51 protein-coding genes, 1 pseudogene and 1 riboswitch (2 of these 53 only partly in view) are annotated in these 57,163 nt (G+C 60.8%); of the genes and pseudogenes, 10 read left to right on the top strand and 42 right to left on the bottom strand.

What is annotated here, in order from left to right:
- The 3 genes from CGA21_RS08705 to CGA21_RS08695 form a co-directional block, all read right to left on the bottom strand.
- Positions 1-164, bottom strand: partial view of an ABC transporter substrate-binding protein gene (locus tag CGA21_RS08705; protein WP_188263997.1) — the 5' portion only. It extends 850 nt beyond the left edge of the window; only the first 164 of its 1,014 coding nucleotides appear in the window; it begins with the start codon at positions 162-164; its stop codon lies beyond the left edge, outside the window.
- Positions 165-309: 145 nt separating this feature from the next.
- Positions 310-505, bottom strand: a riboswitch (cobalamin riboswitch).
- Positions 506-538: 33 nt separating this feature from the next.
- Positions 539-1,705, bottom strand: coding sequence for a DUF1624 domain-containing protein (locus CGA21_RS08700; RefSeq protein WP_188263996.1), 1,167 nt, complete (start codon positions 1,703-1,705; stop codon positions 539-541).
- 140 nt (positions 1,706-1,845) lie between these two features.
- Complete coding sequence (locus CGA21_RS08695) at positions 1,846-2,772, bottom strand: transporter (RefSeq protein ID WP_223194073.1); 927 nt, start codon at positions 2,770-2,772, stop codon at positions 1,846-1,848.
- Between the two features lie 326 nt (positions 2,773-3,098).
- On the opposite strand from CGA21_RS08695, the gene CGA21_RS08690 reads away from it, so the two are divergent.
- The 3 genes from CGA21_RS08690 (at position 3,099) to CGA21_RS08680 (ending at position 7,127) form a co-directional block, all read left to right on the top strand.
- On the top strand, positions 3,099-4,118 hold the full coding sequence (locus CGA21_RS08690; protein WP_188263995.1) for a GlxA family transcriptional regulator: 1,020 nt from the start codon (positions 3,099-3,101) through the stop codon (positions 4,116-4,118).
- A gap of 228 nt (positions 4,119-4,346) precedes the next feature.
- The gene (locus CGA21_RS08685; RefSeq protein ID WP_110751391.1) at positions 4,347-5,558 is read left to right on the top strand and encodes a M24 family metallopeptidase; all 1,212 of its coding nucleotides are present in this window, start codon (positions 4,347-4,349) and stop codon (positions 5,556-5,558) included.
- Between the two features lie 228 nt (positions 5,559-5,786).
- On the top strand, positions 5,787-7,127 hold the full coding sequence (locus CGA21_RS08680) for an MFS transporter (RefSeq protein ID WP_110751393.1): 1,341 nt from the start codon (positions 5,787-5,789) through the stop codon (positions 7,125-7,127).
- A 129-nt stretch (positions 7,128-7,256) separates the two neighbouring features.
- On the opposite strand, the gene CGA21_RS08675 is transcribed toward CGA21_RS08680, so the two are convergent.
- From CGA21_RS08675 to CGA21_RS08655, 5 genes and pseudogenes are all read right to left on the bottom strand, one after another.
- Positions 7,257-8,273, bottom strand: coding sequence for a GlxA family transcriptional regulator (locus tag CGA21_RS08675; protein ID WP_110751395.1), 1,017 nt, complete (start codon positions 8,271-8,273; stop codon positions 7,257-7,259).
- Positions 8,274-8,399: 126 nt separating this feature from the next.
- On the bottom strand, positions 8,400-8,645 hold the full coding sequence (locus CGA21_RS08670) for a hypothetical protein (protein WP_177411638.1): 246 nt from the start codon (positions 8,643-8,645) through the stop codon (positions 8,400-8,402).
- Between the two features lie 31 nt (positions 8,646-8,676).
- A pseudogene (locus CGA21_RS08665) lies at positions 8,677-8,892 on the bottom strand (AzlC family ABC transporter permease); the annotation flags it as partial.
- Positions 8,893-8,979: 87 nt separating this feature from the next.
- On the bottom strand, positions 8,980-9,465 hold the full coding sequence (locus CGA21_RS08660) for an adenosine-specific kinase (RefSeq protein WP_110751397.1): 486 nt from the start codon (positions 9,463-9,465) through the stop codon (positions 8,980-8,982).
- Between the two features lie 39 nt (positions 9,466-9,504).
- A complete protein-coding gene (locus CGA21_RS08655) occupies positions 9,505-10,716 on the bottom strand; it encodes a patatin-like phospholipase family protein (protein WP_188263994.1) in 1,212 nt (403 codons plus the stop codon).
- Between the two features lie 215 nt (positions 10,717-10,931).
- On the opposite strand from CGA21_RS08655, the gene CGA21_RS08650 reads away from it, so the two are divergent.
- Positions 10,932-12,236, top strand: coding sequence for a CitMHS family transporter (locus tag CGA21_RS08650; RefSeq protein WP_188263993.1), 1,305 nt, complete (start codon positions 10,932-10,934; stop codon positions 12,234-12,236).
- A 231-nt stretch (positions 12,237-12,467) separates the two neighbouring features.
- Here the strand turns inward: CGA21_RS08650 and CGA21_RS08645 are convergent, their stop codons facing one another.
- Positions 12,468-13,028, bottom strand: coding sequence for a YSC84-related protein (locus CGA21_RS08645; protein WP_110751403.1), 561 nt, complete (start codon positions 13,026-13,028; stop codon positions 12,468-12,470).
- A gap of 495 nt (positions 13,029-13,523) precedes the next feature.
- Here CGA21_RS08645 and CGA21_RS08640 point away from each other — a divergent pair, with 495 nt between their 5' ends.
- Positions 13,524-14,531, top strand: coding sequence for an Ldh family oxidoreductase (locus tag CGA21_RS08640; protein WP_188263992.1), 1,008 nt, complete (start codon positions 13,524-13,526; stop codon positions 14,529-14,531).
- 33 nt (positions 14,532-14,564) lie between these two features.
- Here CGA21_RS08640 and CGA21_RS08635 read toward each other — a convergent pair whose 3' ends face one another.
- The 17 genes from CGA21_RS08635 to CGA21_RS08555 form a co-directional block, all read right to left on the bottom strand.
- Positions 14,565-16,145 carry an aldehyde dehydrogenase (NADP(+)) gene (locus tag CGA21_RS08635; protein WP_188263991.1) on the bottom strand — a complete coding sequence of 527 codons (1,581 nt, stop codon included), beginning with the start codon at positions 16,143-16,145 and terminating at the stop codon, positions 14,565-14,567.
- 146 nt (positions 16,146-16,291) lie between these two features.
- On the bottom strand, positions 16,292-17,686 hold the full coding sequence (gene abaF, locus CGA21_RS08630) for a fosfomycin efflux MFS transporter AbaF (protein ID WP_042955413.1): 1,395 nt from the start codon (positions 17,684-17,686) through the stop codon (positions 16,292-16,294).
- A 72-nt stretch (positions 17,687-17,758) separates the two neighbouring features.
- Entirely contained in the window at positions 17,759-18,676 is a 918-nt protein-coding gene (locus CGA21_RS08625; protein ID WP_188263990.1) for a dihydrodipicolinate synthase family protein, read from the bottom strand.
- Between the two features lie 124 nt (positions 18,677-18,800).
- Positions 18,801-19,829: a trans-3-hydroxy-L-proline dehydratase gene (locus CGA21_RS08620; protein WP_188263989.1), complete on the bottom strand. Its 1,029-nt coding sequence runs from the start codon at positions 19,827-19,829 to the stop codon at positions 18,801-18,803.
- A gap of 134 nt (positions 19,830-19,963) precedes the next feature.
- Positions 19,964-20,686, bottom strand: a complete 723-nt coding sequence (locus CGA21_RS08615; RefSeq protein WP_008059768.1) for an amino acid ABC transporter ATP-binding protein — start codon at positions 20,684-20,686, stop codon at positions 19,964-19,966.
- Positions 20,679-21,329 (bottom strand): amino acid ABC transporter permease, encoded by a 651-nt coding sequence (locus tag CGA21_RS08610; protein WP_188263988.1) that lies wholly within the window; start codon positions 21,327-21,329, stop codon positions 20,679-20,681. Before CGA21_RS08610 ends, CGA21_RS08615 begins: the two co-directional genes overlap by 8 nt.
- 10 nt (positions 21,330-21,339) lie before the next feature.
- The gene (locus tag CGA21_RS08605) at positions 21,340-22,005 is read right to left on the bottom strand and encodes an amino acid ABC transporter permease (RefSeq protein WP_188263987.1); all 666 of its coding nucleotides are present in this window, start codon (positions 22,003-22,005) and stop codon (positions 21,340-21,342) included.
- Complete coding sequence (locus tag CGA21_RS08600; RefSeq protein ID WP_188263986.1) at positions 21,998-23,776, bottom strand: aconitase X; 1,779 nt, start codon at positions 23,774-23,776, stop codon at positions 21,998-22,000. Before CGA21_RS08600 ends, CGA21_RS08605 begins: the two co-directional genes overlap by 8 nt.
- A gap of 10 nt (positions 23,777-23,786) precedes the next feature.
- A complete protein-coding gene (locus tag CGA21_RS08595; RefSeq protein WP_110751419.1) occupies positions 23,787-24,605 on the bottom strand; it encodes a transporter substrate-binding domain-containing protein in 819 nt (272 codons plus the stop codon).
- A gap of 229 nt (positions 24,606-24,834) precedes the next feature.
- A complete protein-coding gene (locus CGA21_RS08590) occupies positions 24,835-25,584 on the bottom strand; it encodes an AraC family transcriptional regulator (protein ID WP_188263985.1) in 750 nt (249 codons plus the stop codon).
- Positions 25,585-25,658: 74 nt separating this feature from the next.
- A complete protein-coding gene (locus tag CGA21_RS08585; protein ID WP_188263984.1) occupies positions 25,659-26,915 on the bottom strand; it encodes an FAD/NAD(P)-binding oxidoreductase in 1,257 nt (418 codons plus the stop codon).
- Positions 26,912-27,148 carry a 2Fe-2S iron-sulfur cluster-binding protein gene (locus CGA21_RS08580; RefSeq protein ID WP_110751425.1) on the bottom strand — a complete coding sequence of 79 codons (237 nt, stop codon included), beginning with the start codon at positions 27,146-27,148 and terminating at the stop codon, positions 26,912-26,914. The genes CGA21_RS08585 and CGA21_RS08580 overlap by 4 nt, the downstream gene beginning before the upstream one ends.
- Positions 27,141-28,256: an NAD(P)/FAD-dependent oxidoreductase gene (locus CGA21_RS08575; RefSeq protein WP_188263983.1), complete on the bottom strand. Its 1,116-nt coding sequence runs from the start codon at positions 28,254-28,256 to the stop codon at positions 27,141-27,143. Before CGA21_RS08575 ends, CGA21_RS08580 begins: the two co-directional genes overlap by 8 nt.
- Positions 28,253-29,185 carry a 4-hydroxyproline epimerase gene (locus CGA21_RS08570; RefSeq protein WP_110751428.1) on the bottom strand — a complete coding sequence of 311 codons (933 nt, stop codon included), beginning with the start codon at positions 29,183-29,185 and terminating at the stop codon, positions 28,253-28,255. Before CGA21_RS08570 ends, CGA21_RS08575 begins: the two co-directional genes overlap by 4 nt.
- Before the next feature lie 113 nt (positions 29,186-29,298).
- Entirely contained in the window at positions 29,299-29,970 is a 672-nt protein-coding gene (locus tag CGA21_RS08565) for a GntR family transcriptional regulator (protein WP_110751430.1), read from the bottom strand.
- 398 nt (positions 29,971-30,368) lie between these two features.
- Complete coding sequence (locus CGA21_RS08560) at positions 30,369-32,108, bottom strand: dipeptidase (protein WP_188263982.1); 1,740 nt, start codon at positions 32,106-32,108, stop codon at positions 30,369-30,371.
- A gap of 188 nt (positions 32,109-32,296) precedes the next feature.
- On the bottom strand, positions 32,297-34,240 hold the full coding sequence (locus tag CGA21_RS08555) for a DNA topoisomerase III (protein ID WP_188263981.1): 1,944 nt from the start codon (positions 34,238-34,240) through the stop codon (positions 32,297-32,299).
- 256 nt (positions 34,241-34,496) lie between these two features.
- On the opposite strand from CGA21_RS08555, the gene CGA21_RS08550 reads away from it, so the two are divergent.
- Entirely contained in the window at positions 34,497-34,865 is a 369-nt protein-coding gene (locus CGA21_RS08550; protein WP_020798535.1) for a DUF427 domain-containing protein, read from the top strand.
- Positions 34,866-34,965: 100 nt separating this feature from the next.
- Here the strand turns inward: CGA21_RS08550 and CGA21_RS08545 are convergent, their stop codons facing one another.
- Entirely contained in the window at positions 34,966-36,588 is a 1,623-nt protein-coding gene (locus CGA21_RS08545; protein ID WP_110751436.1) for an MFS transporter, read from the bottom strand.
- 118 nt (positions 36,589-36,706) lie between these two features.
- Positions 36,707-38,353, bottom strand: a complete 1,647-nt coding sequence (locus CGA21_RS08540) for a GMC family oxidoreductase (protein ID WP_188263980.1) — start codon at positions 38,351-38,353, stop codon at positions 36,707-36,709.
- 120 nt (positions 38,354-38,473) lie between these two features.
- Between CGA21_RS08540 and CGA21_RS08535 the strand changes: the two genes are divergently transcribed.
- On the top strand, positions 38,474-39,376 hold the full coding sequence (locus CGA21_RS08535; RefSeq protein ID WP_110751440.1) for a LysR family transcriptional regulator: 903 nt from the start codon (positions 38,474-38,476) through the stop codon (positions 39,374-39,376).
- Positions 39,377-39,484: 108 nt separating this feature from the next.
- Here the strand turns inward: CGA21_RS08535 and CGA21_RS08530 are convergent, their stop codons facing one another.
- The 4 genes from CGA21_RS08530 to CGA21_RS08515 all read right to left on the bottom strand — a co-directional run bounded on the left by CGA21_RS08530 (position 39,485) and on the right by CGA21_RS08515 (position 43,923).
- A complete protein-coding gene (locus CGA21_RS08530; protein WP_188263979.1) occupies positions 39,485-40,576 on the bottom strand; it encodes a DNA alkylation repair protein in 1,092 nt (363 codons plus the stop codon).
- A gap of 57 nt (positions 40,577-40,633) precedes the next feature.
- Positions 40,634-42,442 (bottom strand): monovalent cation:proton antiporter-2 (CPA2) family protein, encoded by a 1,809-nt coding sequence (locus CGA21_RS08525; RefSeq protein WP_188263978.1) that lies wholly within the window; start codon positions 42,440-42,442, stop codon positions 40,634-40,636.
- A gap of 105 nt (positions 42,443-42,547) precedes the next feature.
- On the bottom strand, positions 42,548-42,871 hold the full coding sequence (locus tag CGA21_RS08520) for a protealysin inhibitor emfourin (RefSeq protein ID WP_110751447.1): 324 nt from the start codon (positions 42,869-42,871) through the stop codon (positions 42,548-42,550).
- Complete coding sequence (locus CGA21_RS08515; protein WP_110751449.1) at positions 42,868-43,923, bottom strand: M4 family metallopeptidase; 1,056 nt, start codon at positions 43,921-43,923, stop codon at positions 42,868-42,870. Before CGA21_RS08515 ends, CGA21_RS08520 begins: the two co-directional genes overlap by 4 nt.
- A 144-nt stretch (positions 43,924-44,067) precedes the next feature.
- On the opposite strand from CGA21_RS08515, the gene CGA21_RS08510 reads away from it, so the two are divergent.
- On the top strand, positions 44,068-44,406 hold the full coding sequence (locus CGA21_RS08510; RefSeq protein ID WP_110751451.1) for an FKBP-type peptidyl-prolyl cis-trans isomerase: 339 nt from the start codon (positions 44,068-44,070) through the stop codon (positions 44,404-44,406).
- 153 nt (positions 44,407-44,559) lie between these two features.
- Here CGA21_RS08510 and CGA21_RS08505 read toward each other — a convergent pair whose 3' ends face one another.
- The 5 genes from CGA21_RS08505 to CGA21_RS08485 all read right to left on the bottom strand — a co-directional run bounded on the left by CGA21_RS08505 (position 44,560) and on the right by CGA21_RS08485 (position 50,768).
- Positions 44,560-45,579 (bottom strand): branched-chain amino acid aminotransferase, encoded by a 1,020-nt coding sequence (locus CGA21_RS08505; protein WP_110751453.1) that lies wholly within the window; start codon positions 45,577-45,579, stop codon positions 44,560-44,562.
- A 220-nt stretch (positions 45,580-45,799) separates the two neighbouring features.
- Positions 45,800-47,182 (bottom strand): dihydrolipoyl dehydrogenase, encoded by a 1,383-nt coding sequence (lpdA, locus tag CGA21_RS08500; protein WP_188263977.1) that lies wholly within the window; start codon positions 47,180-47,182, stop codon positions 45,800-45,802.
- An 18-nt stretch (positions 47,183-47,200) separates the two neighbouring features.
- Positions 47,201-48,472 (bottom strand): dihydrolipoamide acetyltransferase family protein, encoded by a 1,272-nt coding sequence (locus CGA21_RS08495; protein WP_110751457.1) that lies wholly within the window; start codon positions 48,470-48,472, stop codon positions 47,201-47,203.
- Positions 48,473-49,531 carry an alpha-ketoacid dehydrogenase subunit beta gene (locus CGA21_RS08490; RefSeq protein WP_020798523.1) on the bottom strand — a complete coding sequence of 353 codons (1,059 nt, stop codon included), beginning with the start codon at positions 49,529-49,531 and terminating at the stop codon, positions 48,473-48,475.
- A gap of 1 nt (position 49,532) precedes the next feature.
- Entirely contained in the window at positions 49,533-50,768 is a 1,236-nt protein-coding gene (locus CGA21_RS08485; protein WP_083348943.1) for a 3-methyl-2-oxobutanoate dehydrogenase (2-methylpropanoyl-transferring) subunit alpha, read from the bottom strand.
- A gap of 185 nt (positions 50,769-50,953) precedes the next feature.
- Between CGA21_RS08485 and bkdR the strand changes: the two genes are divergently transcribed.
- A complete protein-coding gene (gene bkdR, locus CGA21_RS08480; RefSeq protein ID WP_008059350.1) occupies positions 50,954-51,442 on the top strand; it encodes a Bkd operon transcriptional regulator BkdR in 489 nt (162 codons plus the stop codon).
- A 125-nt stretch (positions 51,443-51,567) separates the two neighbouring features.
- Here the strand turns inward: bkdR and CGA21_RS08475 are convergent, their stop codons facing one another.
- A complete protein-coding gene (locus CGA21_RS08475) occupies positions 51,568-52,431 on the bottom strand; it encodes an MBL fold metallo-hydrolase (RefSeq protein WP_110751998.1) in 864 nt (287 codons plus the stop codon).
- A 162-nt stretch (positions 52,432-52,593) separates the two neighbouring features.
- On the opposite strand from CGA21_RS08475, the gene CGA21_RS08470 reads away from it, so the two are divergent.
- A complete protein-coding gene (locus CGA21_RS08470; RefSeq protein WP_188263976.1) occupies positions 52,594-53,400 on the top strand; it encodes a sulfite exporter TauE/SafE family protein in 807 nt (268 codons plus the stop codon).
- 114 nt (positions 53,401-53,514) lie between these two features.
- Here CGA21_RS08470 and CGA21_RS08465 read toward each other — a convergent pair whose 3' ends face one another.
- From CGA21_RS08465 to CGA21_RS08450, 4 genes are all read right to left on the bottom strand, one after another.
- On the bottom strand, positions 53,515-54,384 hold the full coding sequence (locus CGA21_RS08465) for an aldose 1-epimerase (RefSeq protein WP_110752002.1): 870 nt from the start codon (positions 54,382-54,384) through the stop codon (positions 53,515-53,517).
- A gap of 110 nt (positions 54,385-54,494) precedes the next feature.
- Positions 54,495-55,775 carry a TRAP transporter large permease gene (locus CGA21_RS08460; protein ID WP_110752004.1) on the bottom strand — a complete coding sequence of 427 codons (1,281 nt, stop codon included), beginning with the start codon at positions 55,773-55,775 and terminating at the stop codon, positions 54,495-54,497.
- On the bottom strand, positions 55,776-56,303 hold the full coding sequence (locus CGA21_RS08455) for a TRAP transporter small permease (RefSeq protein WP_020799404.1): 528 nt from the start codon (positions 56,301-56,303) through the stop codon (positions 55,776-55,778).
- A 77-nt stretch (positions 56,304-56,380) separates the two neighbouring features.
- A protein-coding gene (locus tag CGA21_RS08450) for a TRAP transporter substrate-binding protein (protein ID WP_020799405.1) crosses the window boundary here: on the bottom strand, positions 56,381-57,163 show its 3' portion. Its footprint extends 189 nt past the window's final position; only the last 783 of its 972 coding nucleotides appear in the window; the start codon falls outside the window, past its right edge; its stop codon occupies positions 56,381-56,383.

Raw genomic sequence — 57,163 nt, 5'->3', positions numbered from 1 at the left:
TCGGTGCCGGCCTGGCCGATAGTTACCGCACGTGCAGGGGCGTGCGTAAACGTCAGTGTGCTGCCGCAGTTCTCGATCGTCAGCGGGTAATGAGTCGGGGAGGCACAGGCGAGGGCAGAAAGTCCCAGGCCGGTGACAAGGGCGAAAAAGCGCGGCAACAGCATGATGCAATCTCCATTTGAACCGTACACGCAGCCAGGGTGCAAGGTCTGGAAAACACATCATCGAGCGCTGCCGAAAACAGCAGTGCAAGGCCCATCACCTGAGTGACGCGCGCACAGATGTCCTTCCCGGACACCCCGCCGGTTAGTGATTTGTTGCTTGGCCGGCAGGTCTCCTGACTGATGCGTCATGGCGTGCTCCAGCCTTCCCGGGAATCGATCCCAGTGGCAGTTCAGGAGCAGGCTCGGCACCTACAGTTGCGGGGGCAGTTCCGTTTGATGCATTGGCAGCATCACGGATTCCCTATTAATCCCGTTTGGGAACCGGCGGCGGCATGGTAGTCGATCATGCCGCCCGAGGCGAACCCATCGCCTGATCAGAAGTATTTGAGCCAGGCGATATCGCGACGACGCGCCTTCAATGCAGCGAACCAGCGCACCGGTGGATACAGCGTTGCCGCCAGAAGCACGGCGGTCAACCATACGGCGCCTATGCCGTCGAAGCCGAAGTAGTCGCCCTGGTTCAGACCGAACAACGCCACGCTCAGCAGATACAGGATTTTCAGCACATATAGATGGAGCAAGTAGAAGAACATCGGTGCCGCGCCAAACACCGCCAGGGCGCCGATCCACTGGTGTTGTCGGGTCCGCTCGAAGCCGGACAGCAGCAGTAGCCCGACGCCTAGTGTCAAACACAGGAACAGCAGGGAAGGCGGGTACTTGGTGATGTTGAAGAAACTCATGAGGGTGTGCGTGGTGCTTTCATGGACCACCCACTGCACCTCGCCGTAACCATTGACCAGGCGCAGGGCGATGAAGCCGATCAATGCGCTCGCGCCGGCCAACAACAGATAACGCTGACGCACGGCGACCGGCGTTGAGCGCGCGAACCAGGGGCCGATGCAGTAACCCAGGGCGATGACCCCGATCCACGGTAGCACGGGGTAGGAGGTGCGCAGGCGCAACTGCTCGGAGAACTCGATCCAGCCGCGATCATGCAAAATCGCCCAGGGCAGGTGCAGCGCCGATCCGGGCGGGAAGTGCAGGGGATCGAGCAGGTTGTGCAAACCGATTATGGCCAGGCCCAGGACACACAACACTGGCCGAGGTAGCCAGGCCAACACAGAGAGGGCAATCATGCTGACACCTATCGCCCAGATCACCTGCAGGTAGATCACAGCAGGCGGGAACTGAAAGGTCCAGGCGAAATTCACCAGGGTGAACTCCAGCACAACCAGGAACAGGCCACGCTTGAACAGGAACATCGACGGCGTGCCCTGGTGCTTTTCACCGTACAGGAATGCCGACAGTCCAGTAAGCAGAACGAATACCGGCGCGCACAAATGTGCGAGGGTGCGGCTGAAAAACAACGTTGGCTCCGTGCTGTCGACAAGCATCGGGTCGGTGACCTGGCGGTGCAGGAAGAATGTCTCGCGCACATGATCCAGCAGCATGAAAATAATCACCAGGCCCCTGAGGGCGTCGATGGACGTCAGGCGTTGGCTCAGGCGGGTGATGGGCGGGATTTGAACAAGGTTTGTCATCGAAAGTCGCAGGCAGGGGGTGGGTCACGCTGTCGGTTAGCAATCGTAGCGTCAGGATTGTTATAACATAACATAAAAACTGACGTATGGGAGAAATGCTATTCGACTTTGCAGGCGCCGGCTTGCGGGTGATGGGGTCCCTAAAGCCCTCCACCGAAGCGATACTGCCAGACGATGCCAACGGCATCGTATTCGCTACCGGTACGGGTATGCGCACCTTCACTCGCAAACAGCTTTAGCGAGTGATTTCGGTTCAACGGCAGCGAGAGGGTACCCCCATAGCGTGTATTTTCCTGAAAATCGTGGTTACCAACCCCATCGACTTTGGTACTCCCGCCAGCGAAGTACGTCCCATCCAGTGAGGCCCAGACACCGTTACTAAAGGCATAGATAAGATGCACCTGTGCCTGGTAAGTGGGGTTCTGGGAAAAAGTACGGTCACCCAGGTACTGGTTATTGTCGGTGTAAAAAGTTGTCGCAGCGGATAATTCCAGGGTCACGGGACCCAGGCGCTTGGAAACCCCAAGTTCGGGTTTGAATGACCAGCGGTTGTTGCCGAGATTTACCAGTCTGCTGGAGTCGTATTGGCCAAGTGGCGCCGTAATTGCCAGGCTGGCGCCGATAATCACATCTTGTTGATAGCTGGGGAACTCAGCCAGGGACATCGCCGGGGCGCCATACAAGTTGACCGAGAAGCGCAATCTTGGATCTATCAACCCAGTGACATTTCGCTCCCTGGGTTCACCGGCAAACAGGGCCGAGCCCGTCAATCTGGCTTCAGGCACGACGATATCGAACTTCCCGGAGCGGCCCCAGACGTCCAGGGACCTGGCGAAGGCAAACACGATCGTCTTGATGTTGAGCTTGGCATTCTGCAGCGGGACGGAGGGATTGGCGGTCACGTTGCCATGGAGATCGCTGTAGCCCAGTAGCAGGAAATTGATACCGACCGGCGTATTGGCGTAGGCCCTGGGTTCAAGATCCTCTGCGACGGCAGTGGTGGCTACCATGATGAGCGATGCGGATGCGACCCGAGCCAGCCTGGCGATGCAGAGTTTGTGTTTCATCCACATTCGCTCGCTTCCTGTCAGGACTTCAGGGGTCTATGTATTGTTGTAGTGCATCTGCATTAGCTTTGAAAGGTTCGGGGCTTGGTGCGAGCAGCACATCCAGTTCGTCTTTGGTAGTGACGAGCACTTAGGGGTCGATATCTGACACATCTTGATGGTTCCTGACGCCGACAATCGGGTGAATTCCTGACACCTCTTAAGCGGCACGGAGATCGAAGATGGCTATCAGTGTTTTGACTTGTTCAAGATTGGAGTCGGCCCCTGCCGATTGGCGGTCAGCGCCATCGAGTGCTGAGTGACCTTGATCGACGGGAGAGCAGGACATGCTGCAACTGACTGAATCCGAGCGGCTACAACCGCCGATGCTGCGCATTGGCTTCTGGTTGATGGAAGCCTTCGATATGTACTCCCTGGCTAATGCACTGGAGCCACTGCGCCTGGCCAACCAATTGGCAGGGCACGATGTTTGCCAGTGGCAAATGCTGAGCCTGGACGGACAGCAACTGTGCGCCAGCAACGGCATCGTAACCGCCACCGCGCGACTGGGTCAGGGACAAGCGTTCGATGTGTTGATCCTCTGTGGTGGCGATAACCTGCGTCTTGATCCAGACCTGCGCCAGCAGCTGAGCTACTGGGCGGCGCAACCGATCAGCTTCGGGGCCCTGGGCGAGGCAGGCTGGTTGCTGGCGCAGATTGGCGCCCTGGAGGGTGTCCGTTGCAGCTTGCCAGCGCCCGCCGCGTCACTGGAGTTTGCCGCTTTCAGCAAGTTGACACCGGTGGCTGCGCCGTTCTGTGTCGACCGCCAACGTCTGACTTGTGTCGGGCCGCAGGCGGTTCAAGGGCTGATGCACGAGCTTCTCGCAAGGTTCCACGGTCGTGGCTTGATACTACGGATGGAAAAACATGCAGCACGCCAGGCCCGGCCGCTACTGCCCGTGCAGGACGTCCCGAAAAAACTTCAGGCAACGCTGGCGTTGATGAACGAGCATTTGAGTCCAACGCTGAGCATCGACGAACTCGCCGAGACCATGGGTATTTCCCGGCGGCATCTGGAGCGGCTATTCAAGCGCAGTCTGGGTTGCTCGCCGTCCAGGCACTACCTGGACTTGCGGCTGCAACAGGCGCGTCAGATGTTGCGGGCCGGTGAGCTGTCGCTGTCGGATGTCGCTACGGAGTGCGGTTTCGTCTCGCTGCAGCATTTCTTGCGCTGCTATCGCCAGTACTTCGGCGCGCACCCTCGTGAGCATAGGGTGGCGCAATCGCAGCGTCAGCGGTCTTCAATGTTGAATGCAGCGGCTCCATCGAGAGCGGGTCGAATCGTCGCACCGTCACTCCCACACTGACCGCATTACCCATTGGCCAATGCCCCCGTCAAGCGGACTTTACCGCTTGCCGGGGGCATTTCTGTTTCTGGCACAGCGTCCTGAGGAGGCTGTTTCGCAAACAGCGGATATGGCCAACTACAGGTCGGATTCGCGCAAAAAACCTCGCTTTGCATCTGTTCGAATGATCTTCAGCGGCCCACCAGATTGGCGCCTCCGATAGCTCAATCAATGACAAGGATAAATGACATGCAAATGCCGAAAACCATCCAGATCAAGAACGGCGAAAAGGTAAGTCCGACGTTCTCGGCTCAAGAATATGCCAATCGCCAGGGCAAATTGCGGGCTTATCTGGCGCAGAACAATATCGACGCGGCCGTCTTCACCTCCTATCACAACATCAACTACTACAGCGATTTCCTGTACTGCTCCTTTGGGCGTCAGTACGCGCTGGTGGTGACCCAGGATAGCGCCGTGACCATCAGCGCCAACATCGATGGTGGTCAGCCATGGCGCCGTACCGTCGGCACTGAAAACATCGTCTACACCGACTGGCAGCGCGACAACTACTTCGTCGCGATCCAGCAGGCCTTGCCCAAGGCCGGGCGCATCGGTATCGAGTTCGACCATCTGAACTTGCTCAATCGCGACAAGCTCGCCAGCCGCTATCCGCAGGCTGAACTGGTGGATATCGCCGCACCGTGCATGCGCATGCGCATGATCAAGTCCGCCGAGGAACATGCGATCATCCGTCATGGCGCGCGGATCGCCGACATCGGAGGTGCCGCCATCGTCGAAGCCTTGCGTGACCAGGTGCCGGAATACGAAGTGGCCCTGCACGCCACCCAGGCCATGGTGCGAGAAATTGCCCGCACTTTCCCGGATTCCGAGCTGATGGACACCTGGACCTGGTTCCAGTCCGGCATCAACACCGACGGCGCGCATAACCCGGTGACCTCGCGCAAGGTCAACAAGGGCGACATTCTCAGCCTCAACTGCTTCCCGATGATCGCCGGGTACTACACCGCGCTGGAACGTACGTTGTTCCTGGACCATTGCTCCGACGAGCATCTGCGCTTGTGGGAAGTTAACGTCAAAGTGCACGAGGCCGGCCTCAAACTGATCAAGCCGGGTATGCGCTGCTGCGATATCGCGCTGCAATTGAACGAGATCTTCCTGGAGCACGATCTGCTGCAATACCGCACCTTCGGCTACGGTCACTCCTTCGGTACGCTGAGCCATTACTACGGCCGCGAAGCCGGCCTGGAACTGCGCGAAGACATCGACACAGTGCTGGAGCCGGGGATGGTGGTTTCCATTGAGCCGATGATCATGTTGCCAGAAGGCCTTCCAGGTGCCGGCGGGTATCGTGAACACGACATCCTGATCGTCAACGAGCAGGGCGGGGAAAACATCACCAAGTTCCCGTATGGCCCGGAACACAACATCATCAGGAAGTGAGGCCTGAGCGCCGCACAGTGAAGCTGTGCGGCGTTTTGCTTTGACGATTGGCGAAAAAATCTTCCCGGTGGCTGAGATAAACCGGAAAAACATGGCGCATGCGTGCCCAAGAACGCGCAGCATCTACTGAGCCTTAACCCTGCCAAGTAAAACAATAGAGGGTTTTGTCATGTCCTACGTCCCGACCTTTCATTTCGATAACCGCACCTCTACCACCGGAGGTGCACAATGAGCACCCAAACCGCAAGCCTGACGCCAACCATGGCAGACAAACTTGAACAGACAGCCGAACGCAAGGCCCTGCGACGCGCAGCCAGTGCCAGTTTCATGGGCAACTTCGTCGAGTGGTTCGACTATGCGGCCTACGGCTACCTGGCAACCGTCATCGCCCTGACGTTTTTTCCGCAAACCGACAAGGCGACCGCGCTACTGGCGACTTTTGCAGTATTCGCGTTGTCGTTCATCGTCCGCCCGCTAGGGGGACTGGTCTGGGGGCATTTCGGAGACAGATACGGGCGGCGCAGTGCGTTGTCCTGGTCGATTCTGATCATGTCTATCTCGACCTTTTGCATCGGCATCCTGCCGACTTACAATCATATCGGCCTGTGGGCGCCGGCCTTGTTGTTGCTGATTCGCTTGTTCCAGGGCTTTTCCGCTTCAGGTGAGTACGCCGGGGCTTCGGCCTTTCTCGCCGAGTATGCGCCCGAGGGCAAGCGCGGCTTGTACACCAGCATTGTCCCGGCGAGCACGGCGGCGGGCTTGCTGTTTGGTGCCGTGTTTGTCGCCGGCCTGCATGCGTGGATGAGTGTCGAGGACCTGCACAGCTGGGGCTGGCGTCTACCCTTTCTGCTGGCGGCGCCATTCGGTCTGGTGGGGCGTTATATCCGCATGAGTCTGCAAGACACGCCCAAGTTCCTGGAGATGGAAAAACGCCTTGAAGCAAAGGAGTGCGCGACCCACGCTCCGGTTCGCGAATTGCTGACCGTGCACCGACGCAGCGTGATGATCGGGATCGGCGCGACCTGCCTGAATGCCGTGGCGTTTTATCTGTTGCTCAGCTACATGCCAACCTACCTGTCCACCGAAATGGGCATGAGCGAAAGTGATTCGTTCCTGGCGTCTACCGTGTCGCTGGCGACCTATATCGGTTTGATTTTCCTGATGGGCAAGCTGTCGGATCGGTTCGGACGCAAGACCATGTTGGTGACCGCTTCGGTCCTGTTCCTGGCGCTGACATTCCCGCTGTTCGGGATGTTGGAGAATCAGCCTTTGATCGTGATTCTGATGATCCAGATTGCCTTTGGCGCGATCCTGGCGATGAACGACGGCACCTTGCCGTGCTTCCTCGCCGAGATATTCCCCACCCGCGTACGCTTCAGTGGTTTTGCCTTCAGCTTCAACATCGCCAACGCGGTGTTCGGCGGCACCGCGCCGTTTATCGCGACCTGGCTAATTCAACTGACCGGTAACAAAATGGCCCCGGCCTGGTATCTGCTGGCGGCTGCGGCGGTGGCGTTGATTGCCATGCTGGCGAGCCGGGAGACGGCTCATAAGGCTTTGCAGGACTGATGTCTTGAGTGTTCTTGAGTAAGCCTTCGCGAGCAGGCTCGCTCCCACAGTTGACCGAGTTGTCCAGGAGGACGCGGTTCAATGTGGGAGCGAGCCTGCTCGCGAAGGGGCCAATGCGGTCAACACAAGTCAATGAACGGCAGCCACCTGCTTACGCTCCCCAATCGGCGATACGCCAAAGAATCGGCTATAGCATTTGGAGAAATGCGCCGGCGAAACGAAGCCGCAGGCGAGGGCGATGTCACGTACCTGCGATTCGCTGCGCAGCAATAGCTGTCGCGCCCGTGCAAGGCGCAACTCCAGGTAGTACTGACTCGGCGTGCGTTGCAGGTGCTTGTGAAACAGACGCTCCAGCTGGCGCACCGACACCTCGTTCAACCGCGCGAGTTCCTCAAGGCCCACCGGCTCCTCGAGATTGGCTTCCATGATCGCCACCATCTGGCTGAGCTTGGGCTGCGAGGTGCCCAGCTTCTGCCGCAATGGCACACGCTGTTGTTCCTGCGCCCCCCGGATCCGATCACACAACAGCAACTCGGCCGTGTGCGCAGCGATGTCCCTGCCACCGGGTTCGCGGGCGATCAACTGCAGGGTCATGTCCATGGACGCCACGCCGCCTGAGCAGGTGTAGCGATCACGGTCCAGCTCGAACAGCTGATTGGAAATGATGATCCCCGGGAAACGCTCCTTCAATGCTTCGATATCTTCCCAGTGAATCGTGCAACGATAGCCCTTGAGCAGATCGGCGCGAGCCAACAAGTGGCTGCCGGTGCAAATCCCACCCAGCGGCACCTGATCATGCGCCAGCTTGCGTAGCCAATTGAGCAGTGGTCGGCTGCTGTGATTGGAGACGATCGGGTTTGATCCGACAACGAACAACATGTCCAGCTTCGGTGCATCGGTGATGCTGTGGTCGGGGAGGATGCGCATGCCGTTGCTGGCCGTTACCGGGTCCAGGTTGACGGCGATGATGACGGTGCGGAACATCGGTTTGCGCGCGGCCAGGTTGGCCATGCGCAGGGTTTCCACGGCGGAGGCGAAGCCGATGGTGGTGAAGTTGGGGATGACCAGGAAACCCACGGTTTTCACTGGCTGTTGTTCATTCGCCGAGCGTCCTGCGGCGGGTTTCGCCACCCGGAGTTTCGTCATTGTTGGTGCTCCTCAACTGCATCAGTGACGTGCTCCGCGGCAAGCTGCCATTAGGGGTAACGTCATCTCGTTTTTGTGATTGTAAGCCCTGCTTACTGGCTTCAGGATTTTACATCGAGTGTCCGGTCAATAGACCGTGACGAAAGGAATATGCACGCAAGATGCCATGAGTCCGGATTGTCTGAAGGGGGCGCGGAAGACGTGGGAGAATAAGGGTACTGCTAAAAAAATGAATGCTTGGGGACAGCCGATCACCGGATAGACCAGCAGCCGGGGCAAACTGGATCCATAAAATGCAATAAACGACAGACGAATAGCGAAGGTGCCGGCGCCGATCAACAGGAACAGGCCCCACTGGGAAAGCTCGCTCATGAAGCCTCCTGTTCGGCGTCATTAACCATGTCACTGGCAAGGCGCCATTTTGCATTAACTGCAGCACGGCTATCTGCGCCGACCCGGAGTAGAAAAGCAGCGTCATACCCATGGAACTGGTGAGTGACATCCCCATTCCGGCAGCACTGACGCCAGCGATCAAGCCGAAGGGAATGACCCCGGTGGTAAACGGGGAAGCGGTGTGAGCACCGTGCAGGAAGGCATGTGTCCCACTTCGATAGTTCATTTGAGTTCCTTGAAAGTGACCGGGCTGGTACACAAGTCTTGCGGTCGACACTTACTTCGCGAATTAAGATACAAGGCCGAGTGCAATTCACTGCTTGTAGCCAATCTGCCGCAACAGGTTCTTGCGCCACAGGATGTCGGCATCGCCTTCAATGTCTTTGGCGCAGAAGCCATCCACTACGCCCAGGATTGCTCGCCCTTGATCCGTCTCGGCGAGAATCACTTCAGTCGGATTGGCTGTCGCACAAAAAATGCGGCACACCTCTGGCACCGTTTTTACGCTGTTCAATACGTTCAGCGGATAAAAACCGTCACCCAGGAATACGATGAAGCTGTGGCCTGCGCCGATGGCCTTGGCATTTTTCTGTGCAAGTTCAATCATGGCGGTATCGGTGCCGGACCATCGCACCAGGCATTTGCCCGAGGCCTCGCAAAAGGCCACGCCAAAGCGGACACCCGGCACGGCATTGACCAATGCTTCGTGGATATCCTCGACGGACTTGATGAAGTGCGCCTGACCGAGGATGAAGTTCGTATCTTCCGGCTTTTCGATTTTCAACGTGATGAGTTGCATCTCAAACGCCTCCTTTCACGAAATTGCTGGCAGAACTTTTCAGCGATGGGGTCGTAGCCTGGGGTTTTGCGAGGGCGGTGATTTATGCCACGCATAGCCCTTCGCGCTGAGTTGAAAGGCGTAGTCGAACAACCGCTTCATGTACTCGCCATCGAATTGTTGAGTGCGCGCAGCGTTAAAGTCGGAGCCGATGTACGCCAGGTTGAAATGCGCTCCATCCTGCTGCGCCATGCGGTAGATTCGCTCCAGGTCACTGATCCCCTGGGTTTGAATCAATGCACTGATGGCTCGGCCGCCGATGCTCAATGTACGGCGCTTGGTCCCGGACCATTGCGGCTCCAGCGTCCCGTTGCGAATGACATAGAAATGACGTTCCAGACGCAAAGGTACGCCAGCGGCCCTGTTGAGTCCCACGAGCGTGCCAGGTGGGTAAAGGAACACTTGAGTGATGACCCCGCCGTCCACGTGCATCTCATGAAACTGTTTGCCATCGACCTCCACATCGATCATCACGGGTGAGACAGCCCCCGGAATGCTCATCGACGCGATCATGATGTTACGAAACAGGTCGAGCGCTCCCGGTGCCTGGCTTGCGGCAATGGCGCCCATGTTCCAGGTGACGGGTCGGCCTGCATCAAGGTCAGTGGTGCCGATCAGCAGGATTCTGCCCTTGGCGTATTGCGCGGCGATCGCCGCCACAATCTGCTCGGTGACGTATTTTGTGATGAGCCGCGACAGTGGCTTGCTGTCCGCTATGCCGTCGCTGGCAAGACGGGTCAGCACGTTTCGCGAATGAAAAATATCTTTTGGACCGATTTCATTACAGACGTGCCGGATCACGCCGTCGTATTCCGGCCCCAGGTAAGCGAACGGGGCGACCAGGGCTCCCGCACTTATGCCCGTGACGACCTTGAAGATTGGCCGTGTGCCATGGGTGGTCCATCCAGCAATCAGTCCCGCTGCAAATGCGCCTGCATCGCCGCCGCCAGAAACGGCCAGCATGCTGGCCGGCGGCAGGATATCGTTCGGCTTCCCGGCCTTGGCGAGCACCTCGCTCTCACGTTTGTTGGATTGAACCGCATCCTGGATGAACGGCGTCAGGTCATGGTCCAGCCTGTAGCGAGCATCGGGAATGCCCGGGATGACAGCTTGTTCCGTCAAGGTGGGCGGGACAGCGTCACGGCGGGGCAGGCACGCTTGAAGAAATACGTCCAGGGTCGAGGTGCCGGGTTTGAGCGGGAATGGTTTCAAAACGCCTCCTCCGGCCCCTGCAGTCGACAGAAAGTGAGCTCGTCGTTCAAGAGCGCCGATCACGCGCCCACTGCCGTGACACGTCATTTGAGCGCCAGGAAGCTCATTCTGCGCTCGTTTAGATGATAAAAAAACTCATTGGGCGCGATCTGGTAGTCTCCCGGGCGATCGCCTGTGCGTCGGTCTCGCCATCAATAACAACAAGAGAATGCCCTATGCTCGCCTTACTCGGCCTGGCCATGGTGGTAGTGTTCACCTACCTGATCATGTCCAAGCGATTGTCGCCAATCGTTGCGTTGACCGTTGTGCCGATCGTCTTTGCCCTGATCGGCGGTTTTGGCAGGGCCACCGGGACAATGATGCTCGACGGCCTGAAAATGGTCGCGCCGTCGGCCGCGTTGCTGCTGTTCGCGATCCTGTTTTTCGGGTTGATGATCGACTCGGGACTGTTCGACCCGCTGATCCGCAAAATTCTAAAGCGGGTGAACGGCGATCCGATGAAAATCGCCATCGGCACCGCACTGCTGTCGTTGACTGTCGCGCTGGATGGTGATGGCACGACCACCTACATGATCACCTGTGCGGCGATGTTGCCGTTGTACAAGCGCATCGGCATGAACCCGATGATCCTGGCAACGATTTCCATGCTGTCGCTGAGCATCTTGAGCGGTTTAAGCCCTTGGGGCGGTCCGGCCACCCGGGCGATTGCCGCGCTTGGGGTGGATGCCGCGGAGTATTTCATCCCGTTATTGCCGACGATGATTGGCGGTGCCGCCTGGGTGGTGTTCACGGCATTTTTGCTGGGGCGCGCTGAGCGCAAGCGAATCGGCACAACGCACTTGCAGAGCGGCGGTGGTGATTGCTACATCAAGGCCATTCTTGAAGACACACCGTACAAACGCCCGAAGCTGGCCTATGTGAACCTGATGTTGGTGATCGGAGTGATGATTGCGCTGGTGATGGGACTGGCCCATTCGGCGATTTTGTTCCTGATCGGTTTCGTTCTGGCACTGATGATCAACTACCCGCAGCTGGACATGCAAAAGGAACGCATCCTCGCCCATTCCGGGAACGCAATGACCGTGGTACTGCTGGTGTTCGCAGCCGGTGTGTTTGCCGGGATTTTCTCCGGTACGAAAATGGTTGATGCACTGGCGCAGACATTGGTGGAGTGGATTCCACCGTCCTGGGGGCATCTGTTTCCGCTGGTGGTGGCGATTACCAGCATGCCGTTGACGTTCGTGCTGTCCAATGATGCCTACTACTTCGGCGTGGTGCCGATCCTCGCGAATGCAGCCGCAGCTTATGGCATTGACCCGGTGGAAATTGCCAGGGCATCGGTCCTGGGACAGCCGGTGCACTTGATGAGTCCGCTGGTGGCTTCGACCCTGTTGCTGGTCGGGATGGTCGATCGCGACATAGGCGACTTCCAGCGCGCCACCGTGAAATGGGCAGTGCTCACTTCTCTGGTGATCACCGCTTTGGCCTTGCTGACCGGTGCCTTGACGCTGTTCGCCTGATTCACCCCTGACTCACCTCTCGACGCATTTCTCGCGCCCAACTGCCGGCGCGCGGATAGCTGCGTTCTGAAAAAACAACAATAAGAGCAGTTCGACTGCGCAATCCTACGATATGAGGCTCTGGTAAGCAGGCCTCGATGGTTATCGAGTGGCAGCCTCGCGTGATGGGAGATCAACCCACATTGGCACAGGCTGCCATTGCTTCCCCGACGATCAACGGGTCTGCCGGTGCTAGCGTTTAATCAGGGAAATCTTCGTGCCTTCGATACTGATGCCGGCCATCAGTCCCTGTTGGTCGAAGATGAACGCGTACGCGTCGTCTTTCAGCGTCGAGCTGGACAGGTTCTTGGCAACCCCTTCATCCACCACGACCACGGTTGGCCCTACACCGATTTCCCAGCCTTTGGTTTCAGTGATGTATTTCACCGCTTTGTCGGTCATCAGGAAAACCACATAGCCATACGACTGGGCGCCTGCCTGCAATCCCCAGGAGCCGCTGACGGAGTTGTAATAGTCCACGACCTTCGAGCCCTTCATCAACACGCCTTCGCCGTAGCTGCCGCCGAATACCAGGCCGGCCTTGATGATTTTTGGAAAGACCAGTACGGCCTTGGCTTTGTGCGAGATGGTTTCGGAGAAGGGGTTGGTTTTGTAGAGCGTCTGCAACGCTTGCCGGGAGTCGGTATTGAGATCCTCGGCGGTGGCGGCACCTGCAGTGTTCAGGAAACTGGCCGATGCCAATGCTGCAACCGCGAGCAAGGTTGTCAGGAATATCCGTATGGATTGAGTCATGTGCGTACTCCGATAAGGGAGCATTGGATGGCAGCAGCTGTCAGCGCCTGTGTCGAAAGGACTGAACTCACTGAAGGTAATCCGGCGCGCCCTGGTATGTGTGAATTGTAAGCGCCGCTGCTGAAGGAAGCAGGCCTGAGGCCACATCAGTTGCGATGCCATCAATTGTTGTGACCACTGAGTGATGGCAGCGTTCAGCGTCAGCGTTTTGCTGGGGGTTTCGCTTTTACTGTAGGAGCGAGCATGCTCGCGATGCACCTGAGAGCGCCGCGGGGTGCCAGTTGTTCAGCGTTATCGTTGACGACCCTCGTCGGAACGCCGCCCGGAGCATGCTCGCTCCTACAGTGCCCGGACGTCCAGACGTGCACGATGCCCTTCCGTTCTCAGGGTATGCGTGCCTTGGCTATGCCGATTTCGTCACCTCCTGCATCAAAAGGCATCAAGCCTCGTCGCTTCGAGCGGATCACCCTGACAGGTCTTTCCCAGGAGATGACCATGATTCGACTGACCCTGATCGAAGCCCGTGAACTGGCCGAATCGATCCTGTTGCACAACGGTTTTAATCTGGCCCATGCGCAAGCGGTGGCGGCGACGGTAATGGCCGGTGAACGTGATGGCTGTGCCTCTCACGGGTTGTACCGGATTCTTGGCTGTGTCAATTCCCTGCGAGCCGGCAAGGTGTCGGCCAATGCCGAGCCGAGGGTCATCGACCAGGCGCCGTCGATTGCGCGGGTGGATGCCGGTGGCGGCTTTTCGCAGTTGGCGTTTCAGGCGGGGCTCCCCCTGTTGACGGAGAAAACCCGTGCCAACGGGATTGCCGCGTTGGCGATCAACCACTGCGTGCATTTTTCCGCGTTATGGGTGGAGATCGAGCAATTGACGGAAATCGGCCTGGTCGCGCTGGCGTGTAACCCCAGTCATGCCTGGGTGGCGCCAGCCGGGGGGCACTTGCCACTGTTCGGCACTAATCCCATTGCCTTTGGCTGGCCGCGCGGCGGGCGAGAGCCCTTTGTATTCGACTTTGCCACCAGCGCCATCGCTCGCGGCGATATCGAACTGCATCGACGTGCCGGCAAGGCGATCCCCGAAGGGTGGGGAGTGGATGGGCAAGGCCATCCGAGCAGCGATGCGAGCGTGGTGCTCGACAGCGGCGCGATGCTGACGTTCGGCGGGCACAAGGGATCGGCACTCGCGGCGATGGTGGAGTTGATCGCCGGGCCGTTGATTGGTGACCTGACAAGTGCTGAATCACTGGCTTACGACGCGGGCAGCAAGTCATCGCCTTATCATGGCGAACTGATCATCGCTCTGGATCCCCGGCGCTTTTTGGGCGATGCAACCCTGGAGCACCTGGCCAGGGCCGAAGCGTTGTTCCAGGGCATTGAAGGGCAGGGCGCGCGCTTGCCCTCGCAACGACGCTATGAGTCGCGGGCGCGCAGCCTGGTGGAGGGGGTGCAGGTTCCCGAGGCGTTGTACAGGGATTTGAAGGCACTGCTGGATTGAAAAGCAAACGGGCGCCCATGGCGCCCGTTCGGTTTACAGCGACTGGCGCTGGAGGATGCCATCCACCAGGCGATTGAGGCCCAGTGGGTTGGCGTTCTGGAGCGCTTCGGGCAGCAAGGTGTCGGGGCAGTTCTGGTAGCACACCGGGCGCAGGAATCGCTCGATGGCCAGAGTGCCGACAGAGGTGCCACGGGCATCGGAAGTGGCCGGGTACGGGCCGCCATGTACCATCGCATCGCAGACTTCGACGCCGGTAGGGTAGCCATTGAACAGCACACGACCGACTTTCTGCTCCAGCAACGGCAAGACGCCTGTGCAGATTTGCAGGTCGATGGTCTCTGCTATCAACGTGGCGGTCAGTTGACCGTGCAAGCTTTGCAACACTTGCTGCAATTCCCCTGCATCGGCGACTTCAACCAGCACGGTCGTCGGGCCGAATACCTCTTCCTGCAGCAGCGCATCACGCTTGAGCAGCAGGCTGGCGTCGGCCTTGAACAGTTGTGGTCGGGCCTGGTTGCCCAGCTGTTCCTGACCGGCCAGATGGGTCACCCCTGGATGACTGTGCAGTGCCTGCAGGGCTTTTTTATAGCTGGCAAGGGTTCCGGCGTTGAGCATGGTCTGGGGCGGTTGCTCGCTCATCAAACCACTGAGCAGCGCTGTGAAAGCGTCGAATCGCGGTGACGAGATGCCGATGACCAGGCCGGGATTGGTACAGAACTGACCGCAGCCCTGGACCACCGATGCCACCAGCTCACTGGCGATTTTTTCGCCGCGAACTTGCAAGGCTTCGGGCAATACCACGACCGGGTTGATGCTACTCATTTCAGCGAACACCGGAATCGGTTGTGATCTTGCAGCGGCCATATCGCACAGGGCACGGCCGCCCTTGAGTGAGCCGGTGAAACCAACAGCCTGGATCGCCGGATGCTTGACCAGGGTTTCGCCCACGCCAGAACCGTAGATCATGTTGAACACGCCCTTGGGCATGTCCGTCTGCTCGGCAGCGCGAATGATCGCATCAGCCACCCGTTCGGCAGTTGCCATATGTCCACTGTGGGCCTTGAACACCACCGGGCAACCGGCGGCCAGGGCGGCAGCGGTATCGCCACCGGCGGTGGAAAACGCCAGGGGGAAATTGCTCGCGCCGAAAACGGCGACCGGGCCGACACCGATTCGATACTGTCGCAGGTCTACCCGTGGCAGTGGTTGGCGTTCGGGCAAGGCGCGGTCGATGCGCGCACCGTAGAAATCACCGCGACGCAGGACTTGGGCGAACAGGCGCATCTGGCCGCTGGTGCGAGCACGCTCACCCTGGATGCGTGCGCTCGCCAGTGCCGTCTCACGGGTGACCAGGGCGACAAACTCATCGTCCAGCGCGTCCAATTGCGTGGCGATGGCCTCGAGAAATTCCGCACGGCGGATGGCCGGCAGGTTGCGAAAGGCCGGGTAGGCGGCTGCGGCGGCTTGGGCGGCGGCGTGCACTTCTTCTGCGGTGGCTTGCATGAACGAGAAGGGCAGGGCTTCGCCAGTACTTGCGTCATGGCTTCGCAGCGCGATGCTGCCGGCGGCGCTGCGTGTACCGCCGATGTAGTTGTGACCGAGGATCTCAGGCATCTAAAAAGCTCCTGTCAAAAAAGGGGGGTAATTCAACTCCCCTGTAGGGGCGAGCATGCTTGCGAGGCACTCAAGGGCACCGCGTGAATCCAGAATGCACGCGTTATCGTTGACGACCATCGCGAGCGTGCTCGCTCCTATAAGGTTTACGCCAGTGAGTCGGCGCGACGTGGGGTAGTCGCGGTCGGGCCCAGCGCCGCAATCCGCGCAGCAGACTCGGCATCCACCGTGTGCAACGATTTGCCACGGGTTTCCCGGGTCAGCCCGACGGCCACGATGGAGATCAGCGAAGCGCCGACCAGATAGAGCGCGATGGGTGTCGAGCTGTGGTACTTGTTGAGCAGGGTGATCGCGATCAGTGGCGCCAGCGAGCCTGCGAAGATCGGCGCCACCTGGTAGCACAGCGAGAGTGCGGTGTAGCGCACGTGGGTCGGAAACATCTCGGCCATCAGCGCCGAGTAGGGCGCGTAGGTCATCGATTCGATGGCCAGGCCCAGGGTGATGGCCGCCATGATCAGCCAATTGTTGCCAGTGTCCATCATCGGGAAGCCGACGAATCCCCAAAACGCGGTGAGTACTGCACCGACCAGGTAAACCGGTTTGCGCCCGACCAGATCCGACAGATAACCCATCAACGGAATCAGGAAGAAGTGCAGCAAGTGAGCGCCGAACATCAGCAACAAGATCTCTGACGTGTCTTTGTGCACCACCAGCTTCAGATAGGTGATCGAGAACGTCACGACGGTGTAGTAGAGGATGTTCTCGGCAAACCGCGCGCCAATCCCGACCAGCACCGAGCGCCAGTGGTGCCGCAGCACTTCGACCACGCCCAGTTGCTGATGCCTGGTCTGCGCCTGGCGGGCCTGGGCCTCCTTGAAAATCGGTGCGTCATCGACACTGGTGCGTATCCAGTAGCCGATCAGCACCACCACGGCCGAGAACCAGAATGCTACGCGCCAGCCCCAGGCGAGGAATTGCTCCTCGGACAGGTTCGACGACAACAGCAGCAGCGCAACCGTCGCCACCAGGTTGCCGGCCGGTACACCGGCTTGTGGCCAACTGGCCCAGAAGCCTCGTCGGTTGTCCGGGCAGTGCTCGGATACCAGCAAGATCGCACCGCCCCATTCGCCGCCAAAGGCGAAGCCCTGGATCAACCGCAGCAGTACCAGCAATACCGGCGCGGCATAGCCGATCTGGTTGAAGCCGGGCAGGCAGCCCATCAGGAAAGTGGTGATGCCAACCACCACCAGGCTTAATTGCAGCAGGCGCTTGCGGCCGTACTTGTCACCGTAGTGACCGAACACCAGCCCGCCCAGCGGACGGGCGAGAAAGCCCACGGCATACAGCGCAAAGGCTGCGATGATGCCATCGATGGGGCTGTCGGTCTGGCGGAAGAACAACTGGCCGAAGACCAGTGCCGAAGCGGTGCCATAAAGGAAAAATTCATACCATTCGGCAACGGTACCGGCCATGGCGGCGGCCACGACACGTTTGAGTCCCGAGGGAGTGGTTGCGCTAGACGGGTGTTGAGCGTTGGACATGCTGGCGTTTTCCTGTAGATGCGCAAAAACAGGCAGCCGGGACGGGGCCGCGAAGACCCACCCGGCAATCACTCAGAGACCGACGTCCGGCAGGTGCGGACGGTTGGCCAGGGCCTTGGCCATGATCTGCTCGACAAAAACGCGATCGGCTTCCGGCAGGGCCAGGCGTGGCGGACGGGTCAGGGCGCTGCCGCGACCGGCGATGGCTTCGCACAGCTTGATGCACTGCACCAGGTCGGCACGGGCGTCGAGGTGCAGGATCGGCATCAGCCATTCGTAGATCGGCATGGCTTCGGCATAGCGTCCGGCCTTGGCCAGGCGGAAGATGGTTTCGCCTTCTTTGGGGAACACGTTGGACATGCCCGACACCCAGCCTTCAGCGCCCACGGCGAGGCTTTCCAGCACCACGTCGTCGAGGCCGGCGAACAACACGAATCGGTCTCCCACTTCATTGCGAATGTCGATGAAGCGGCGCGTGTCGCCTGAGGAATCCTTGAAGCACACCACGTTGTCGCAGTCGGCGAGGGCTATGAGGATGTCCGGGGTCACGTCGTTTTTGTAGATCGGCGGGTTGTTGTAGACCATCAGCGGCAAGTCGGCGTTTTTCGCCACGTAACGGTAATGCTCGGCGGTTTCGAACGGCTTGGAGCCGTAGACCAGCGCCGGCATCAGCATCACGCCATCGACGCCGACCCGGCGTACCGCGTTGGCAACCTTGGCCGCTTCCACGCTGGTGAACTCGGCTACGCCGCAAATCACCGGTACACGGCCGCCCGAGGCCGCGACCGCGACTTCGGTCACGGCAATTTTTTCGGCGGCGCTCAGCGAGGTGTTTTCGCCTACCGAGCCGCAAACCACCAGTCCTGATACGCCGTCGCGGATCACGTTGGAAATGACCTCATGGGTTTTTTCCAGGTTGATGGAGAAGTCATCGTTGAATTGAGTGGTCACCGCTGGGAACACGCCACTCCAGTTAACACGCTTGCTCATTGTTGCCTCCAGATTGTTTATTGTATTTCGTATACGATATTGAAAATGAAAGAAATCAGCCAGTGGTTTTTTTACGTTTTTCGGGGTTTTTCCTGGCCGTTGGTCGGGCCTTGGGATTGTGCGTTCAGGCACCCGGCCAGGTGTCAGACAGTCGATAGCCTTGTGGCCACGGATCGCTTGGGTCGAGCAGTAATTGATGGGTACCGGTAATCCACGCCCGCCCGGAAATGCACGGATAAATGGCAGGGCGCCCGGCCACTTCCGTCAGCGAGTCAATGCGGCAGTGGAACGCTGAGCCGATGATCGAGCGACCGATAAATCGATCCCCGACGCCCATCAAGCCTTTGGCCTGCAACACGGCCATCCGCGCCGAGCAGCCAGTGCCGGTAGGCGAGCGGTCGATCTTGCCCGGTTGAATCACCACCGCATTGGTGCCGGTGGCAATGCCCTGTTCATGAACGATGGGCGCGGCGATCTGGCAAAAGGAAATGTGCGACCACTCGGGGTTCAGTGGATGGACAAAGCCCAATTGCTCGTTGGCGGCCCGGGTGATCTTCAACCCAATCGCCACCAGGTCGGCCGCTTCATCGGGGCTGATTGAAAACCCCAGGCCCCGGGCATCGGCGATCACAAAGCTGTCGCCGCCATAGGCGGTATCGACCTTGAGCGTGCCGACACCGTCCACTTCAATGAACGCATCAAGGCGATCGGCGAAGGACGGCACGTTTTTGATTTCCACCCGCTCGACCTTGCCGTCACGGCAATCGGCGACGGCTTCGATCAGGCCGCCGGGGGCTTCGAGCACCAGCCGGGTTTGTGGTTCGGTCATTGGCACGATACCGCTGTCGAGCAACACGGTGGCCACGCACAATGAGTTGGAGCCTGACATTGGCGGCGTGTCTGCCGGCTCCATGATGATCCAGGCCATCTGCGCCCGCGGGTCCTTGGCCGGCACCAACAGATTGACGTGCCGGAACACTCCGCCCCGCGGTTCGTTGAGTACAAAGTTGCGCAGGGTTTCGTCTTTGGCAATCCAGCGCGATTGTTCCCACACCGTGGCGCCGGGCGGTGGTGCGACTCCGCCGACGATGACGTCGCCGACTTCACCTTCGGCGTGGCAACTGACTACATGAATCACTTTCGATGAGCGCATTCTCTGCTCCTTGTGTTGACTGTTCGGGCCTCTTCGCGGGCAAGCCCGCTCCCACAGGGTCTGGTGGTGTATACAAAATCAGCACCCAACCCAGACCACTGTGGGAGCGAGCCTGCTCGCGAAGGGGCCACCGGTTATTTCACCGATTTGAGAAACGCCGCCGTCTCGGCATGCACCGGATTGCCGATCACCTGATCCGGCGAGCCAATCTCATGCACCAGGCCGTTGCGAAAGAACGCCACGCGGTCGGACACGTCCCGCGCGAAGCGGATCTCGTGGGTCACCAGCACCATGGTCATGCCGTCTTCGGCGAGCATGCGCATCGTATCCAGCACTTCGCCGACCAACTGTGGGTCCAGAGCCGAGGTGGCCTCGTCGAACAACATGTAGTCCGGTGACATGGCGAGGGCGCGGGCGATGGCCATGCGTTGTTGCTGACCGCCAGACAGCTTGCCGGGGAAGGTCTTGAGTTTGTCGCCCAGGCCCACGTGGGTCAGCTGCCGTACCGCCAGTTCCTCGGCGCAGGCCTTGCTTTTACCCAGCACTTTGCGCGGCGCCAGCATGACGTTTTCCAGCACAGTCAAATGCGGAAAAGCGTTCCACTGCTGGAACACGATGCCGATCTTCTGCCGCAGGCGGTTCAGGTCGGTGGCGTTGTGATGGACCTCGACGCCGTCGACACGGATGTTGCCTTTCTGGATTGGCTCCAGGCCGTTGATGCACATCAACAAGGTCGATTTGCCAGAACCGGAGCCACCGATGATAGACACCACCTCGCCCTTGCTCACCGTGAGGTTCACACCCTTGACCACTTCGAGATTGCCGAAGGATTTGTGTACGTTATCGATCTCAATCATTTTCTTGCCACCTTCTTTCCAGACGAGCGCCCAGGCGTGCGACCACCAGGCTCATGACGTAGTAGATAAGGCCCGCGATGCACAGCACCACCAACGGTTCCTGAATGCGGGTCACGATGGTTTGCGAGGCGCGCAGCAGTTCGACGATGCCGATCCACATCACCAGCGCGGTGTCTTTCATCACGCCCAGCACCAGGTTCAGCCAGCCGGGAAAGGCCACGCGAGTGGCCATTGGCAGGACGATCCAGCGCAGGTCCTGCAGGAAGCTCAGGCCCAACGAACGACTGGCGCGGCGCACCGTGAACGGCACCGACAGCACGCCGCCGCGCACGATTTCGGTGAAGTACGCGGCGGTGTACACCCCCAGCACAATGCAACCGACGCTGAAGGAGCTGATGTTCAGGCCGACGATGCTTTTGAGTGAGTTGAACAGGACAAACTGGATGAGCAACGGCACGCTGCGAAACACGTCCAGCACCCAGGCCAGTGGCAGGCTGGCCCGTGGGCACAGGGCCCGCAGCAACCCGAACAACAGCCCCGCAACGGAACCGAGAATGATCGCCCAGAACGTCAATTGCAGCGTGACCCAGGCGCCGTTGAGCAGGAACAACAGGTCATTGGAGGAAAACTCGGTGGAAAACATGGACAGCTCCTCAGTAACGGAACAACCGCCAGGCCATCAGCCGGGCTGCCGCGACGATCGCCTTGGCAATCAGGTAATACAGCACGGCTGCGATGGCGAAGTATTCGAAGGTGCGGAAGGTCTTGACGTTGTATTCCTGAGTCACTCCGGTCAGGTCATTGTTAAGGCCGACGATGACCCCCAGCGATGTCATCAGCACCGCCCAGACCATTTGATTGGTGAGCGGATAGAAGACGATTCGTAGCAATTGCGGGACGATGATCATGCGGTAGGTCTGGAAGGCACTCATGCCGAGTGAGCGCGCGGCACGTACCTGGGTGTGGGGCACCGCCTTGAGCCCGCCACGGAAGTTTTCCGCGAGATAACCTGCGTTGTTGAAAGTGATCCCTGCCAGTAGCGCGAGCCAGGAGCTGACATGCAGGCCCAGTGAGCCGAGGCCGAAGTACAGGATGTAAATCTGGAACAGCGACGGCGTGTTGCGGGCAATCGATACCCAGCTGTTGCCGATGCCTCGCAGCAGCGGGTGCCTGGCTTCGCGCATGACCGTCAGGACCAGGGCAATCAGTACACCGAAAATCATCGACAGCGCAGCGGTCTCGAACGTAACCCACGCGCCGGTGAGCATGTCCGGCAAGGCGCGCAGGGCAGTGCGCCATTGGAAGGTGTAGTCAAACATGCGAGCGGTTCTCCATCGGTAAGGCAGGTTGCAACCAGCTCGGCAGACGCCCGCTGGCGGTGGCGGTGCAGGCGGCATCGACACATTCGGCCAGGCTGGCGAAGTGCACGTTGCGCCCCACCAGGCCGGGTGCGTAATGGGCATACTTGCCCGAGTTGGTCATTAAGGTGGTGGCGGCCCGCGGGATCACCGGTTCGCCGAGCATGCACCAGCAGGTATCGGTCACCAGGGTGGCGCCGAAGTTTTCAATGACGTCGATGTACCCGGCGTCACGGGCCTGCTCCAACACCGCACGACCGCAAGTGATGACGAGTACCGCATCGGGGTGTTTGACCCGGTCGCGACACAGCTGTGCCAAGCGGGCGAACTCGCTGAGCGAGAAGTGCGGGTTACCCAGCGAGACCACATCCACGCGGTTGTCCCTGGCGCTGTTGAGCTCACGCCAACTGACCAGCAGGTCCGCCAGGCGGATTGTTGCCACGGGCAGCGGGGTATCCGGCTCCAGCACCTGCGCCGGGTCGAGTGCTTCGGGCGTGACCCCGGCGATGTGGAACAGCGGTGCGGCGGACGTGGTGGCGAACGCCGCGCCGAAGGCTTTCAAGTCGTCCAGGTCTGGCTGGCGTTGTTCCAGGCCGAATATCAGCGGGATCCGGCTGCCCGCGAGTGCGCCGATGTGGTAACCGAGCAAGGGATAGAACGCATCGTCGAGTTCGGCCAGTTCCGGCAATTCAACGCGCAAGCGAGCTTTGCGTGGCACGTCCAGATGGCAGCCGATCAGGGGCGCGCGGCCGGTCAGGGCGATGCAGATATCCAGGTAGTCGGGGTACTTCAGGGTGCGCGCCCCAAGCACGCTGTTGGCGTAGACCACCGCGTTGGATTCGGCCCAGACGATCTGGTCGCCGGCCTTCGGTGCGCTGTCGAGCAAATAGGGCGCACAGGTGAAACTGAGCTGTGCACCCATGGCCATGTAGGCGTCGCCCAAGGCACTGGCCGGCTCGCCGAGCAGTGGGTCGATGCCCAGCTCGCGCCAACGACGCTGGTCTACGGATATTGAATTGAGGGTAGTGGGTATCCGAACCTTCGCGCCCCACTGCACCAGTTGTTGGGCAAAGCGCAGGCTCGCAGGTCCGGTGTAAATGCAACCGTCGATGTGTGCCTGGCTAACATCTATCAGACGCTGGGCACCTTGCAGTTCGGCCAGGCGCAGGACGATTTGCATGGCCATCTGCGCCGCTTTGCCATGCGTGCCGTCAAGCAACGCGTGGTCGAACTCGCTGAGTTCGATTGCTGTGCTGGTATCGCGAGCCTGGGTCGGCGTTTCGGATGGCTGCCAGTTGTCGACGGGGATGTGATCGAACACGGCTAGCCTGGCACTGTCGATTCGGGCAAAGGCCTTGCCGCGCAAGGCGGCGAAGGCCTCGCTGCCGATGCAGAGCACCGGCAGCGAACGCTCGAAAATCATCTGTGCCACCAGCACGCCCAAGGTCAGGATCTCATCGGCCTCGGCCAGTACCAGAGCGGCTGGCGCATGACCGTTGCTGATCAGTTCCATCAGCACACTGCTGCCGGTACACGAACCGCGTCCGCTGGGAATGGCGAGGACTCGACCGCTCAGATATTCGCCGCTGAGGGGATGGTGACGGTCGATGATTTCACCCCGCAAGGGGTCGACTCCGCCCCAGAAGCTCAGCCCGACATCGGCAAACAGCAGGGCGCCCTGGGCAGCGCCCGGGACCAGGCTGCGACCGGTCAGAGAAGTGGGCCTAGGCATGCCGGGCACCTCAGTAGTAGACCTTTGGCACGGTCAGGTCGCTCGGCGAAATCTCGGTGCCGACCCATTTGGTGAACAACTCCTTGTAGCGACCGTTGCGCACCTGCTGGTTGACGAACAGGTTGAGGTAATTGAGCAGGCCGTACTCGTTGCGCTTGGTACCCAGGGAGACATAGTCGATGGTGTAGGGCGCGTTCCCGGCGATCTTCAGGTTTTTGTATTTACCCGACTTGATCGTTGCGGCGGCGACGGTATTGGTGACCACCGTGGCGTCGATATGACCCTGGGCCACCGCCAGCAGCGTGTCGTTTTGTGACTGGTAGGCACGGAAGGTACCGGTGCCCCATTTCTTCACATCGTTCTCCAGGGCAATGGCTTCATAGGTGCCACTGGTGTTGCCCAGTGCCTTGCCCTTGATGTCGTCGAAACTGTTGATGCCGGTGTTGTCGCGGGTCAGGACGACCATCTGGAAGGCGAAGTACGGCACGGTGAGGCCGACGGTCTTGGCCCGCTCAAGGGTGTCGGAGGTCGAGGCGACAATCACGTCGGCCCGCCCGGATATCAGTGCCGGAATGCGGTCCGGGAAGGGGGTTTCGACCACTTCGGCCTCGACCCCGAGGACCTTTGCCAGGTCGGTGCAATAGTCCACGTCGAAACCCGCCGGGGCGTTGCTGGCATCTCGAAAACCCATGGGCGGGAAGTCCAGGGTTACGGCACAGCGCAGCTTGCCGGAACCGATGATGTCGTCGAGTTTGTCAGCCTGTGCGGTGGCAATGAAGGTGGTACTGAGGACAGCGCTGAGGGCTACGGTAAATGCGCGGGTTTTCATAGAGGCCTCGTTGTCGGAAGTGTTGTTAGATATCGTATTGGGGATTTCGTATACGATATTAACAATAGCAACGGTTGTGCCGATTTGCCTTTTTACCGGCAAATATTTTCCAGCCCTTGAGTCAGGGCGGTTTAGAAGTCGGGAGCAGGGCAGCGGCGTCGTGCCGCCGGGCAGGCAGGTGTTACAGAAGGGAGCACCCTGTGTGCGAGGCGCCCCTTAAAGGAACATGTCAACGACCACGATCGCGGAACTGGCTGGGCGAAAGGCTGGTAAGGGCACGGAACTGGCGGCTGAACGCACTGTGGTCGGTATAGCCGCAGCGCAGTGCGATTTCGGTGATGGGCAGGTCGGTGTCCAGCAACAACCGCGTACCTTCTTCGAGCCGGGACTTGTGGATCATCTGCCGTGGGGTGAGTTGGAACACCCGTTTGCAATGGCGTTCGAGTTGCGCAACCGAAAAGCCCGCGATTGCCGTCAGTTCGGCAAGGCTGATAGGTCGAGCAAAATGACGACGGATGTGCGCATCCACCGCTGCCAGTTTCTGGAACGCCGGGTGGTTGGACTGGGGCAATTGCAGGTCACGGGAAATGCCGGCCAGGCCGACGATCCGCCCATGTTCATCGCGCAGCGCGAGTTTATGGGTCAGGCACCAGACCGGCTGGTTACCGAAATACAGGTGCAGTTCGAGCTGGTCGACCAATTCGCGTCCGGTGCTCAACACCCGCCGATCCTGCTCGGTGTAAATCGGGCCAAAGCGCTCCGGGAAGACACGGTCTGCTGTCAGCCCCAACAGTTGGTCACTGTGCTTGAAGCTACAGCGTCGGACCAGGGTCTGGTTGACGAAAACGTAACGGGCCTCGCAGTCCTTGATGAAAAACACCACGTCCGTCAGGGTATCGAGCAGCGTCGCGATGGCCTGCAAACTGTTCAGCAGCGTCGGCAGGTCGCAGGGTTTGAAATGATTGAGTGAGGGGAACATATCAACAGGGGCCTGGTGGCGACTACCGGGACTATAAAGACTCGGCAGCGCCCCCGAAACCCCGAAGCGAGCGTTTACACCGGTGGCGTGTCATCCAGGCACATCAGGGTTTCGACGCGCGCCGGGTTGAACGGCGGCCGGGGCGCCGTGGGTTGCCAGTCGAACAGATACTGCAAGGCACCGCCACACACCCGGCCCTGGCAGGCGCCCATGCCGCAGCGGCTGGCCAGTTTGGCCTCGCGCCAGCCAACGTGTCCGGATAGCACCGAGTAGGGTACGTCTTCGCAACGACAGACCAGCGTGTCGGGTTGCGCCAGCGACTTGAGCTGCGGGTCGAGGCTGAAGGCGCTGTTCAACGCCTTGGCGAAACCCTGCCAACGTGCGCGACTTGGCCACAAATCCCGTGCTGCCGCGGTGTTACCCACCGCCACGTGCCCGGCGATTGTCCCTTCGACCAGCGCCAGCTCACTGCCGCCGAAACCGGTGCATTCGCCAGCGGCGTAGTGGCCGGTACGGCTCGTGGTTTGCCAGGCATCCACGGCAAGCGCCGAGCCATCGAGCGCGCAGCCCAAGGCCTGACCGAGTTGGGTGTTGGGAATCAGGCCGAAACCACAGGCCAGGCGATCACACGCCAATTCAACGATTTTGCCCTGATGCCGCAATCGCACAGCTTCCAGCCGTTCGTTGCCCAAGGCCGCCACGACGTGGGTGCCAGTGCAGTAATGGCGGTCGAGCAGACTGAGAGATTGCACCAGCTTGCCCGGCCAGCGCGGCAGCTGCAGGGCGAATCCTGCGACCGCGACCGCAGAGGCCTGCTCGGCGATGCGCAGCACCTGGGCACCGTTGTGTTTCGCAGTGGCCGCGCTGGCCAGTAGCAACGGCCCGCTGCCGGCGATCACCACACGCTCGTCCTGCACGGGCAGGCCACCCTTGATCAGCGCCTGAAGCCCGCCCGCGCCGGTCACTCCTGGCAGCGTCCAGCCGGGGAAGGGCAGCAGCAATTCACGGGCACCGGTACATAGAATCAGTTTGTCATAGCCGATCAACCAGCCTCGGTCGGCGTCTTCCACCAGCAATTGCTTGGCACCAGCGAGGGCAATTACACGGGTGCCGGCATGGTGGCGGATATTGCTGTTGGCCTGCAGGCGCTCGCGCATCTGCCGTGCCTGATTCGGCAGGCTGGCCTGTGGCCCGTCGCGCCAGATCTGGCCGCCCGGCAGCGGGTTGTCGTCGAGCACCACAATGTGTGCACCAGTGGACGCAGCGGCGAGGGCGGCACTCATGCCCGCGGGGCCGGCGCCGATGATCAGCAGGTCGGCGTATTCGTTCATGGTCGAGTCTGCACTTGCATGCCTTGCTGGCATAGCGTCTGACAGGCCAGGGCGCGGCGACCGTCAATGGTCACCCGGCATTCGTGGCAGATACCCATGCCGCACATCGGCGCGCGCCGTTGACCGCTGACTGAAGTGCGACTGCAACCGTCACCGGCCAGTGCCAGTGCCGCAGCCACCGTCGTGCCCGCGGCCACCTTCAGCGCGCGGCCATCCATGATCAAATCAAGCATAGGCGGCCTCTTCAAGAAAACGTTGCGGCAGATAGGGTTGTACCGCCAGAGGCGGCGTCTCGTTGAACAATTGCGCGACCAGTAAGTCGGCAGTCCCGGGCGCCGTGGTGACCCCCAGTCCTTCGTGCCCGACCGCCAGCCACAGGCCTTTGCGTTTGGGGTGCTGGCCAATCAGCGGCAGGCCGTCCGGACTGGCGGCGCGAAAACCGGTCCAGGCGCGGATACCGTTGAGTTGAGCCAGGCCCGGCATGTATTCGGTGGCGCGCTTGAGCATTTTCGCGAGCATCCAACCTTCGACCTGCGGGTCGGTGGTGCCGAATTGTCGCGAAGCACCAATGAACAATTGCCCGGTGGGGCGGGGCTGAATGTTGCAGGCGGTCGACGGTCCCGTCGCGTTGTGGGCGCTGGTGACGTAACCCAGCTCTACCAGCGTGTGGGTGACCTTGCCGGGGTAGCGGTCGGTGATCAGCAGGTGGCCCTTCTTCGGTTCGATCGGCAACTCGGGGCACAGGTCATTGGCCTGGATGCCGTTGGCCAAAATGACCGCTTCAGCGTTCAACCACTGGCCATCATCGAGTCGCACGCGGTTGCCATCGACCTCGCTGACCCGTGCCCGCCGTTGTTCGATGCCCGGCGTGTCGAGCATCCAGTTGGCGGTCGCCGGGGCATAGAGAATGCCGTCGCCGTTGATCAACAAACCACCCTCCAGGCCATCGCGTAACTCCGGCTCGCGGGCATGCAAGGCGTTGCGGGTGATCAGCTCGCAGGTAACGCCCCGGGCTTGAAGGTTCATGTGTTTGCTTTGGGCCACGGCCATTTCCTCGGCATTGGCCGCCAGCCACAGTGTGCCATTGCTGCGATAAGCGCAGCTATTGGGCAGTTGCGGGGCCTGTTCGCGCCAGCGTTGCACTGAGTATTGGCTCAGGGCCAGTTCGGCAGGGTTGTCATCGAGCACCAGCAAGTGGCCCATGCCGGCGGCTGTCGCGCCGTGCAGGCCAGCGTCCAGTACCAGCACACGCAAGCCGCGCCGGGCCAGCGCCTGGGCACAAGCGGCGCCGATGATACCTGCACCGATCACGATCACATCGGCCACCAGGCCTTGGTTCATGGGCGAATGCCCCAGGCGAACGGGTCGGCCTGTTCAATGATCAGGCTGGCTTCGGCACTGATATGAGCGCGGCCGCGAATGGTCGGTACGATGCGCTCGCCATGACGTTCGTAGGAGCCCTCGAACTCGCTGCCGATCACGCTGGCCTGCCGCCAGATCTGACCCGGTTGCAATTTGCCGTCGGCCGCCAGGCACGCCAACTTGGCACTGGTGCCGGTGCCGCAGGGCGAACGGTCGTAGGCCTTGCCGGGACAGAGCACAAAGTTGCGGCTGTCGGCCTGGGCGTCATCGGCGAACAGTTCGACGTGGTCGATCAACCCGCCGTCTTCACCGCGTATCCCCTGAATGTCCAGTGCTTGCTGCACGGCGTAGGTGTAAGCGGTCAACGCCTCCAGGTTGTCACTGTCGATTGGCAGGCCATGTTCGGCGATCAGGAAAAACCAATTGCCCCCCCAGGCGATATCGCCAACCACCTGGCCGATCCCCGGCACCTGCAAGGCTACGGCTTTGCGATAACGATAGGCCGGCACGTTGCGCACGCTGACGGAGAAGTCGTCGTGCAAGGTGGCCTGCACGGTGCCGACCGGTGTTTCGATGCTGTGCACGCCCGGACCGATCTTGCCCAGGTGTGCCAGCGACGCCACCAGGCCAATGGTCCCGTGGCCACACATGCCGAGGTAGCCGGTATTGTTGAAGAAAATCACTCCGGCGCAGGCAGCGGGGTCGACCGGTTCACACAACAATGCGCCAACCAGCACGTCGCTGCCCCGTGGTTCGAGTACGCAGGCGGCGCGCCATTGATCATGGTGTTCAGCCAGCCGCCGAAGCCGTTCGGCCATGCTGCCGGTACCCAGGTCGGGAAAACCGCCGGTCACCAGGCGGGTGGGTTCGCCGCCGGTGTGGGAGTCGATCACGGTGATGCGTTTCATGACAGGGCCACGTCCGTTCAGTTGAGTGAACGCAAGAGTGGCCCGTCGAGGGCTTGGCGGCTTGATGGTTTTATCCTGCACCGATGACGAAATCGGCACAATCAAGCAGACGGTCAATGGTGGTGGGGCAGGTGCTCGAACAACGTTTTGCAGACCCCGGCGATGTGTTCGTCGAGCAACTTCACGGCCCGGTCGACGTCACCGGCGCGACAGGCTTCGACGATCTCCCGGTGCTCGTGGTCGGCACGTTCCTTCCCGGAGGAGAGGCTCATCTGCATCCGCAGATAACGTTCCAGTTTGTCGTTGACCGAACGGATCAGGCCCACCAGAAACGGGCGTTGCGCCGGCTCGTAGAGACAGGCGTGAAGTTCCCAGTTGAGCTCAGCCCAGCGTCCCACGTCATCTTCGCCGATGAACTCCTGGCAGATGCGTTCGGCGCGGGCGAATGTGTCTTCGGTCATGTTGGGAATGGCCAGACGCAGCACCTTGTCTTCAAGCAACATGCGCACTTCGAACATCTGTGCCAGTTCGGCATCCGACACCCGCGTGACCATTGCCCCGCGATTGCGCTGGAACATCACCAGGCCTTCGGCTTCCAGACGCTTGAGGGCCTCGCGGACCGGGATCTTGCTGACGTTGAACTGCCGGGCGATGTCGTCCTGGCGAATAGGCTCGTCTTCGGCGAAGTGCCCCGCGACGATGGCGTCACGCAGATGGCGAGTGATGATTTCCGATGTCGAAGGCGCATTGCCCAAGTCGGGAGCGTTGAATTTGGGTGAGTTCACGGCGGCGGTCGTTCGGATTGAGTTAGAGATATGGTATACGAATTTTGCGCCGAAACTCACTGGCCTGTGCCTTGACGTAGTTCGCATGACTTACCTGTACACACATTTCACGCGGCCGAATGCCGGGGCGCGGACATCAGTACTGATCTACAACGACGTACGTGTGCTAACGCAGACCGGTGAGGGTGGGGAATTAACGTTTTGGCAGGTACATCCGGAGCGCGTGCAAAGTCCTGTAGGCGTCAGCGGTGCGGCGATCCGGTTGGCCGCGAAGAACGGTAACGCGGTGCAACAGGTACACCGCAGCGTCTGGTTCGCCGGCAAATCAGATCGCCGCACAGCGTGCCCAGACAAGGGGAAGGTGGGGGCGCCGTGACGTAGCGACCCCGCCAGGTGAATCAAAGCTTCGGTAGCTGCCCGATGCGGCTCATCATCTCGGTCACGATTTGCAGGTCAAGCAGGAATTGCTCGGTGGTCTTGAACTCGTTGTCGTTGTGACCGGTGTATTTGACGTCCGGCATGGCCAGGCCGAATTGCACGCCGTTGGGCAGTTCGTGCACTGAGGTGGCGCCGGCGGAGGTACCGAACTTGTGCTCCATGCCGAGGTTTTCGCTGGCCACGGCGAGCAGGGCCTTGACCCATTCACCCTCGGGATTGCGGTACATCGGTTCGGCGATGGAGTAGTCGAAGGCTGGTGCGATGTTGCTCTGTTTGCTCCAGGCATCCAGTTTTGTGGCGATTTCAGACTTCAGTACTTCCGGGGACTTGCCCTTCGGTACTCGCAGGTTGACCGCAAGCTTGAAGGTTTTGTCATCCATCCCGACATAAGTCAGGGAGGTGGTCAGCGGACCCATGAACTCATCGGCGAAACCCAGTGCCAATTTGCCCCCCAGGTAATCCAGCCCCCAGTTGTCGGCGGCATAGCGGGCGGCGTCGGTGATGTGGTTGTGCTTGAGCGCGACCTTGCCGTCGAGGCTGTTGATGAAGTCCAGCATCCGCGCCACCGGGTTGACGCCAGACTCGGGTTCGGAGGAGTGGGCGGACACACCGGTGACGGTCAGCATGACGTCGTTGCCGACCACCTTGGCGGCGACGTCAAAGTTGCCACCATTGCGCATGGCGTACTCTGTACCGGCCTTCTGCAGGCTGGCCGCCAGTTCCGCGGGATTGTCCGTCACCAGGGTGGCGACCGAGGTCGACGGAATCTGGTTGGTCGCCAGGCCGCCGGTCATCGCGGTGATTTCAGCGCCCTTGCCTTGAGCCTTGCGCTTGGCGAAGCTGGCCATGACCGTGCCGTAGCCTTTCTCGGCAATCACCACCGGGTAGCCGCCATCCAGTGCCAGGTTGTAGTTCGGCGTCGGGTTGCGTTCGAAATAATAGGGGATGGCGTCGCCCGTGGTTTCTTCGGTGGTGTCTACCAGCAGCTTGAAGTTCCTGGCCAGCGGCAGTTTCTCTTCCTTGATGACCTTCATGGCGTAGAGCGTGACCACGATGCCGTTCTTGTCATCTTCCGTACCCCGGCCATACATGCGATCGCCCACCTGGGTGACCTTGAACGGATCGAGACGGGTGCCATCCTGCAGTACCCAATGCTCTGGCGTCACCGGCACCACGTCGGCATGGGCGTGAATGCCGACGACTTCATCACCAGCGCCTTCCAGGGAAATTTCATAAACGCGGTTGTCGATGTTGCGAAAGCTCAGGTTGAACCCCTGGGCCAGGCTCTTGATCTTCTCGGCGATCTTGATGAATTCGGGATTGTCGTGCTGGGCAACGCCGTCCACGCGCACGGTCGGGATGGCCACCAGTTCACGCAGGGTTTGCGTAGCCGCGCTGCCGTATTTCACCCGTGTGTAGAGGCCAAGCAGGCGATAGATCTGGTTTTGCTGCTCAGGGGACAGTGTCTTGTTATCGAGGAAGGCACTGATGGCCGTGCCAAGATCATCAGTCTTGGCGATATCGCGCTTGGCCAGGCTTGTCAGGAACTGGCGGAAATCCTTGACCGAGGTATCGCTGAACGTCTTGAGGATGACCGCATTCTGTTGCGGGGTGATGTTGGCATGTGCAGCGCTGGTGAACGACGACAGGCTGGCGACCATCAGGGTAGCTGCGGCCAGGTGCTTGAGTGAAAAGTCCATTGCTGGGGGCATTCCTTTGCAGGCGGTTTGTAGGAAATATCTGATCGTATGATCAGAAACATCCGCAAGCTAACACTGCGAGGGAGAGGTGGGCAGCCCCCGAAGTGGGATCTGTCGCACAGAAATGCAAAAGCGGCGCAGATATGAAAAACGCGCATGACGAACCGCCATCGCCCGCGAGTCGGTTCCTACAGGGCCGTTTTTGTCCCACGTTTGCTGGTGCCTGCAGGCTTGCGCTTGGCCGGCTTGCGTTTGTTTTTCCAAGGCGTTGCACCGCGCCCGGCAGGGCTGGCCGGACCGCTGATGGTGAGGCTCAGGCCGGCGCAGCGACTGACTTGCTTGCTCATCCAGGCAGCCTGTTTGGTGACGAACTCGTCCAGGCTCATTTCGCCGCTCTGCACCATGTCCAGGGCCTGCTCCCAGATGGCGGTGGTGCCCGGGTCGGCAATGGCCCGCGGTACCGCATCGATCAGGCTGAAAGCGGCCGGGGTCGCGGCAAGCGCCTTGCCGTTCTTGATCAGGTAACCACGGTCGAGCAGGCCCTGGATGATCGAGGCTCGAGTCGCTTCGGTGCCGATGCCGGTGGTGTCCTTGAGTTTTTGCTTGAGCAATGGATCTTCCACCAGTTTGGCGACGTTTTTCATGGCCTTGATCAGGTCGCCTTCGGTGAAGGGTTTGGGCGGTTGTGTCCAGAGGTCCTTGAGTTGCACGTCAGCCACCGCGCAATCAATGCCTTCCCTGAGGTTGGGCAGGGTTTGCGGGGCGGGTGCTTCGCGGCCCTTGGCGGGTGCAAGGGCTTCGGGCAGGGCGCGTTTCCAGCCAGGTTCGACGATTTGCTTGCCGACCGCACGCAAGGCCTCGCCAGCGCAATCGAAGTCGGCCTGGGTGCGGTCGAACTCGTGGTTGGGCAGGAACTGCGCCAGGTAACGGGCGCGGATCAAGGTGTAGACCGCGCGTTGCTTGCCTGCCAGGCGATCGAGGTTTTTTGCCGCGGCGGTGGGAATGATGCCGTGGTGCGCGCTGACCTTGGCATCGTTCCAGGCCCGTGAGCGACGCTGGGGCTCCAAATAATCGTGCAAGGCATTCAGTGCCGGGTCGGCCTGGCGTAGCGCCGCCAGGATGCCCGGTGCTTCGCTGTGCTGGCTGAGTGGCAAGTAGCCGCAGTCGCTGCGCGGGTAGGTGATGACCTTGTGGGTTTCGTAGAGCGCCTGGGCGATGTCGAGGGTTTCCTGGGCACCGAGCCCGAGCTTTTTCGAGCAGACTTCCTGCAAGGTGCCGAGGTCGAATGGCAGCGGCGCCACTTCGCGCATCCGTTCGGTGCGCAGCTTGATGACCCTGGCGCTTGCGGCGGCAAGCATGGCCGCTGCCGCTCGTTGCGCCAGCGCCTGATTCAGGCAGCGATCCTGGTCGTCGCACACCTCGGAGGCGGCCCGCCATTGTGCGGTGAAGGTGGTGCCGTCGTGCAGCAACTGCACCTCGACAGCCCAGTAGGGCACGGGCACGAAGGCGGCGATGCTGCGGTCGCGATCCACGACCAGGCGCAAGGTAGGCGTCTGCACCCGGCCGACTGGCAGCACGCCCTGATACCCGGACTGGCGTCCCAGCAAGGTGAATAGCCGACTCATGTTCATGCCGATCAGCCAGTCGGCCCGGGAGCGCCCCAGCGCCGAATGGTAAAGACTGAAGGTCTGAGCACCGGGCTTGAGGGCGGCGAGGGCCTTGCGGATCGAGGCATCGTCCAGCGCCGACAGCCACAATCTCTGGATCGGGCCGCGATAGCGGCAATGCTCCACCAGTTCCCTGGCGATCATCTCGCCCTCGCGGTCGGCGTCGGTGGCGATGACCAGGTCGCGTGCTTCGCCGAGCAGGCGCTTGACCACCTTGTATTGGCTGGCCGAGCGCGGCTTGACGGTCATCTTCCATTTGTCGGGAATGATCGGCAGGTCTGCCAGTACCCAGCGCTTGTAGCGCGCGTCATAGGCATCCGGGGGCGCGGTTTCCAGCAGGTGGCCGATGCACCAGGTCACTGTGACGTCCGTTCCCAGCCAGCAGCCGTCGCCACGTCGCCGCGCGCCGAGCACGGCCGCAATGTCTTTGGCCTGGGAAGGTTTTTCACAGAGGTAAAGCCGCATAACCACCATCGTCGATCAATGTGCGCAAGTGCACAGGATGGCGTGAGCGGCGCGCGAGAGCAATCTTTATCTGTATGGATGTACAGTTTTTGCGTTGCGTCTGGTTGCGCAGGCCGTTTGGCTGTGAGGCCATCGTTATCGGGGAATCTGAGTTATACCTGATAAATCGTAGTCTCAGGTTTTGGGGTCGCTGCACGGCCCATCGCGGGCAAGCCACGCTCCTGCAGGTCAACTTCTGTCATGAGGATTGTTTTCCATGAAAAGCTCCGGTCCCAGCCCTGTCATCACCATCGCCGAGCAGCCAGGCTGCCTGTTGGTGAAGTTCCACGGTATCCAGGTGGCTGCGTCTTCACGTGCGCTGGTGCTATTGGAGGCCAATTACCCTCCGGTGTACTACGTCCCGCGAGAAGATATCGACGAGAAATATTTCGCCCGCACCGACCACACCAGCTATTGCCCCTACAAGGGCGATGCCAGCTATTTCAGTTTGCAGGTGCCGGGGCATGAAGGGGCTAATGCGGTGTGGAGTTACGAGAATCCGAAAGTCTCGGTTGCACAGATACGCGAATACATGGCGTTTTATCCGGACCAGGTGAAGTTCGAGCTCGTTGAACTCGACGAGTGAGTCGCCATTGCCATTAAAAGATCTCAGCCTGCGGCAGCTCCTACAGGGGAACGCATTCCAGGGTAGGAGCTGCCGCAGGCTGCGATGTTTTGATTTTCAATCAGTTCTTATCCAGATCGACGTTACGTGTCTCACGCAGGCACAACATCCCCACTACCAGGCTCACCCCGGTGATCAGCACCGGGTACCACAGCCCGTAGAAGATGTCGCCGGTGTACACCACCAGGGCAAATGACACGGTCGGCAGGAAGCCGCCGAACCAGCCATTACCGATGTGGTAGGGCAGGGACATCGAGGTGTAGCGGATACGGGTCGGGAACAGTTCGACCATCAGCGCCGCCAGCGGTCCGTAGCACATGGCGGAGATGATGATCAGCGCGACAATCAGGGCCACGATCATTGGTTTGTTGATCTGCTGCATGTCGGCCTGTTGCGGGTAACCCGCCAGGGTCACCGCGCCCCGCAGGGCGGCTTCGTCGAAACCGTCGATCTTCATGTCACCGACGCTGACCTGCACACCGCTGCCGGCCGGGGCTGCTGCGCTCTGGTACGGCAGGCCTTGCTTGACCAGGAAGGTCTTGACCTTGTCGCATGGACTGTCGAATTTCGCCTTGCCTACCGGGTCGAACTGGAAGGTGCAGGTGGCCGGGTCCGCGAGCACGGTAATCGGCGCCTGGCGGCTGGCCTGGTCGATGGCCGGGTTGGCGTAGTGGGCCAGGGTCTTGAAGATCGGAAAGTACAACGCGGTGGCCAGCAGCAGGCCAAGCATCAGCACGGGTTTGCGCCCGACCTTGTCCGATAGCCAGCCAAAGAAAATGAAGAAAGGTGCGCCGATGGTCACACTGACGATCAGCAAGCCGTTGGCCACCGCGGGGTCCATTTTCAGGAACTGGGTGAGGAAGAACAGCACATAGAACTGCGCAGCATAGAAGGTCACCGCTTGTCCGGCGTTGATGCTGAACAGGGCGATCAATACCACCTTGAGGTTTTCCCACTTGCCGAAGGAATCGCGGATCGGCGATTTGCAGAGTTTGCCTTCCTCTTTCATTTTCACGAACGCAGGCGACTCGTGCAGGCTCAGGCGAATCCAGGTCGAGATGCCCAGCAGAATGATCGAAAACAGAAACGGAATGCGCCAGCCCCAGACTTCGAATTGATCGCCCGTGAAATAGCGGCAACCCAGTACTACCAGCAGCGACAGCAACAGGCCGAGGGTGGCGGTCGATTGAATCCAGCTGGTGTGGAACCCGCGCTTGCCGATCGGCGCGTGCTCTGCCACGTAGGTCGCTGCACCGCCGTATTCCCCACCCAGCGCCAGGCCCTGGAGCATGCGCAGCACCACGAGGATGATCGGCGCGGCAATGCCGATGCTCGCGTAATTGGGCAGCAAGCCGACGCAGAAGGTTGCCAGGCCCATCAGCACGATGGTGGCGAGGAAGGTGTATTTGCGCCCGATCATGTCCCCCAACCGGCCGAACACCAGGGCGCCGAATGGCCTGACAATGAAGCCGGCGGCGAACGCCATCAAGGCAAAGATAAACGCCGTGGTGTCGTTGACCCCGGCGAAGAACTGTTTGCTGATCACCGCCGCGAGGGCGCCGTAGAGGAAAAAGTCATACCACTCGAAAACCGTCCCGAGCGACGAGGCGAAGATGACTTTCTGGGTTTCCTGGCTGGTGCCCGCGCTGCGCACGGCTTCCAGGGGCTGAACGTGTTCTGACATATCGGTATCCCTCACAGTGATTGTTTTTGTTGTTCCACTGTCGGCGCTTTCCTTGTGGGCGGGCGCCGCGTTTATCCATAAATCGGGTGTACCCGTCACCCGTAGGAGCGAGCAGGGTTCAGGGGTGTGTGGCCAGTTCCTTTGTCGGGGTGATGCTCCTTGTGTCAGGGTCAAGAATGAGTTGCGCAGCCTTCTCCGCGATCATCAGCGTAGGCGAGCAGGTGTTGCCCGAGGTGATGCGCGGCATGATTGAGGCATCGGCGATGCGCAGGCCGGGGATGCCGTGCACGCGCAGTTCGGCATCGACCACCGCGTCCGCGTCGTTGCCCATGCGGCAGGTGCCGACCGGATGGAAAATCGTCGTGCCGATCCGCGCGGCGGCTTCATGCAGCTGTTCCTCGCTCTGCAGGCTGTCGCCGGGCAGGTACTCGACCGGTTTGAACGCCCTCAGGGCCGGCGCGGCAACGATGCGCCGGGTCAGGCGGATGGCATCGGCGGCGACCCGCAAGTCTTCCGGGTGGCTCAGGTAATTGGGCTGGATCAGCGGCGCTTGTTGTGGATCGGCAGAGCGGATCTGCACCGTGCCGCGGCTTTGCGGACGCAGATCGCAAACCGATGCGGTAAAAGCCGGGAAGGCATGCAACGGCTCACCAAAGCGCTCCAGCGACAGCGGCTGCACGTGGTACTCGAGGTTGGCCGAGGTTTGCTCGGGCCCTGAACGCGCAAAGGCCCCCAACTGACTCGGCGCCATCGACAACGGACCGCTGCGGTCATACAGATAACGCAGGCCCATGCCCATCTTGCCCCACAGGCTGCCGGCGATTTGATTGAGCGTTCGGGCATTCTCCAGCTTGTAGATCAGCCGCAGTTGCAGGTGGTCCTGCAAGTTGCCGCCAACGCCGGACAGTTCATGGACTACACCGATGCCCAGGCGCTGCAGCAGTGGGCGAGGGCCGATGCCGGAACGCTGCAGGATGCTCGGTGAACCGACGGAACCGGCGCACAGGACGATTTCCTTGCGCGCCTTGAAAGTCTTGGCCTGGCCCTGCCAGCGGGCGCTGACCGCCGAAGCACGAGCGTTTTCCAGCATTACGCGGTCGACCTCGACACCGGTCAGCACCGTCAGGTTGGGGCGCTGGCGGATCGGTTTGAGAAAGGCCTTGGCCGCATTCCAGCGTATGCCAGCCTTCTGGTTGACCTGGAAATAGCCGCAACCTTCGTTATCGCCCTGGTTGAAGTCGTCGATGCTGGCGATGCCGCTTTGTTCGGCGGCGCTGCGAAAAGCATCCAGAATCGGCCAGGACAGGCGCTGGCGTTCGACCCGCCAGTCGCCGCTGGCGCCGTGAAACGTTGACTCGCCGGCAAAATGGTTTTCGCTCTTCTTGAACAACGGCAGCACGTCTTGCCAACGCCAGCCAGGGTTGCCGTCGGCCGCCCAGCCGTCGTAGTCACCGGCCTGGCCGCGCATGTAGATCATGCCGTTGATCGACGAACAGCCGCCCAGTACCTTGCCGCGTGGGTAACTCAGGGTACGACCTTGCAAGCCCGGTTGCGCCTCGGTCTTGAAGCACCAGTCGGTTCGCGGATTGCCAATGCAGAACAGGTAGCCCACCGGGATGTGGATCCAGGCGTAATTGTCGCGACCGCCGGCTTCGAGCAGCAGCACGCGGTATTGCGGGTTGGCCGACAGGCGATTGGCCAGTAAACAACCGGCCGGCCCGGCCCCGACCACGATGTAGTCGTATTCATCAAGGGAAGCGTGCATCCCTGACCTCGCTTGTTGTTCTTGTTGGGGTTCATCCTAGTTGTTAGCTTTCGTTAAAAGAATGTTAGTTTTTACCCAGCTACTGTTCGTTTTTAAACAACGCTGACCAAGGGATGGACGATGTTCGACTGGAATGACCTGCGGTTCTTTCTCGAGCTACAGCGAAGCGGGCGTTTGCTCACGGCTGCGCGCCGTTTGAACACCACCCATGCCACCGTGGCGCGGCACATCGAGGCCATTGAAAAGAGCCTGGGCACCGCACTGTTCGTGCAGCATGCCCAGGGATATGAGCTGACGCCGGCGGGCGAAGCATTGCTCAAGCACGCCGAGGCGATGGAGAACGTCGCGCTGCTGGCGCAAGAAGAAATCACCCAGTCCACGGCGCCGCTGGGCAAGATCCGGGTGGGGGTGACGGAAGGGCTGGGCATCATGTTCCTTGCCAGCCGCATGAACGGACTGTTCGAGCGCTACCCCGGACTGGAAGTGGAACTGGTGGCGGTGCCGCGTTTTGTCAGCATCCTCAACCGCGAGGCGGAAATCAGCATCCACCTGGAGCGCCCGGCCGCCGACATGCTGGTCACGCGCAAACTGGCGGACTATCGCCTGGCGCTCTACGCCAGCCAGGACTACCTCGACCGCTCCCCGGCGCTGCGAAATCGTGAAGACCTGGGGCGCCATGCCTGGATCGGCTACGTCGACGATTTGCTGTTCAGCCAGGAATTGATGTTCCTCAACAGCTTTTGCCGCAACCCGCAGGTGGTGTTCCACAGCACCAGCGTCATCGCCCAGCAACAGGCCGCGCGCGCAGGTCTTGGGATCGCCGTGCTGCCGTGCTACATGGCCAGTGCCGATCCTGGCCTTGTGCCGTTGTTCCCCCAGGAGAGCATTCTGCGCAGCTACTGGATCAGTACCCGTCGCGAGTTGCACAAGTCGGTGCGGTTGCGGGTGATGTGGGATTACGTGGTGGAGTTGTGTGAGCGTGAGCAGGAGCTGCTGCTGGGGCCCAATCCCCTTGTGATTTAACGGTGCCTCGGATTCCTTTGTAGGAGCTGCCGCAGGCTGCGATCTTTTGGTCTTAAAAACAAAATCAAAAGATCGCAGCCTGCGGCAACTCCTACACGGCAACGTGTTTCAGGGGAGGATTTCAAACGCCGTACTGGCCAACCGCTCGCCATTCACTAACACATGCACCGCATGCCTGCCCGCGTAATGCCGGCGGGTGGTCAGTTCCTTGATGTGCTGGCCGCGGGTGATCGGTTGTGTGGCGTTGCCTGGTAGCGTCAGGGCCTTGAGCTTGAAGACCTTGGCCGAGGTGCTGCCATTGGCCTTGACGTAGTCGATGGCGTAATCGATCACCAGGCGCTGGCTGTTGTGTACCGTGGACTTGACCGCAAAGGACAGGGTGATTTTTTCGCCGAGCCCGATCACCGGCGGATTGACCTGCACATCGATGATCTGGACCTCAGGTTTGCCCCCCGCGCCAATGATCGCCAAGGCGCGCAGGTTGCCTTGTTTGATCAGGCTGCGCAGGGCATGCCTGGCGATCCATGCGGTGTGCGGGTTGTCCAGCGACCAACCCTCGATCAGGTCCAGTACCCACTCGGGTTGGTCCTTGGTGATGTCGTTGAGGTGGTTGGCCACGGACTTGCGCACGTAAAGGCTGGGGTCGGCCTTGAGGTTGTCGAGGATCCCGGCGGCCAGTCGCGGGTCGGCCTGGACCGGCTCCAGGCGAAACGACCAGGGCAGGCGCGGCCGGCAACCTTCGCTGGCGAGGCGCCGGACATGTTCGTTGGCGTCCAGCGACCAGTCGTGCATCAATTGCAGCGAGCGTTGCAAATCGTCGCGCAGGAAATGGCGGATGGCGAATTCCGAAGAACCGAACGCAGTGAAGTACTTGAGCGCCTCCATCGACAGTTCGAACCGCTCCGTACCATAGGTCGCCACGTAATGCGGCAGGCACATGCTGACAAAACCGCTGTTGAGGCGAGGGGCGAGGGCGCGCAGCACTTCCAGCGACGCTTCATAACCCAGCGGCAATACCGCGTGCAGGCATTCGCTGACCCGCGCCAGGCGCTGCATCACCGACAATTCGGCCAGGCCATGGTTGGCCAGTTTCAGGAAACCCTTGGCGTCGAAGTCGGGATACACCGCTGTCATCTCGGCGGCGATGTGCCGCAGGCGCTCGGCGTTGAAGATTTCCTTGAGAGCGGTGTCGCCAGCCATGTTGGAGTCCGTGTGTGATAGGGGCGGGTTGCCGGCCAGGGGGCCGGCAAGTTCATCTCAACCGTTCTTCGCCTGCTCTTCCAACTGGTCCGATTCGAATAGCCGTGCCAGTTCCGCCCGCGCTTCCTGCGCCGTCTGCTTGACCTTCACCGCGTCGTCGTAAATCGCGTGCTGGGCTTCGAGCACCTGTTCATCATGATGCTTGAAGCGCTTGATCCGGGCATCGGCCTGTTCGGGCGTCAGTCCCAGGCCGATCAATGTCTGCCGGCTCATTTCCAGACTGGAGTAAAAGGTTTCGCGCACCGCATGGGCGCCCAGGTCCACCAGACGATGCACATGCTGGCGGTTACGGGCGCGGGCAATGATCTTGATGTGCGGGTACAACTTGTGCACCAGTTCGGCGGTCTTGATGTTGGTGTCCGGGTCGTCGGTGGCGATGACGAAGAACTCGGCATCGGCGACCTTGGCCGCGCTGAGGATTTCCGGACGCATCGGGTCGCCGTAATACACCGGTACGCCGCCGAAGCTGCGCGACAGTTCGATGGTTTCCACCGAGGTGTCGAGGGCCACGAACTTGATATTCTGAGCCCGCAGGATACGCGCGACGATCTGCCCCATACGGCCCATGCCGGCGATCACCACACGGGGCTCATCGGCGTCGATTGCGCGAAACTGCTCCGGAACCACCACCGGTTGCACCTTCGGGCTAACCAGTCGGGCGCACAACAACATCAACAGAGGCGTCAACGCCATCGACAGGGTGATCGCCAGCACCAGCAAGTCGTGCAGGCGTGGATCGAACAAACCATGATCACGGCCGATCTTGAACACCACAAAGGCAAACTCACCACCCGCCGCCAGCACGATGCCCAGGCGAATGGCGCTGATCTTGTTCAAACCGCCGGCCAGGCGGCCGACGACAAACAGCAACGGCAGCTTGACAGCGATCAGCAGCACGGTCAGCCCCAGCACCACGATTGGCTCGCGCAACAGCAGGCCGAGGTTGGCGCCCATACCGACACTCATGAAGAACAGCCCCAACAGCAGGCCCTTGAAGGGTTCGATCTGTGCTTCCAGCTCGTGCCGGTATTCGGAGTCTGCCAGCAGCAAGCCGGCAAGAAATGCACCGAGGGCCATTGAAATACCGGCCAGGTCCATCAGCCAGGCGGTGCCCATCACCACCAGCAAGGCGGTCGCGGTGGACACTTCCGGCAAGCCGGTCTTGGCGACCACGCGAAACACCGGACGCAGCAAGTAGCGTCCGCCGATCACCACAATGGCAATGCTGACCAGCACGCGAAGGCCCTGGTTGACATCGTCGACCGCGCTGACGTTTGCGCTACTGCCTGCCAGCAGCGGCACCATGGCGATCAGCGGGATCGCGGCGATGTCCTGGAACAGCAGGATCGCGAACGCCAGTCGTCCGTGGGGGCTGGTCAGTTCCTTGCGCTCGGCCAGGCTTTGCAGGCCGAAGGCGGTGGACGACAGCGCCAGGCCCAGGCCCAGCACGATCGAGGTGTTCAGCGGTTGCCCGAAGACATACAGCGCCAATACGCCCAGCAGCGCACCTGTCAGCAGTACTTGCGCCAGACCGACGCCGAACACCGCCTTGCGCATCACCCACAAGCGTCGTGGCGACAACTCCAGGCCGATGATGAACAGCAGCAATACCACGCCGAGTTCAGAGATGTGCGCGACACTTTCCGTATTGCCGATCAAGCCCAGCCCCGAGGGGCCGATGATCACGCCGGCAAACAGATAACCCAGCACCGCGCCCAATTGCAGGCGCTTGGCCAGGGGAACGGTGAGCACGGCGGCGAGCAGAAATACGACTGCGGCTTGCAACAGACTGCCTTCATGGGGCATTAGAAAAACTCCATCAACTCGGTACGGCGGGTCGACAAGGATAAAGGCTGGTCTGGGTTCAAGGCTATCGCGCAAAACAGTTGTCGAGCGGACATCGCCACCGCACTACAACAATTCGCCCAGGTCCCAGAGCCGTACAAGCTCAGCGGGGGCCTGGTTTTCCGGTACTTTCAGCACCATCTGGTCGTCCTGTTCGCCTGCGCGGTAGTGCAGCTCGATCTGGTAAAAGCGCTGATCCCCCCCGCCCGAGGCCGAGTCGGCCAGCGGCAGGCACCCTTCGAGCAGGCCACAGAGGCGCGAACGCTGCTCGAGATCGCATTGCGCAAATTCGATTTCCCGGGGGCGCGTCAGGGCCTGGATCGCGGCGAAGCCACCTTGGCGCGACAGGCGCACAACGGCCCGGTCGTCCAGTGTCGGCAGGGTTTTCATGGTGCCTCCTGCGTCGTATCGACGCCTACCTGTGACCAGCCGCGGTGCACCACCCGCGCTTCATTGGCGCTGAAGCGCCGACGCGCATGCTCGACGGTGAGTTTTGCAAAGGCACTGAATGACGTCTCATGGCTCAAGCGCTTGTCACACAGTGCGTCGTACCAGATGAGCCCGGCTGCTTCCCAGGCGAATCCTCCCAAGGCCTTGGCGGCCAGGTAAAACGCCCGATTGGGAATACCGGAATTGATGTGCACGCCGCCATTGTCCTCCTGGGTGATCACGAATTTGCGCATATGGTCCGGTTGCGGGTCCTTGCCCAGCAGCGGGTCGTCATAGGCGGTGCCCGGGTGGGCCATCGAGCGCAAACCGACGCCCTTGATGCGCGGGGTCAGCAAATCCGCGCCGATCAGCCAGTCCGCCTGGTCGGCGGTGTGCCCCAGTAGATACTGCTTGGTCAGCACGCCAAACACATCCGACAGCGATTCATTCAGCGCCCCGGACTGGTCGGCGTACACCAGGCCCGCTTCGCTCTCGACCACGCCGTGGGTCAGCTCGTGCCCGACCACGTCCAGCGAACGGGTGAAGCGCTGGAAGATTTCGCCATCGCCGTCACCGAAGACCATCTGCGAACCGTTCCAGAAGGCGTTCTCATAGTCCTGGCCATAATGCACGCTGCCGATCAGGGCAAAACCCTTATCGTCGATGGAGTCGCGGCCCAACACTTTCCAAAAGAAATCGTAGCTGGCCCCCAGCGCGTCGTAGGCCTCATCGACCGCCGGATCACCGCTCGGCGCCTGACCTTCGAGGCGCACCGGCATGCCGGGAAGGAGCATCTTGCCCTGGGCATCATGCACACTGCGCTGCACCTGGCCACGTTTGGCGGGTGCCGGCAGGATCGCGGCGGCAGCCGGACGCACCGGTGGGCCAGGCGTATGCCGAAGGGTACGCACATGGGCCAATGTGCTCATTGCGCTGGAACGCTGGTGTTCAGATCCATGCGCGACGATACGGTGCAGAATGTAGGGGGGAATGAAACTGCGCAGGTCAGTCATCAGAGCATCCTTTCTGAGCACGAAGTCGATACTTATGTGAGCGGCGCAGGGGTATTCGGTTCCGCCGGTTGCCATTGGCAGCGGTTTCTGCGAAAACCTGCGTCCGCGCCCGCAAGTCCAGGGCACTGTAGATGAGTTAAGAACATGAACGACGAACTGCAAATCATTGATCTTGAACCGGGTGACGGCAAGACCGCCGTCAAAGGCGCACTGATCACCACCCAATACCGCGGCTGGCTGGAGGACGGTAGCGAATTCGACTCATCCTACAGTCGAGGCAAGCCGTTCCAGTGCGTGATCGGCACCGGTCGGGTGATCAAGGGTTGGGACCAGGGCCTGATGGGCATGCAGGTCGGTGGCAAGCGCAAATTGCTGGTCCCGGCGCACCTGGCCTACGGCGAGCGCACGATGGGCAAGATCCCGCCGAATTCGAACCTGATATTCGAGATTGAATTGCTGGAAGTGCTGACGCGGGACGATTGAGTGTGGAGCATGGAAACTCGAACGCCGATCCGTTGAGACCGTTTGTATCCCTGTAGGAGCGAGCATGTCGAATCGTACAGGGGAAAGAGCCGCAAAAAAAAGCGCCGCCCTCGAATTCGGGGGCGGCGCTTTTTTATTGCCGTGGACGTCAGGTCAAACCTTGACGATCCAGCCCGCTGGCGCTTCGACATCGCCGGTTTGCACGCCGGTCAGCTCTTTGTAGAGCTTCTGGGTGATCGGGCCGACTTCGGTTTCGCTATGGAACACGTGCAGGTGGTCGTTGTAGCTGATGCCGCCGATTGGCGTGATCACGGCTGCGGTACCACAAGCGCCGGCTTCCTTGAAGTCCGACAGCTTGTCGATGAACACGTCACCTTCGATCACTTCCAGGCCCAGGCGCGATTTGGCCAGCTCGATCAGCGACAGGCGGGTGATGCCCGGCAACACCGACGGCGAGTTCGGGGTCACGAACTTGTTGTCGTGGGTGATCCCGAAGAAGTTGGCCGAACCGACTTCTTCGATTTTGGTGTGGGTCATCGGGTCCAGGTAGATGGCGTCGGCGAAGTGGGCCTTCTTGGCCTGGGAGCCTGGCATCAGGCTGGCGGCGTAGTTGCCACCGACCTTGGCGGCGCCGGTGCCTTGCGGGGCCGCGCGGTCGTAGCTGGAGATCAGGAAGTTGTGCGGGGTCAGGCCGCCCTTGAAGTAGGCGCCGACCGGGATGCAGAAAATCGAGAAGATGAACTCGGGCGCGGTACGCACGCCGATGTTGTCACCCACGCCGATCACGAACGGACGCAGGTACAGCGCGCCGCCGGTGCCGTAAGGCGGGATGAAACGCTCGTTGGCGCGCACCACTTCCTTGCACGCTTCGATGAACTGCTCGGTGGACACCTGTGGCATCAGCAGGCGCGCGCAGCTGCGTTGCATGCGTGCGGCGTTCTGGTCCGGGCGGAACAGGTTGATCGAACCGTCCTTGCAGCGGTAGGCCTTCAGGCCCTCGAAGCATTGCTGGCCATAGTGAAGGGCTGTGGAGCCTTCGCTGATGTGCAGCACATTGTCTTCGGTCAGGGTGCCTGCGTCCCACTCGCCATTACGCCAGTGCGACAGATAGCGCTTGTCGGTCTTGATGTAGTCAAAACCCAGCTTGTCCCAATTGATGCTTTCGTTACCCATGACACCCTCTATCACTTAACAACCGCCGAAACGGTTCAATGTTTCTGACGTTTTCTGGATGGGGACAACAATACTTCATTCCGGACCCATTTCGCAGCCCGGATTTTTGATCGTTCCCATGCTCTGCGCGGGAATGCCTCAATGGACGCTCCGCTCTTGGGACGCGGAGCGTCCCGGGCTGCATTCCCACGCAGCGCGTGGCAACGATCTTGCGTTGGGTTTAGAGGTGCAATGCATGCCCCAAGGCACGCAACGCCGCTTCCTGCACCGCTTCGCCCAACGTCGGATGCGCATGGATGGTGCCGCCGATGTCTTCCAGCCGCGCACCCATTTCCAGGCTTTGCGCGAATGCCGTGGACAATTCGGAGACGCCGACGCCCACCGCCTGCCAGCCCACGATCAGATGATTGTCCCGACGAGCGACCACGCGCACGAAGCCGCTCCTGGACTCCAGCGTCATTGCCCGGCCATTGGCGGCGAACGGGAAGTTCGACACGATGCAGTCAAGACCTGCCGCCTTGGCCTCGTCCGGGGTCTTGCCGACTACCACCAGTTCCGGGTCGGTAAAGCAGACGGCGGCGATGGCGGTGGGGTTGAACTCGCGGTGCTTGCCGCTGATCAGTTCGGCCACCATCTCGCCCTGGGCCATGGCCCGGTGGGCCAGCATCGGCTCGCCACTGAGGTCGCCGATGGCGTAGACGTTGCGCATGCTGGTCTGGCAGCGGTGATCGATCTTGATCGACGCGCCGTTCATCGCAAGGTCCAGCGCTTCGAGGTTCCAGCCCTCGGTGTTTGGCTTGCGTCCCACGGCCACCAGTACCTGATCGGTTTCCAGGTTCAGGATGCCGCCATCCGGGTCACGTACTTGTAAGGTATTTGCTGATGAATCAAAGCCTTGCACGCTATGCTTCAAGTAAAGCTTCACCCCAAGTTTCTTCAATTCTTCGTGCACGGGCTGGGTCAGTTCGCCGTCGTAGGCCGGCAGGATGCGTTCCTGGGCTTCGACCACGCTGACGTCGGCACCGAGCTTGCGATAGGCAATCCCCAGTTCCAGGCCGATGTAGCCGCCACCCACCACGACCAGGCGTTTGGGCACGGATGTCGGTGCCAGCGCTTCGGTGGAGGAGATGATCGGCCCGCCAATAGGAAGCATCGGCAAGTTCACGCTTTTGGAGCCACTGGCCAGCACCAGGTGCTCGCACTGGATGCGCGTGTCGCCGACGTCGACGGTTTTGCCGTCGACGACCTTGGCCCAGCCTTGAACGACCTGGACCTTGTTCTTTTTCAGCAGGGCGGCGACACCGGTGGTCAGGCGGTCGACGATACCGTCCTTCCATTCCACGCTTTTGCCGATATCCAGGGTCGGCGCCGAAACGCTGATACCCAGGGCCGAATGCTGGTTGTGGTTTTGCGTCTGGTGGAACTGTTCAGCCACGTGAATCAGTGCCTTGGACGGAATGCAGCCGATGTTCAGGCAAGTGCCGCCCAGGGATTGGCCTTCCACCAGGATGGTCGGGATGCCCAGTTGGCCGGCACGGATCGCCGTCACATAACCGCCAGGGCCGCCGCCGATGATCAGCAGCGTAGTGTGTAAAGTTTGCATGGTGCTCTCCAGCAAAAATCAGTCCACAAACAGGGTGGCGGGTTGTTCGAGCAGGCCGCGCACGGCCTGGATGAATTGTGCCGCGTCCATGCCGTCGACCACCCGGTGATCGAAGGAGCTGGAGAGGTTCATCATCTTGCGGATCACGATCTGGCCTTTGATCACCATGGGCCTCTCGACGATCTTGTTCACGCCGACGATCGCCACTTCCGGCAGGTTCAGCACCGGGGTGCTGACGATGCCGCCCAGCGCGCCGAGGCTGGTCAGGGTGATGGACGAGCCGGACAGTTCGTCGCGGCTGGCCTTGCCGTTACGGGCGGCCGTGGCCAAGCGGGCGATTTCAGCGGCACTGTCCCACAGGCTGCGAGCCTCGGCATGGCGCACCACGGGCACCATCAAGCCGATATCGGCCTGGGTGGCGATACCGACATGCACCGCGCCCAAACGGGTGATGACCTGGGCTTCGTCATCGTAGCGCGCGTTAATCTGCGGGAAATCACGCAGGGCGACGACCAGGGCGCGCACCAGGAACGGCAGCAAGGTCAACTTGCCGCGGCTGGCACCGTGTTTTTCGTTGAGGTGCGCACGCAGTTCTTCCACGGCAGTGACGTCGATTTCCTCGACATAGCTGAAATGGGCCGCGCGTTGCGTGGCGTCCTGCATGCGCTGGGCGATCTTGCGCCGCATGCCGATCACCGGGATCTGTTCTTCGTCGTTGCGCTGGGCGTAAGGGCTGCTGACGGTCGACGCATTCGACTGACCCTGGGCCAGATAGGCCTCGAGGTCTTCGTGCAACACACGACCCGCCGGGCCGGTGCCACGAACCAGGCGCAACTGGATACCGAGGTCCAGCGCATGCTTGCGCACTGCCGGTGAGGCCAGGGGACGCTCATCGGCTTCGCGGGCCACCATTGGCCCCTGGCAGGCGGCGGCTTTCGGTGTTGCGGCAGCGATCGGTTTGGTCTCCACTGCGGTTTCGATTTTCGGCGCAGCGACCGGTGCTTCTTTCACCGGTGCCGGTTGCGCAGACTCCCTGACGTTGCCCGCGCCTTCGACTTCGATGCTGATCAGCACGCTGCCGACCGCCATCACTTCACCTGGCTGACCGCCAAGGGCAATCACCTTGCCATGCACCGGCGACGGAATATCCACCATTGCCTTGTCGGTCATGACATCGGCCAGCACCTGATCTTCGACGACCATGTCGCCGACCTTGACGTGCCACTGTGACAACTCAACTTCTGCAATGCCTTCGCCAATGTCCGGCATCTTGATAACGTGCGTGCCCATTCAGACCTCCATGACCCGTTTCAACGCCGCGCCCACACGGGACGGCCCAGGGAAATACGCCCACTCTTGCGCGTGCGGGTAGGGGGTGTCCCAACCGGTGACGCGTTCGATCGGCGCTTCCAGGTGGTGGAAGCAGTGCTCTTGCACCAGTGCCGTCAATTCGGCACCGAAACCGCAAGTACGAGTCGCTTCGTGGACGATTACGCAGCGCCCGGTTTTCTTCACGGACTTGACGATGGTTTCCAGGTCCAGCGGCCAGAGGCTGCGCAGGTCGATGACCTCGGCATCCACGCCGCTTTCCTCGGCGGCCACTTGCGACACGTACACAGTGGTGCCGTAGGTCAGTACCGTGACGTCCTTGCCTGGACGAGCAATGGCGGCAACATCGAGCGGCACGGTGTAATAGCCGTCTGGAACCTGCGCGGCGGGGTGTTTCGACCAAGGGGTTACCGGACGGTCGTGGTGGCCGTCGAACGGACCGTTGTACAGGCGCTTGGGCTCAAGGAAGATCACCGGGTCATCATTTTCGATGGAGGCGATCAGCAGGCCCTTGGCGTCGTAGGGGTTGGACGGCATGACGGTGCGCAGGCCGCACACCTGGGTGAACAGGGCCTCGATACTCTGGCTGTGGGTCTGGCCGCCGTAGATACCGCCACCGCAAGGCATGCGCAAGGTCAACGGCGCGGTGAATTCGCCGGCCGAGCGATAGCGCAGGCGCGCGGCTTCGGAAATGATCTGGTCGTAGGCCGGGTAGACGTAGTCGGCGAACTGTATCTCCACCACCGGGCGTAGCCCGTAGGCGCCCATGCCTACTGCAGTGCCGACGATGCCGCTTTCGGAGATCGGCGCGTCGAACACCCGGGAGGTGCCGTACTTGGCCTGCAGGCCTTCGGTGCAGCGGAATACGCCGCCGAAGTAACCGACGTCCTGGCCGAACACCACGACGTTGTCGTCGCGCTCAAGCATCACATCCATGGCCGAGCGCAGGGCCTGGATCATGGTCATGGTGGTCGTGGTCATGGCGGTATCCAGCTGGATATTGTTGTTGTGATCGTTCATGTCAGATCCCCAGCTCTTGACGCTGGCGCTTCAAATGCTCCGGCATCTCTTTATAGACATCTTCGAACATGGTCGCGGCGCTTGGAATCTGGCCGCCGGCAAGGGTGCCGTACTGTTCGGCTTCTTTCTGCGCGGCGATCACCTCGGCTTCCAGTTCGGCGCTGACGGCGGTGTGCTCTTCTTCGGACCAGTGGCCAACCTTGATCAGGTGCTGCTTGAGGCGCGCGATCGGATCGCCCAACGGGAAGTGGCTCCAGTCGTCGGCAGGACGGTACTTGGATGGATCGTCCGAGGTGGAATGCGGGCCGGCGCGGTAGGTGACCCATTCGATCATGGTCGGGCCGAGGTTGCGGCGCGCGCGTTCGGCGGCCCAGGCAGAGGCGGCGTAGACCGCGTAGAAATCGTTACCGTCGACCCGCAGCGAGGCGATGCCGCAACCGACGCCACGCCCGGCGAAGGTGGTGGCTTCACCACCGGCAATCGCCTGGAAGGTGGAGATGGCCCACTGGTTGTTGACCACGTTGAGGATTACCGGCGCACGGTACACGTGAGCGAACGTGAGAGCGGTGTGGAAGTCCGACTCGGCGGTGGCACCGTCGCCGATCCAGGCCGAGGCGATTTTGGTGTCGCCCTTGATCGCCGAGGCCATGGCCCAGCCTACGGCCTGGACGAATTGGGTGGCGAGGTTGCCAGAGATGGTAAAGAAACCGGCGTCTTTGACCGAGTACATGATCGGCAGCTGACGTCCCTTGAGCGGATCGCGCTCGTTGGACAGCAGTTGGCAAATCAGGTCCACCAGCGGTACGTCGCGGGCCATCAGGATGCTTTGCTGGCGGTAGGTCGGGAAGCACATGTCGTCGATGTTCAAGGCCAGGGCCTGGGCACTGCCGATGGCTTCTTCGCCGAGGCTCTGCATGTAGAACGACATTTTTTTCTGGCGCTGGGCGACCACCATGCGGTTGTCGTAGATCCGCGTCTTGAGCATGGCACGCATGCCTTTGCGCAGGATGTCCACCGGTACGCCTTCGGCCCACGGGCCCAGGGCATTGCCCTGGTCGTCGAGCACGCGAATCAGGCCACGGGCCAGGTCTGCCGTGTCAGCCGGTTCCACGTCGATAGGGGGTTTGCGCACTGTGCCGGCGTCGGTCAGGTGCAGGTAGGAGAAGTCGGTTTTGCAGCCGGGGCGACCCGAGGGTTCGGGGACGTGCAGGCGCAGCGGTTCGTACGCTTGGTTCATGGCTTCTACGCTCGATCTTGTGAATTTCTTGTAGTGAGCTGACAGATTTCGTTCGGTGGAAGAAATCTTGTCCTACAACAATCATAGGCCCGGCCAAGAAGAATATTTCTCTGTGTTTCGTTGCGCTCAAGATCATTTCCAGATAAAAAATCTGCATAAACATAAAAAACAGGTGTTTTTGTCTCATGCGCAAACTGGACCGTACCGATATCGGCATTCTCAACAGTCTCCAGGAGAACGCACGCATCACCAACGCCGACCTGGCACGCTCGGTCAACCTGTCACCGACGCCATGCTTCAACCGGGTCAAGGCGATGGAGGAGTTGGGCTTGATTCGTGAGCAGGTGACCCTGCTGGATGCCGATCTGCTGGGGCTGCACGTCAATGTGTTCATCCACGTCAGCCTGGAAAAGCAGGTGGAGGAGGCGTTGCAGCATTTCGAAGAGGCGATCTCCGATCGGCCCGAAGTGATGGAGTGCTACCTGATGGCCGGCGATCCGGATTACCTGATTCGGGTGCTGGTGCCGACCATTCAGTCGCTGGAGCGCTTCATGATGGATTTCCTCACCAAAGTCCCCGGCGTTGCCAATATCCGTTCGAGCTTTGCGCTCAAGCAGGTGCGCTACAAGACGGCGTTGCCGTTGCCGGCCAACGGCTTGACCTTGGGTACCTGATACGGTGCTCCTGCCTTGATCGTTCCCACGCTCCGCGTGGGAATGCATCCCGTGACGCTCTGCGTCACATCCGGAGCGTCCCTGGCGGCATTCCCACGCGGAGCGTGGGAATGATCGAGGGGGGGTCAGAACTTGTTCAGGGGAATCTTCAGGTAGACCACGCCATTGTCCTCCGCCGGCGGCAGGTTCCCCGCCCGCACATTGACCTGAATCGCTGGCAGCAGCAGCGTCGGCATGCCTAACCCGGCATCGCGTCGGGTGCGCATGTCGACGAACGCGGTTTCGTCGATGCCGTCGCGCACGTGGATGTTGCTCTTGCGTTGTTCGCCAACGGTGCTCATGCAGTGCGGTTCACGGCCCTCGGGTGGGTAGTCGTGGCAGACGAAGAGGCGCACGCTGGCAGGGAAGGCCAGCAGCTTGTGGATCGAGGCGAACATCTGATGGGCGTCGCCGCCGGGAAAGTCGCAGCGGGCGGTTCCGACGTCGGGCATGAACAGGGTGTCGCCAACCAGGATCGCGTCGCCGTCGACCAGGTAAGCCATGTCCGCCGGGGTATGGCCTGGTACATGCAGGGCGGTGGCCTTGAGATTGCCGATGCGAAATGACTCGTTCGGGGCGAACAGGTGATCGAACTGCGAGCCGTCGATGGAAAATTCCGGCTCAAGGTTGAACAGGGTCTTGAACACGCCCTGCACCTTGCAGATCGACTGGCCGATGGCGATCTTGCCGCCCAGTTCCCGGCGCAGGTAAGGCGCGGCGGACAGGTGATCGGCATGGGCGTGGGTTTCCAGCAGCCATTGCACCTGCAAGCGGTGCTCGCGCACGAAGGCGATGATCCGGTCGGCTTGCAGGGTGCCGGTCCGTCCGGCAGCCGGGTTGTAGTCGAGTACCGGATCGACGATCGCGCATTGTCCGCCATCGGTTTCGTAGATGACGTAACTGTAGGTTGACGAGGCGTCGTCAAAAAAAGCTTCAATAAGGGCGGGCATGTGGGTTTTTTCTTCAGGGGCAAGTCATGAGGTTAGATTCATTTTCCCTGCGCTGACCAGCCCGCGACACATTCAGTTGATGAAAAAAACACTGCGGCCTCTATCCTGTCACTCTATCGATACCGGGCGTTCCCGGCCTTTGTCATGGATTACGAGCGTTCTATGTTGCTGGCGAGTTTTTTTGGTGTGGTCATGGGGTTGGTCCTCGGGTTGACCGGGGCCGGGGGCGGTATTCTTGCAGTGCCGGCTCTGGTGTTGGGACTCGGCTGGAGCATGACCACGGCGGCGCCCGTCGCGCTGTTTGCCGTGGGCAGCGCAGCGGCGGTCGGTGCCATCGATGGCTTGCGCCATGGCCTGGTACGCTATCGCGCGGCGCTGTTGATTGCCTTGCTGGGCGCGGTGTTTTCCCCGCTGGGCATCTACTTCGCCCATCAACTGCCGGAAAAGGTCCTGATGATCCTGTTCAGCCTGCTGATGGTCATGGTGGCTGCGCGGATGTTGCGTCGCGAGCGCAAGGACCAGGGGCCCAGCGATCATGGTCACGCCAACTGGGGCCAGAAGAACTGCATGCTCGATCAGCAGACCGGGCGCTTTTCCTGGACCGCCAAATGCACCGCGACCCTCGCGGCCCTCGGTGCGGTGACCGGTGTAGTCTCTGGCTTGCTGGGTGTGGGCGGCGGGTTTCTGATCGTGCCGGCCTTCAAGCAGCTGACCGATGTGCAGATGCGCGGCATCATCGCCACGTCCCTGATGGTCATCAGCCTGATCTCGGCCATCGGCGTGATCGGCGCATTGCATGCCGGGGTGCGAATCGACGGGTCTGGCATGGCCTTTATCGCCGCCAGCATCGTGGGCATGATCATCGGCCGAAAGCTTTGCGCGCGAGTGCCGGCGCGGGCGCTGCAGGTGGGATTTGCGAGCATCTGCCTGGCAGTCTCCGCCTACATGCTATTGCGGGCAGGTCTCTGAATTCTTGTAGGCGCGAGCATGCTCCGGGCGGCGTTCCGACGATGGAGGTCAACGATGACTCGGGGTACCTGATTCCCCGCTGTGCTCTCAGGTTTTTCGCGAGCATGCTCGCTCCTACAGAGGGCGGTAATGCAGTGTGAAGGTTAATTCTGCCGATTGGCCCTGCTCCAGCAAACGCAACCCGGGCCGACCGGGCAAGTGGTGCGCGTTGACCGGGTGAGTGACCGGTTCGATGCAGAAAAAACCCAGTCCTGGCGGGCAGTAGAGCAGGTAGTAATCGCTGCCGGTGGCGTGGCATTGCAGCTCGTAACCAAGGTCGGGTTGCTGGATCAGGCAGTGGCCATCCCAGTTGCAGAACCCGTTGTCGACCAGTGTCTGGGGCAGGGCCTTGGGCTGCTGGAAATCCCATTCGGCAGGTAATGCACCCAGCCCGGTTGGCAGTCTGGCGGCGTCGCACAGCCACACTTGCCCGGCCTTTGCCTGTAATCGCGTGCCAGCGCTTCGGGGCAGGTACGGGTGCAGGCCCAGGCCATGCCAGGCCGCGTGCTCTGCCAGATGGGTAACGCTCAACTCGATACACAGCTTGCCTTTATCGAGATGGAAACGTTGGCGGGCGCAATAGGCAAAGGGCTCGGTGCTATCGAGTTGCAGCACCACGTCGTTAGGCGCTTTGGAAACGACCTGCCACGGCTGCTGCCAGGCGCTGCCATGAATCGGCAGCGGATCGGTGAGGCTGTTGGGCGCCAGGGCCAGCCAGCCATCCGGGCAATCGAAGCCCCCTTCGGCAATGCGGTTGGACCACGGCACCAAAGGGAAGCAGCCCAGTTTGCCGGGAAGGCCCGTGTTCAATGCGTGCTCATCGGCGTGCCGTAACAACGGCTGGCCGGTGTGGCGCAAGGACCAGTTGACGATGCTGCCGCCAAGTTCGGGGGCGAGGGTGAGGCGGGTGAATTCGTCTTCGAGTTCGAGCAGTGTGGGTTTCATGTTCACCAGCGATAAAGGGAATGCGCGGATTGCCTTTGTAGGAGCCGGTTTGCTGGCGATGGCGCCCTTGAGAACGCCATCGCCAGCAAGCCGGCTCCTACAGGGGAGGATTACAACACCAGATGCGGCAACCACAGCGACAGCGCAGGGATGTAGGTCACCGCCAACAGCACCAGGAACAGCACGCCGTAGAACGGCAGCAGGGCCTTGACGGTTGATTCGATGCTGACCTTGCCCACCGCCGACCCGACAAAGAGTACCGCGCCTACCGGCGGTGTAATCAAGCCGATCCCAAGGTTCACCAGCATGATCATGCCGAACTGCACCGGGTCCACGCCAATGCCGAGAATCACTGGCATCAGGATCGGCGTAAGGATCAGGATCAAGGGTGCCATGTCCATCACGGTGCCAAGCAACAGCAGCATGACGTTGATGCACATCAGGATCACGTAGCGGTTGTCCGACAGGGTCAGGAACATCGTGGTGATCTTCGCCGGGATCTGCATCAGCGTCATGATGTAGCCAAAGCTGGCGGCGAAGCCGATCAGGATCATCACGATCGAAATCGTGCGTACCGTGCGGTGCATCAGTTTCGGCAGCTCGCTCCACTTGTAGTCGCGGTAGATGAACATTGTCACGAAGAACGACCACAGTACCGCGATGGCTGCCGACTCGGTCGCCGTGAATATGCCCGACAGAATGCCACCGAGGATGATCACCATGGCCATCAGGCCCCAAAGCGCCTCGCCGCAGATTTTCAGGGCTTCGCGCATCGGGATGACTTCGCCCTTGGGGTAGTCACGCTTCTTGGCGAAGATCAGGCACAGCACCATCAGGCACGCGCTCATCAACAGGCCCGGCACCACGCCGGCCATGAACAGCGAGGCAATCGACACCGTGCCGCCTGCCGCCAGCGAGTAGAGTACCGAGTTGTGGCTCGGCGGAGTCAACAGGGCTTGCACCGAGCCGCTGACGGTCACGGCGGTGGCGAACTCACGGGGATAGCCGCGGCGTTCCATTTCCGGGATCAGCACCGAACCGACCGAGGCGGTATCCGCCACCGAGGAGCCGGAGATCGCGCCAAAGAAGGTCGAGGCCATGATATTGACCAGCGACAGGCCACCGCGCACGAATCCGACCAACACACCCGCAAACGCCACCAGACGCCGGGACATCCCACCCTCGGCCATGATCGCACCGGCGAGAACGAAGAACGGAATCGCCAGCAGGGAAAATTTGTTGACGCCACCGGCCACCTGAATCATCAGCGCCTGGAACGGAATGTCGATCCAGAACGCGCCGATCAGCGCAGAGAGCCCGAGTGCGTAGGCGACCGGCATGCCGATCAGGATCAATGCTATGAAGCTACCCAACAGAATCACAGCGTCCATTCAGGCAGCCCCTTCGTTTTCTTCAACGATGTCGAAACGCACGACGCGACGATTGCTCTGATCACCGAGCAAGAGTTTTTCCAGGACAAAGATCAGCGTCAGCAGGCCGCCAATCGGAATCGGCATGTAGGTAATGCCTACGCGCAGGGTGGGCAGGGCGCTCATGAACTGGTTCCAGGTCGACAGGCACAGCTTGCTGCCCCAGATGGTCATGAACAATGCAATGGTTGCCATCAACAGTTGCGAGACCACGCCTACAGCCTTGCGCAGTTCGGGGGGCATGCGGTCGGTGAGCATGGCCACGGCCATGTGTGCGCCAGCGCGGTAGCTGGCGGCGGCGCCGATGAAGGTGAAGACCATCATCAGCAGAATCGCCGTGGGCTCAGGCCAGCTTGAGCCAGTGCCGAGGACGTAGCGGGCGAAGACGCCCCAGGGAATGATCAGGGCAATGGCCAGGACCGACAGGCCCGCGACCCAGATGCAAGTCATGTAAATCCTGTCGTTGATGCGCAGCAATAGATTCTTCATCGGGTTTCACCGTAACCGGGCGCGCACGGGCGTCTACCAACGAACGTCGCGCCGGGCCTTTCAAGAGAGCGGGAGAGTTACTGGACGGCTTCGATGCGCTTGATCAGGTCGGCGTAGGGTGCGCCGTATTTCTCGCGGATCGAGGCGGTCGCTTCATAGAAAGGTTTCTTGTCGACGGTGATGAACTCGACGCCGGCAGCCTTGAGTTTTTCTTCGCTGCTGGCCGATTTGGCATCCCACAGGGTGCGCTCCTGCGCCTGCGCCGCCTTGGCGGTCTTCTTCACCAGCACCTGCTGCTCGGGGGTGAGTTTGTTCCAGGTGATCTTCGACATCACGATCGGCTCGGGCAGGATCAGGTGCCCGGTCAGGCTATAGAACTTGGCGTTCTGGTAGTGATTGTGTTCGAGCAGGGTCGGCGGGTTGTTCTCCGCACCGTCGATCACACCGGTCTGCAGGGCACTGAAGATTTCACCGGTGTCCATGGCAATGCCGTTGCCGCCCATGGCGTTGATGGTTTCGATGAACATCGGGTTGCCTTGCACGCGGATCTTCATCCCCTTGAGATCCTCCAGGCTGCGCACCGGTTTCTTGGTGTAGATGTTGCGCGTGCCGCCATCCATCCAGGCGAGGGCGACGAGGTTGAATTCGGAGTTGGTGATCTTGTCGAGGATCTCGTCGCCGACTTCGCCATCGATGACCTTGCGCATGTGCGCCTGGTCGCGGAACACGAACGGCATGTTGAACACGTTCACGTCCGGCACCACCGGGCCGACGATGCCGAGGCTGACCCGAGCCATCTGGATCGCGCCAACCTGGGCCTGCTCGACCACTTCTTTTTCCGAGCCGAGCACACCGCCGGC

The organism is Pseudomonas sp. PSB11 (genome assembly GCF_014596605.1).
Taxonomy (GTDB): domain Bacteria; phylum Pseudomonadota; class Gammaproteobacteria; order Pseudomonadales; family Pseudomonadaceae; genus Aquipseudomonas; species Aquipseudomonas umsongensis.
The sequence above is the reverse complement of the archived record's forward strand: the minus strand, read 5'-3'. Positions and strand labels throughout refer to the sequence as shown.

Excerpts from the sequence above, each read along its gene's own strand:
- CGA21_RS08700 (WP_188263996.1), bottom strand. The coding sequence starts at position 1,705 with ATGACAAACCTTGTTCAAATCCCGCCCATCACCCGCCTGAGCCAACGC.
- CGA21_RS08695 (WP_223194073.1), bottom strand. The coding sequence starts at position 2,772 with ATGAAACACAAACTCTGCATCGCCAGGCTGGCTCGGGTCGCATCCGCA.
- CGA21_RS08690 (WP_188263995.1), top strand. The coding sequence starts at position 3,099 with ATGCTGCAACTGACTGAATCCGAGCGGCTACAACCGCCGATGCTGCGC.
- CGA21_RS08685 (WP_110751391.1), top strand. The coding sequence starts at position 4,347 with ATGCAAATGCCGAAAACCATCCAGATCAAGAACGGCGAAAAGGTAAGT.
- CGA21_RS08680 (WP_110751393.1), top strand. The coding sequence starts at position 5,787 with ATGAGCACCCAAACCGCAAGCCTGACGCCAACCATGGCAGACAAACTT.
- CGA21_RS08675 (WP_110751395.1), bottom strand. The coding sequence starts at position 8,273 with ATGACGAAACTCCGGGTGGCGAAACCCGCCGCAGGACGCTCGGCGAAT.
- CGA21_RS08670 (WP_177411638.1), bottom strand. The coding sequence starts at position 8,645 with ATGAGCGAGCTTTCCCAGTGGGGCCTGTTCCTGTTGATCGGCGCCGGC.
- CGA21_RS08660 (WP_110751397.1), bottom strand. The coding sequence starts at position 9,465 with ATGCAACTCATCACGTTGAAAATCGAAAAGCCGGAAGATACGAACTTC.
- CGA21_RS08650 (WP_188263993.1), top strand. The coding sequence starts at position 10,932 with ATGCTCGCCTTACTCGGCCTGGCCATGGTGGTAGTGTTCACCTACCTG.
- CGA21_RS08645 (WP_110751403.1), bottom strand. The coding sequence starts at position 13,028 with ATGACTCAATCCATACGGATATTCCTGACAACCTTGCTCGCGGTTGCA.
- CGA21_RS08640 (WP_188263992.1), top strand. The coding sequence starts at position 13,524 with ATGATTCGACTGACCCTGATCGAAGCCCGTGAACTGGCCGAATCGATC.
- CGA21_RS08635 (WP_188263991.1), bottom strand. The coding sequence starts at position 16,145 with ATGCCTGAGATCCTCGGTCACAACTACATCGGCGGTACACGCAGCGCC.
- abaF (WP_042955413.1), bottom strand. The coding sequence starts at position 17,686 with ATGTCCAACGCTCAACACCCGTCTAGCGCAACCACTCCCTCGGGACTC.
- CGA21_RS08625 (WP_188263990.1), bottom strand. The coding sequence starts at position 18,676 with ATGAGCAAGCGTGTTAACTGGAGTGGCGTGTTCCCAGCGGTGACCACT.
- CGA21_RS08620 (WP_188263989.1), bottom strand. The coding sequence starts at position 19,829 with ATGCGCTCATCGAAAGTGATTCATGTAGTCAGTTGCCACGCCGAAGGT.
- CGA21_RS08615 (WP_008059768.1), bottom strand. The coding sequence starts at position 20,686 with ATGATTGAGATCGATAACGTACACAAATCCTTCGGCAATCTCGAAGTG.
- CGA21_RS08610 (WP_188263988.1), bottom strand. The coding sequence starts at position 21,329 with ATGTTTTCCACCGAGTTTTCCTCCAATGACCTGTTGTTCCTGCTCAAC.
- CGA21_RS08605 (WP_188263987.1), bottom strand. The coding sequence starts at position 22,005 with ATGTTTGACTACACCTTCCAATGGCGCACTGCCCTGCGCGCCTTGCCG.
- CGA21_RS08600 (WP_188263986.1), bottom strand. The coding sequence starts at position 23,776 with ATGCCTAGGCCCACTTCTCTGACCGGTCGCAGCCTGGTCCCGGGCGCT.
- CGA21_RS08595 (WP_110751419.1), bottom strand. The coding sequence starts at position 24,605 with ATGAAAACCCGCGCATTTACCGTAGCCCTCAGCGCTGTCCTCAGTACC.
- CGA21_RS08590 (WP_188263985.1), bottom strand. The coding sequence starts at position 25,584 with ATGTTCCCCTCACTCAATCATTTCAAACCCTGCGACCTGCCGACGCTG.
- CGA21_RS08585 (WP_188263984.1), bottom strand. The coding sequence starts at position 26,915 with ATGAACGAATACGCCGACCTGCTGATCATCGGCGCCGGCCCCGCGGGC.
- CGA21_RS08580 (WP_110751425.1), bottom strand. The coding sequence starts at position 27,148 with ATGCTTGATTTGATCATGGATGGCCGCGCGCTGAAGGTGGCCGCGGGC.
- CGA21_RS08575 (WP_188263983.1), bottom strand. The coding sequence starts at position 28,256 with ATGAACCAAGGCCTGGTGGCCGATGTGATCGTGATCGGTGCAGGTATC.
- CGA21_RS08570 (WP_110751428.1), bottom strand. The coding sequence starts at position 29,185 with ATGAAACGCATCACCGTGATCGACTCCCACACCGGCGGCGAACCCACC.
- CGA21_RS08560 (WP_188263982.1), bottom strand. The coding sequence starts at position 32,108 with ATGGACTTTTCACTCAAGCACCTGGCCGCAGCTACCCTGATGGTCGCC.
- CGA21_RS08555 (WP_188263981.1), bottom strand. The coding sequence starts at position 34,240 with ATGCGGCTTTACCTCTGTGAAAAACCTTCCCAGGCCAAAGACATTGCG.
- CGA21_RS08550 (WP_020798535.1), top strand. The coding sequence starts at position 34,497 with ATGAAAAGCTCCGGTCCCAGCCCTGTCATCACCATCGCCGAGCAGCCA.
- CGA21_RS08545 (WP_110751436.1), bottom strand. The coding sequence starts at position 36,588 with ATGTCAGAACACGTTCAGCCCCTGGAAGCCGTGCGCAGCGCGGGCACC.
- CGA21_RS08540 (WP_188263980.1), bottom strand. The coding sequence starts at position 38,353 with ATGCACGCTTCCCTTGATGAATACGACTACATCGTGGTCGGGGCCGGG.
- CGA21_RS08535 (WP_110751440.1), top strand. The coding sequence starts at position 38,474 with ATGTTCGACTGGAATGACCTGCGGTTCTTTCTCGAGCTACAGCGAAGC.
- CGA21_RS08530 (WP_188263979.1), bottom strand. The coding sequence starts at position 40,576 with ATGGCTGGCGACACCGCTCTCAAGGAAATCTTCAACGCCGAGCGCCTG.
- CGA21_RS08525 (WP_188263978.1), bottom strand. The coding sequence starts at position 42,442 with ATGCCCCATGAAGGCAGTCTGTTGCAAGCCGCAGTCGTATTTCTGCTC.
- CGA21_RS08520 (WP_110751447.1), bottom strand. The coding sequence starts at position 42,871 with ATGAAAACCCTGCCGACACTGGACGACCGGGCCGTTGTGCGCCTGTCG.
- CGA21_RS08515 (WP_110751449.1), bottom strand. The coding sequence starts at position 43,923 with ATGACTGACCTGCGCAGTTTCATTCCCCCCTACATTCTGCACCGTATC.
- CGA21_RS08510 (WP_110751451.1), top strand. The coding sequence starts at position 44,068 with ATGAACGACGAACTGCAAATCATTGATCTTGAACCGGGTGACGGCAAG.
- CGA21_RS08505 (WP_110751453.1), bottom strand. The coding sequence starts at position 45,579 with ATGGGTAACGAAAGCATCAATTGGGACAAGCTGGGTTTTGACTACATC.
- lpdA (WP_188263977.1), bottom strand. The coding sequence starts at position 47,182 with ATGCAAACTTTACACACTACGCTGCTGATCATCGGCGGCGGCCCTGGC.
- CGA21_RS08495 (WP_110751457.1), bottom strand. The coding sequence starts at position 48,472 with ATGGGCACGCACGTTATCAAGATGCCGGACATTGGCGAAGGCATTGCA.
- CGA21_RS08490 (WP_020798523.1), bottom strand. The coding sequence starts at position 49,531 with ATGAACGATCACAACAACAATATCCAGCTGGATACCGCCATGACCACG.
- CGA21_RS08485 (WP_083348943.1), bottom strand. The coding sequence starts at position 50,768 with ATGAACCAAGCGTACGAACCGCTGCGCCTGCACGTCCCCGAACCCTCG.
- bkdR (WP_008059350.1), top strand. The coding sequence starts at position 50,954 with ATGCGCAAACTGGACCGTACCGATATCGGCATTCTCAACAGTCTCCAG.
- CGA21_RS08475 (WP_110751998.1), bottom strand. The coding sequence starts at position 52,431 with ATGCCCGCCCTTATTGAAGCTTTTTTTGACGACGCCTCGTCAACCTAC.
- CGA21_RS08470 (WP_188263976.1), top strand. The coding sequence starts at position 52,594 with ATGTTGCTGGCGAGTTTTTTTGGTGTGGTCATGGGGTTGGTCCTCGGG.
- CGA21_RS08465 (WP_110752002.1), bottom strand. The coding sequence starts at position 54,384 with ATGAAACCCACACTGCTCGAACTCGAAGACGAATTCACCCGCCTCACC.
- CGA21_RS08460 (WP_110752004.1), bottom strand. The coding sequence starts at position 55,775 with ATGGACGCTGTGATTCTGTTGGGTAGCTTCATAGCATTGATCCTGATC.
- CGA21_RS08455 (WP_020799404.1), bottom strand. The coding sequence starts at position 56,303 with ATGAAGAATCTATTGCTGCGCATCAACGACAGGATTTACATGACTTGC.